At 58.1% G+C, this 57,671-nt stretch carries 39 protein-coding genes and 10 pseudogenes (2 of these 49 cut by a window edge); 37 read left to right on the top strand and 12 right to left on the bottom strand.

Features of this window, described 5'->3' with window-relative positions:
- On the bottom strand, positions 1–1,364 hold the 5' portion of the coding sequence (locus LMTR21_RS25125; RefSeq protein WP_065754930.1) for an MATE family efflux transporter. The gene continues 58 nt to the left of window position 1, outside the view; the window shows 1,364 of its 1,422 coding nt (coding positions 1–1,364); the start codon lies at positions 1,362–1,364; its stop codon lies beyond the left edge, outside the window.
- Positions 1,357–7,824: a non-ribosomal peptide synthetase gene (locus LMTR21_RS25120; RefSeq protein ID WP_065754929.1), complete on the bottom strand. Its 6,468-nt coding sequence runs from the start codon at positions 7,822–7,824 to the stop codon at positions 1,357–1,359. Before LMTR21_RS25120 ends, LMTR21_RS25125 begins: the two co-directional genes overlap by 8 nt.
- A 1,860-nt stretch (positions 7,825–9,684) precedes the next feature.
- Between LMTR21_RS25120 and LMTR21_RS25110 the strand changes: the two are divergent.
- Together LMTR21_RS25110 and speD are read left to right on the top strand one after the other, a co-directional pair.
- Positions 9,685–10,244, top strand: a pseudogene (locus LMTR21_RS25110) (transposase); the annotation flags it as partial.
- Between the two features lie 36 nt (positions 10,245–10,280).
- Positions 10,281–10,685, top strand: coding sequence for an adenosylmethionine decarboxylase (speD, locus tag LMTR21_RS25105; protein WP_347339128.1), 405 nt, complete (start codon positions 10,281–10,283; stop codon positions 10,683–10,685).
- A gap of 1,048 nt (positions 10,686–11,733) precedes the next feature.
- Here speD and LMTR21_RS25095 read toward each other — a convergent pair.
- A complete protein-coding gene (locus tag LMTR21_RS25095) occupies positions 11,734–11,928 on the bottom strand; it encodes a hypothetical protein (RefSeq protein ID WP_141688483.1) in 195 nt (64 codons plus the stop codon).
- 360 nt (positions 11,929–12,288) lie between these two features.
- Here LMTR21_RS25095 and LMTR21_RS25090 point away from each other — a divergent pair, with 360 nt between their 5' ends.
- From LMTR21_RS25090 to tnpC (LMTR21_RS25060), 6 genes are all read left to right on the top strand, one after another.
- Complete coding sequence (locus LMTR21_RS25090) at positions 12,289–12,558, top strand: hypothetical protein (RefSeq protein ID WP_141688479.1); 270 nt, start codon at positions 12,289–12,291, stop codon at positions 12,556–12,558.
- Entirely contained in the window at positions 12,555–12,863 is a 309-nt protein-coding gene (locus LMTR21_RS25085; RefSeq protein WP_065754926.1) for a beta-ketoacyl synthase N-terminal-like domain-containing protein, read from the top strand. Before LMTR21_RS25090 ends, LMTR21_RS25085 begins: the two co-directional genes overlap by 4 nt.
- Positions 12,864–13,110: 247 nt before the next feature.
- Positions 13,111–14,433, top strand: coding sequence for a C4-dicarboxylate transporter DctA (dctA, locus tag LMTR21_RS25080; RefSeq protein WP_065754925.1), 1,323 nt, complete (start codon positions 13,111–13,113; stop codon positions 14,431–14,433).
- A gap of 1,586 nt (positions 14,434–16,019) precedes the next feature.
- Positions 16,020–16,421 carry an IS66-like element accessory protein TnpA gene (gene tnpA / locus LMTR21_RS41920; RefSeq protein ID WP_148635932.1) on the top strand — a complete coding sequence of 134 codons (402 nt, stop codon included), beginning with the start codon at positions 16,020–16,022 and terminating at the stop codon, positions 16,419–16,421.
- 23 nt (positions 16,422–16,444) lie between these two features.
- On the top strand, positions 16,445–16,765 hold the full coding sequence (gene tnpB, locus LMTR21_RS25065; RefSeq protein WP_430642467.1) for an IS66 family insertion sequence element accessory protein TnpB: 321 nt from the start codon (positions 16,445–16,447) through the stop codon (positions 16,763–16,765).
- A gap of 47 nt (positions 16,766–16,812) precedes the next feature.
- A protein-coding gene (gene tnpC, locus LMTR21_RS25060) for an IS66 family transposase (protein WP_148635933.1) occupies positions 16,813–18,475 on the top strand; the annotation gives its coding sequence in 2 pieces (ribosomal slippage) (positions 16,813–17,966 and positions 17,965–18,475; 1,665 coding nt in all).
- A 480-nt stretch (positions 18,476–18,955) separates the two neighbouring features.
- On the opposite strand, the gene LMTR21_RS25055 is transcribed toward tnpC (LMTR21_RS25060), so the two are convergent.
- The gene (locus LMTR21_RS25055; protein WP_141688666.1) at positions 18,956–19,252 is read right to left on the bottom strand and encodes a hypothetical protein; all 297 of its coding nucleotides are present in this window, start codon (positions 19,250–19,252) and stop codon (positions 18,956–18,958) included.
- Between the two features lie 1,630 nt (positions 19,253–20,882).
- Here LMTR21_RS25055 and LMTR21_RS25050 point away from each other — a divergent pair.
- The 12 genes and pseudogenes from LMTR21_RS25050 (at position 20,883) to LMTR21_RS24995 (ending at position 33,268) form a co-directional block, all read left to right on the top strand.
- Positions 20,883–22,070 carry a TlpA disulfide reductase family protein gene (locus LMTR21_RS25050; protein ID WP_065756722.1) on the top strand — a complete coding sequence of 396 codons (1,188 nt, stop codon included), beginning with the start codon at positions 20,883–20,885 and terminating at the stop codon, positions 22,068–22,070.
- Between the two features lie 255 nt (positions 22,071–22,325).
- Positions 22,326–22,480, top strand: a pseudogene (locus LMTR21_RS41060) (transposase domain-containing protein); the annotation flags it as partial.
- Positions 22,481–22,663: 183 nt separating this feature from the next.
- Positions 22,664–24,511 (top strand): ABC transporter ATP-binding protein, encoded by a 1,848-nt coding sequence (locus tag LMTR21_RS25040; protein ID WP_430642470.1) that lies wholly within the window; start codon positions 22,664–22,666, stop codon positions 24,509–24,511.
- A 697-nt stretch (positions 24,512–25,208) separates the two neighbouring features.
- Entirely contained in the window at positions 25,209–25,400 is a 192-nt protein-coding gene (locus tag LMTR21_RS25035; RefSeq protein WP_141688665.1) for a hypothetical protein, read from the top strand.
- 997 nt (positions 25,401–26,397) lie between these two features.
- Positions 26,398–26,802 carry an IS66-like element accessory protein TnpA gene (gene tnpA / locus LMTR21_RS25025; RefSeq protein ID WP_065756718.1) on the top strand — a complete coding sequence of 135 codons (405 nt, stop codon included), beginning with the start codon at positions 26,398–26,400 and terminating at the stop codon, positions 26,800–26,802.
- Complete coding sequence (gene tnpB / locus LMTR21_RS25020) at positions 26,799–27,146, top strand: IS66 family insertion sequence element accessory protein TnpB (protein ID WP_065756717.1); 348 nt, start codon at positions 26,799–26,801, stop codon at positions 27,144–27,146. Before tnpA (LMTR21_RS25025) ends, tnpB (LMTR21_RS25020) begins: the two co-directional genes overlap by 4 nt.
- 45 nt (positions 27,147–27,191) lie before the next feature.
- A pseudogene (gene tnpC, locus LMTR21_RS25015) lies at positions 27,192–28,767 on the top strand (IS66 family transposase).
- A gap of 125 nt (positions 28,768–28,892) precedes the next feature.
- Positions 28,893–29,747, top strand: coding sequence for a condensation domain-containing protein (locus tag LMTR21_RS25010; protein ID WP_065756716.1), 855 nt, complete (start codon positions 28,893–28,895; stop codon positions 29,745–29,747).
- 59 nt (positions 29,748–29,806) lie between these two features.
- Complete coding sequence (locus LMTR21_RS40260; RefSeq protein ID WP_187399185.1) at positions 29,807–29,986, top strand: AMP-binding protein; 180 nt, start codon at positions 29,807–29,809, stop codon at positions 29,984–29,986.
- On the top strand, positions 29,928–30,257 hold the full coding sequence (locus tag LMTR21_RS25005; RefSeq protein WP_141688664.1) for a hypothetical protein: 330 nt from the start codon (positions 29,928–29,930) through the stop codon (positions 30,255–30,257). The genes LMTR21_RS40260 and LMTR21_RS25005 overlap by 59 nt, the downstream gene beginning before the upstream one ends.
- 110 nt (positions 30,258–30,367) lie before the next feature.
- Positions 30,368–31,468, top strand: coding sequence for an ABC transporter ATP-binding protein (locus LMTR21_RS25000; RefSeq protein WP_065756715.1), 1,101 nt, complete (start codon positions 30,368–30,370; stop codon positions 31,466–31,468).
- Positions 31,469–31,489: 21 nt separating this feature from the next.
- On the top strand, positions 31,490–33,268 hold the full coding sequence (locus tag LMTR21_RS24995; RefSeq protein ID WP_065756714.1) for an ABC transporter permease subunit: 1,779 nt from the start codon (positions 31,490–31,492) through the stop codon (positions 33,266–33,268).
- Between the two features lie 437 nt (positions 33,269–33,705).
- Here the strand turns inward: LMTR21_RS24995 and LMTR21_RS24990 are convergent, their stop codons facing one another.
- Entirely contained in the window at positions 33,706–34,980 is a 1,275-nt protein-coding gene (locus LMTR21_RS24990) for an IS256 family transposase (RefSeq protein ID WP_065750578.1), read from the bottom strand.
- A 121-nt stretch (positions 34,981–35,101) separates the two neighbouring features.
- Between LMTR21_RS24990 and LMTR21_RS41915 the strand changes: the two are divergent.
- A pseudogene (locus LMTR21_RS41915) lies at positions 35,102–35,191 on the top strand (hypothetical protein); the annotation flags it as partial.
- A 36-nt stretch (positions 35,192–35,227) separates the two neighbouring features.
- Here the strand turns inward: LMTR21_RS41915 and LMTR21_RS41910 are convergent.
- Positions 35,228–35,587, bottom strand: a pseudogene (locus tag LMTR21_RS41910) (hypothetical protein); the annotation flags it as partial.
- A gap of 1,054 nt (positions 35,588–36,641) precedes the next feature.
- Positions 36,642–36,822 (bottom strand): annotated as a pseudogene (locus tag LMTR21_RS24975) (IS3 family transposase); the annotation flags it as partial.
- 59 nt (positions 36,823–36,881) lie between these two features.
- Between LMTR21_RS24975 and LMTR21_RS24970 the strand changes: the two are divergent.
- A pseudogene (locus LMTR21_RS24970) lies at positions 36,882–37,777 on the top strand (IS3 family transposase); the annotation flags it as partial.
- 470 nt (positions 37,778–38,247) lie between these two features.
- Here LMTR21_RS24970 and LMTR21_RS41055 read toward each other — a convergent pair.
- The gene (locus LMTR21_RS41055; protein ID WP_246174182.1) at positions 38,248–38,346 is read right to left on the bottom strand and encodes a transposase; all 99 of its coding nucleotides are present in this window, start codon (positions 38,344–38,346) and stop codon (positions 38,248–38,250) included.
- Between LMTR21_RS41055 and LMTR21_RS41050 the strand changes: the two genes are divergently transcribed.
- From LMTR21_RS41050 to LMTR21_RS24940, 6 genes and pseudogenes are all read left to right on the top strand, one after another.
- On the top strand, positions 38,345–38,662 hold the full coding sequence (locus LMTR21_RS41050; protein ID WP_246174172.1) for a hypothetical protein: 318 nt from the start codon (positions 38,345–38,347) through the stop codon (positions 38,660–38,662). The two genes, LMTR21_RS41055 and LMTR21_RS41050, sit on opposite strands and share 2 nt — an antisense overlap.
- Positions 38,622–38,938, top strand: a pseudogene (locus LMTR21_RS24960) (integrase core domain-containing protein); the annotation flags it as partial. The gene LMTR21_RS41050 and the pseudogene LMTR21_RS24960, both read left to right, overlap by 41 nt.
- 483 nt (positions 38,939–39,421) lie before the next feature.
- Positions 39,422–39,679, top strand: coding sequence for a hypothetical protein (locus LMTR21_RS40255; protein ID WP_065754853.1), 258 nt, complete (start codon positions 39,422–39,424; stop codon positions 39,677–39,679).
- Between the two features lie 995 nt (positions 39,680–40,674).
- Positions 40,675–41,973: pseudogene (ectB, locus tag LMTR21_RS24950) on the top strand (diaminobutyrate--2-oxoglutarate transaminase).
- Positions 41,974–42,472: 499 nt separating this feature from the next.
- A complete protein-coding gene (locus tag LMTR21_RS24945; protein ID WP_141688467.1) occupies positions 42,473–43,087 on the top strand; it encodes a hypothetical protein in 615 nt (204 codons plus the stop codon).
- Positions 43,088–43,229: 142 nt separating this feature from the next.
- Complete coding sequence (locus LMTR21_RS24940) at positions 43,230–44,564, top strand: IS5 family transposase (RefSeq protein WP_065754854.1); 1,335 nt, start codon at positions 43,230–43,232, stop codon at positions 44,562–44,564.
- A gap of 217 nt (positions 44,565–44,781) precedes the next feature.
- Here LMTR21_RS24940 and LMTR21_RS24935 read toward each other — a convergent pair whose 3' ends face one another.
- Both LMTR21_RS24935 and LMTR21_RS41635 read right to left on the bottom strand, forming a co-directional pair.
- Positions 44,782–45,036, bottom strand: a complete 255-nt coding sequence (locus LMTR21_RS24935; RefSeq protein WP_141688468.1) for a hypothetical protein — start codon at positions 45,034–45,036, stop codon at positions 44,782–44,784.
- A 182-nt stretch (positions 45,037–45,218) separates the two neighbouring features.
- Positions 45,219–45,590: a hypothetical protein gene (locus LMTR21_RS41635; RefSeq protein ID WP_347339127.1), complete on the bottom strand. Its 372-nt coding sequence runs from the start codon at positions 45,588–45,590 to the stop codon at positions 45,219–45,221.
- Positions 45,591–46,179: 589 nt separating this feature from the next.
- Here LMTR21_RS41635 and LMTR21_RS40250 point away from each other — a divergent pair.
- From LMTR21_RS40250 to LMTR21_RS24905, 6 genes and pseudogenes are all read left to right on the top strand, one after another.
- Entirely contained in the window at positions 46,180–46,347 is a 168-nt protein-coding gene (locus LMTR21_RS40250; protein ID WP_187399184.1) for a hypothetical protein, read from the top strand.
- 482 nt (positions 46,348–46,829) lie between these two features.
- Positions 46,830–48,073 (top strand): annotated as a pseudogene (locus tag LMTR21_RS24925) (IS256 family transposase).
- 767 nt (positions 48,074–48,840) lie between these two features.
- Entirely contained in the window at positions 48,841–49,587 is a 747-nt protein-coding gene (locus tag LMTR21_RS24920; protein WP_084030819.1) for an FAD-binding protein, read from the top strand.
- Between the two features lie 216 nt (positions 49,588–49,803).
- Positions 49,804–49,926 (top strand): hypothetical protein, encoded by a 123-nt coding sequence (locus tag LMTR21_RS41630; RefSeq protein ID WP_347339126.1) that lies wholly within the window; start codon positions 49,804–49,806, stop codon positions 49,924–49,926.
- Between the two features lie 235 nt (positions 49,927–50,161).
- Positions 50,162–50,884 carry a helix-turn-helix transcriptional regulator gene (locus LMTR21_RS24910; protein ID WP_065754878.1) on the top strand — a complete coding sequence of 241 codons (723 nt, stop codon included), beginning with the start codon at positions 50,162–50,164 and terminating at the stop codon, positions 50,882–50,884.
- 387 nt (positions 50,885–51,271) lie between these two features.
- On the top strand, positions 51,272–52,351 hold the full coding sequence (locus LMTR21_RS24905; protein WP_187399413.1) for a cytochrome-c peroxidase: 1,080 nt from the start codon (positions 51,272–51,274) through the stop codon (positions 52,349–52,351).
- Positions 52,352–52,665: 314 nt separating this feature from the next.
- On the opposite strand, the gene LMTR21_RS24900 is transcribed toward LMTR21_RS24905, so the two are convergent.
- Together LMTR21_RS24900 and LMTR21_RS24895 are read right to left on the bottom strand one after the other, a co-directional pair.
- Positions 52,666–53,019: a hypothetical protein gene (locus LMTR21_RS24900; protein ID WP_141688470.1), complete on the bottom strand. Its 354-nt coding sequence runs from the start codon at positions 53,017–53,019 to the stop codon at positions 52,666–52,668.
- A gap of 148 nt (positions 53,020–53,167) precedes the next feature.
- Complete coding sequence (locus LMTR21_RS24895; protein WP_065754858.1) at positions 53,168–53,857, bottom strand: outer membrane protein; 690 nt, start codon at positions 53,855–53,857, stop codon at positions 53,168–53,170.
- Between the two features lie 1,510 nt (positions 53,858–55,367).
- On the opposite strand from LMTR21_RS24895, the gene LMTR21_RS40245 reads away from it, so the two are divergent.
- The 3 genes from LMTR21_RS40245 to LMTR21_RS24880 form a co-directional block, all read left to right on the top strand.
- Positions 55,368–55,508 (top strand): hypothetical protein, encoded by a 141-nt coding sequence (locus LMTR21_RS40245; protein ID WP_187399182.1) that lies wholly within the window; start codon positions 55,368–55,370, stop codon positions 55,506–55,508.
- A gap of 398 nt (positions 55,509–55,906) precedes the next feature.
- A complete protein-coding gene (locus LMTR21_RS24885; RefSeq protein ID WP_065754860.1) occupies positions 55,907–57,532 on the top strand; it encodes a S8 family peptidase in 1,626 nt (541 codons plus the stop codon).
- A 12-nt stretch (positions 57,533–57,544) separates the two neighbouring features.
- Positions 57,545–57,671, top strand: the start of a protein-coding gene (locus LMTR21_RS24880) for a trypsin-like serine peptidase (protein ID WP_065754861.1). 1,058 nt of this gene lie beyond the right edge of the window; only the first 127 of its 1,185 coding nucleotides appear in the window; it begins with the start codon at positions 57,545–57,547; its stop codon lies off the right edge, out of view.

The raw sequence follows: 57,671 nt of genomic DNA, 5'->3' as shown, positions 1-57,671 counted from the left end.
TGGTGGACGATGACGAACAGCGCGATCATTCCGGCGCCCAGTTCAGTGATTGCCTGACTGGCCAACAGTCCGTTGAAGCCCCATATGGCCGGGAATAACAGTACGGCCGGGATGAAGAGAATGCCGTGCCTTGCCAAGGACACAAGCGCACTGAGGCGTGCTCTCCCGAACGACTGAAGCATTGTCGTCACGAAACTATGAATACCGAAAAGTCCAAAGAAGAGATGGAAGACGATGCAGGCCGAGACGGCAATTTCGGTGACCTTTTCGCTATCGCTGAACAGGCTGACCAAGGGCCGGGCAAGACTCACAACGGCCGCAGAATACGCAACGGAAAGAGCCACAGTCATGGAGAGTATGAACCTCGCAGCCTTCAGTACACGAGCAAAGTCGCGCGCGCCCCAACCGAAACCCAGGACAGCTTGAGACCCTATACAGAAGCCGGTGATAGGCAGTGCGCCGATCGTCAAGATTCGCACAGCTATTCCCAACGCCGCGATGGAATCGTCGCCGAATGGCGCAGCAGCCCCGTACAAAAGCATAACAGCAATAGCAGATAGAACACTGGTCATGGTCGCCGGCGCCCCTATTAAAGCCAGCTGTCTGATGCGATCTGCTCGCAACGAGATGTGAGATATCCTAATGAGGACTACTCCGCGAAGCTTCATAAAATACGCTATATATAGGCTAATACCAGCGATCTGAGATACCAGCGTTGCGAGGGCTGCGCCTCGCACACCGAGGTCCAGTAAGAATATAAAGACAGGATCAAGCGCAGCATTGAGTATGAAGGCGGTAATCATCGTCCACATGCTGAATCGTGTATTGCCTTCGGCTCTGACGATGAAGCCGTTCACGATGTTTAGAAGCATCAGGGTGTACCCGAACAAAAGCGTCGCCGCGTAGTCGAGCGCAGCGGGCATGATGGTTGGAGTGGCCCCGAGCGTCACGAAGATCCCTCGCAGATTTAGAAGTAGAGCGACGGTAGAGAAGAGGCCAATCGGCACGGCTAGCGCGAGTGCGGTACTTGCGCCTCGACTCGCCTCCAGGTACTCACCGGCGCCAAGATGACGAGATATGAAGGACGCTGCTCCGACACCAATCCCCTGTCCGACTGCCACGAGCAGGACCACGATGGGCAAGGTCATGCTGACAGCTGCGATCGCCTGCGCGCCAAGTGCGCCAACAAAGATTGCGTTGACGACCTCCTGTAAGGCGTTGATCGATAAGCCAACAACAGACGGAATGGCGAGCCGCAGGATAAGGCTCACGAGATTGGAGTCCGAGAGATCGATGTGCTGCCTTTTATTTGGCAAGATATCGCTATCGCTCTCCACGGCGAATTCCGCATCCGGCTCATTCATGGATAATAGTGTGCCGAGCTCTTCCGAATTCGCTGATCGTCTGCAACAGCTCCTGTTGCAACACCGTACAAAGATTGCGGGTCACCTCATAACGGACCTCGGCTGGATTATACCTCGTTTCGATCTGGAGATGCCCGGCTTGATATCCGACATCGAACCAGAAAAGGTGAATCGCGGCCGCTTCATCCATGTCGTTGCCGATCCAGATTGGAGAAGGTTCGTTGGCTAAGAGACGGCGTGGAAAATGGCGCTGCAAACCCGCTCGATAATTCAATCCAATTCTGGGTAGGGGCAGGCGATCGATCCGGCTCCGCACGGCTGGATCTCGGTTTAGGAACTTCATGGCCCGAAAGCCTATTCCCCTGCGCGGCAGAACATTACGCTGTCGGTATATTGAACGAGCACGATCGAGACGGGGCTCCCTTCCGGTGAGACTCAAGGGAAGCGGAACGAGCTCGCTGATAAAGCCGATGATCTGAGATGGATCGAAATCGTTAAAAAGCGGACCTCGGGTTGAGATAAGGCTATCAATCCAGAGCGAATAGTTCCCGAAAACGCGTCCAAAGGCGCCAGATATGGCAGCAAGAAACACATCAACGTCCTGACAATCCGCCGATCCGGCTGTGATGTTGAGGAGATCAGATGTCGCTTTTTTATCAATCTCAAAATGGTACTTTGCCTGATCTTCCCAAAGGGATCGGAACTTGGCGTCCTCGATGCGACCTTCAAGGCGTGCAGAGTGAAGCTCTCTCGCGGTCAGATTCGAAAAGCTCGCGCCGCCCGAGGAAGTGTCGCTGACGTGAAAAATGAACTGATGGTAGTCAATCCTCTCCCAGAATTTGAGTTCGGCTGGCGCTTCGCTGGCTGCGTAGCGTTCAAGGCGCTTCAACCATGGAGAGAGCATTTGTATGTTCTCAGGACCACTCACGGTGTGACCTGAGGCAAGGGCGTTGTACGCCGCATCCAACGCTTCCAGAAACAGTCGATAGCCTATCCCGTCCGCTACAAAATGATGCATCAGGACCAGCAGATAGTAATCGCCGCTTTCCGATGTGCGGAACACCGTGACGTTAACAAGAGGCGTATGGCCGTCAAACCGAAACATATGTTGACGTCTTGCTGAGACGCTCTCGATTGCCTTACGCTGCTGTAGGCCGGCCATTCCGACAAGATCGATCTCCTCCACGAGGCGTTCGGCCACGGAAGGTCCGATTGTCAGACGTAAACCATCGTCGGTTCGGGCAACACGGAGTCTGAGGCCTTCGTGCCTATCCATGACACAGGCAAGGGCTCGCTCCAGGATTCGGATATTCAGAATGCCGCTGGGCAAGAAGAACAGATCGCCGATGTTGAAATGCTCATCGAAGCCGACAAGACGGTTCCAAGATGCGATTGCCGGGATAACTGGCAATGAGGCATCCGCGGAAGGGAAGGTATGGAGTGTAACCGCCGCTCCGTCTGCCGCCAATTCCCTGATGGTCGGTGTTCGATAGATTTGGTCGACACTAAGATTCAGTCCGGCTTTGCGCGCCAGCGTGACGCAGCGCACGCTTAGAAGAGAGTCTCCGCCGATATCAAAGAAGCTCTGATCGATTCCGACCCACTTGGCGCGTAATAGATCTTGCCAGATTCCAGCAAGAATGCGCTCCTTCCTCGTGCGTGGCTCAGCAGATGGAACAGGCCCGACCTCGCGGTAAGGAAATGACGACAGGCGAGCACGATCTATCTTTCCGCTCGCCGTAAGGGGGATAGTATCAACCAAACGGAAGGCGGCGGGAATCATGTAGGACGGCAGTATATGGCGCAGGTGAGTGACAATATCTCCAGAGCTTAGACCATCGCGAGCCGGAACCAAGGTAGCAGCCAAGCGACGATGGTCATCCGCGCCTTCTGCGACGACCGCCGCTTTTGCGATTGCCGGATGAGACTCAAGGGCCGTTTCGATCTCCTCCAGCTCGATGCGAAAGCCCCGTACTTTGACCTGGTTGTCCGATCGGCCGTAAATCTCGAGAAGGCCGCTGGTTGAGATGCGTGCGATATCGCCACTACGATAAAGAACGCTGTATTGGCCGTCATCATGCGGATTCGGCACGAAACAGCGGTTGGTCCGATCTTGATCCCGCCAGTACCCAGCGCTCACGCAGCGTCCCGCGATGCAGAGTTCACCGGTGGCACCGACAGGGACTCTCTTCAACTGTGCATCGAGCACGTAGAGTTTGACGTTGTCGATTGGGCGCCCAATGGGGACGAGCGGCGAGCCGTCGTAGGCATGCGATGTTTCATAGACCGCTGCATTGGATGCGCATTCCGTAGCACCATAGAAGTTCCACAACGGCACGTCCGGGAAATACGCACGCCAGCGAACCGGGAGCGAGGGAGGCATCGGTTCGGCGCTGCTTGTGACCAACCGCAAGGCGGTCGGTCGCGCGTGCCGTTCTTGGGAAGCAATGAGGCCGGATAGGAGTGGCGGCGAGGCAAATAAGTGTGTCACGCGACGTCTCGCCAACGTGCACAACAACAAATCTGGGTCCAGCAACTGCTCTTGGGTCAAGATCAGCGCGGGCACACCTCTCAGAAGCCCCCCAAAGTACTCCCATGCCGACGCAACAAGTGATGCGGACTTCTGGACAACCATCACGTCGGTACGGTCGAAGGGAAAGCGTCGCCACATCCAGTTCAGTCGGTTGAGAATTGCCGATTCCGGTATAAGAACCCCCTTCGCCTTCCCGGTTGAGGACGATGTGTATATAAGGCTCGCAATTCCCCGGTCTGATGATTTGTCGCTGCACTTAAGATCGTGCGCGGGCGCGCCGCACCCTTCAAGGGTCAATAGACAAATCGACGGCACGTCAAAACCAAGATCCGAGGTATTTGCGTGAACCAAAAGCTTTGCCTGACTATCTCGCAAGATATGTTCGATCCGATCACGCGGATAATCCGGCGATATAGCGACAACAATGGATTGTAAGGCTCGTGCCGCAAGAATAACAGCGGCCACGTCAGGCGACCGGTCGACCAGCATGGCGACAATATCGCCAGCCCCCACGTCAGAAGCACGCAGTACTGACCTGATAGCTGTTACGCGCTCACGCAGCTGGTCGAATGTGATCTCACCGAAATCACCAAAATATGCCACCTGGCTGGGATTTGAGACGCTGATTTGCTCAAACGCTTCGATAAGCGGACATTCAGTCTCATATGGCTGCGCCGAGCTATTCAGCGAATCGAGCATGGTGACGTCTGACGCGCTGAGGCAGTTCAGATCTTTAATGGGCGCAAGCGGCTTCTCAACGCAGGCTGCAATTAGACAGCGCAGATTGTCGGCGATGCGGATAATCAGATCGCTGGAAAATATGTCCTCCGCATACGCGAGCTGGAGGGCAATTTCATCGCCCTGATCTTGTGCATACAAGGTCAGATCGAACTTAACATAGCCGGTCTCATATTCGCGGAATGTGAGATCCAACTCATGTTGGCCAAGTGGCTCCGGGGCCTCGGAGTACATGTTGAACATGACCTGGAAGATCGGTGATTGTCCCGCTTCGCGATATAGCCGGGTATCCCTTACCATCCAGCCGAACGGATAGGCCGAATTCGCGATGGCATCGCTGACCAGGCCCTGGATGCGCAAAGCATGAACCGCAAAGGACTCGCCGACATTGATCGCGGTGCGGATTGGCAGCATATTCAGGAAAAAGCCAACAATTTCGGCGCTGCCAGGTTGATCCCGTACGACGTGCGGTATGCCAACGATAATATCGTCCTGACCGCTATACGCCCGCAGCAGCAGCTTGAAGCAGGCGAGGAGCGTTGTCGACGTGGTGCACCTATTTCGGCGCGCAAACTCGCGTACTTGATTGGAGAGCTGGCTGCCAAGCAGAACCGCATGCGAAGCGCCGCGGTAAGAATTTGTCTGCGGCCGCGCTAGTCCCGTTCCAAGCGAAAGCACCGGCGGATCATTGCCAATCTGACGACGCCAATAGCTACGTTGGTTGACCAGCGCCTCTGCAGTAACGTGTCGTGTTTCCCAGACCGCGTAGGTCGAGAGTGAGGTGCGGTTTTCCGGCAAAAAAGCCTCGGCATCTACGTACCTTTGGCGAAGGTCCCTGAGTAGAACAGAGATCGACCAGGCATCGATGACAATTTCATGAGCGGTGATCAGTATGAGATGGTTGTCAGGGCCAATACGGATCATGCGCGCGCGAAACAAATGGCCTTGGCTTAGGTCAAAGCTGCCGTTCAGCTCTGTTCGCCGTAACTCTGCAATCAGCTCCTCAGCTTCCTGCGCCGTGAGATGAGATGCATCAGCCAATTCAAGACTTGCGTCTTGCGGAGCATCAAAAAGCTGAACCGGACCGTCCTCGTCGATAAAGCGTGCCGAAAGTGCCTGATGGGAATGAACGACATCAGTCCAGGCACGATTGAACGCCGCCAAATCGATCATGCCCCTTACCCGCAGGCCGCCTTGAATGATGTAGTTCCTGGCAGACGGATCGAGTTGCGAGAGAAACCATAGGTGCTCCTGAACTCGCGTCAGAGGCGATCGCGTAAGCTTTCCGTGCGTCGGGGCTGCGAACGGTTTGGAGTTGGCTCGGGCCGAGATCGAAGCCGCAAGAGACCGGATCGTTCCATTCAGGACCAGCCTGAAATCCGCTCTCACTCCGAGCTTGGTCTGCAACTGGCCCAATATGAGCATTGCCCGCAGGGAGTCTCCGCCGAGACTCATGAACTGGTCATTCACGCCAATGTTATCAATACGCAGAACGCCGCACCAAATTTGACGCAGCTGGGCTTCGAGCTCTGTTTTCGGCTCCTCGAATGGCGTCGCCAATAGAGGGCGAATACTGTTCGGGTCCGGCAATGCTCCAAAATCGACCTTTCCGTTTCTGGTCAGTGGAATACTGGCGAGGTGGATGATCCTTTCTGGGAGCATGTAGGTGGGAAGCGCTTCGGCAAGAAAGTTCTGAAGCTCGCCTTCCGTTGCTTCAGCCGGAGCTGACACATACGCGATGAGTCGTCTTGATCCAGTTTCCCCCTCGGCCCTGGTTATATCTCTCGCCATAAGCTTTACGCCTGCGCAGACGGACGCAACCGCGACAGCGCCACGTACCAAATGATGAGCGGCGAGGCGGGCCTCGATTTCTCCCAGCTCAATTCTGTGCCCGCGGATTTTGACCTGACGGTCGCGTCGACCAAGACATTCCAAAAGACCATCGGAACGAACAAGCCCGAGATCACCTGTCCTGTATAGGCGCTGGAACAACGAGTTGTTTGAGAACGGGTTTGGCCCAAAGGCATCCTTGGTGCGAACATCATCATTGACGTAACCAGCGGCCACACCAACGCCGCTAACACAGATTTCGCCGACCTCTCCCGTGTTGCACAGCCTCGGTCCGTCGGCGACATAAACCATAAGGTTAGAAATCTGTTTGCCGATCGGCACATAGGAGTCAGCCAGTGCAGGCGCTGCGGAAACCAGATGATGCGTAACGCCATCCGCGCACTCGGTCGGCCCGTAGTGGTTGAGAATGGGGACCCGGGGATATAAGGCCAGCCACGCACGCGCCAGTCCGGGTGTTAGATGTTCTCCGACCGTTGAAATAATCCGCAAACTGTCCAGAGCTCGCTCAGCCGCCGCAAGCGACTGCAGATATTCAACAAATATTGCAAGCATCGACGGAACGAATTGAACAACGGTCACGCCGTATCCCTGAATTGCTTTGAGAAGGGATACTGGCGATTTCAGTGTCGCATCATCAATGATCGCGATCGAGGCTCCGACGCAAAGCCCTGCCAGAAGCTGCCACAGCGAGATGTCAAAGCAGTGCGATGCCGTCTGCGCGATGCAATCCGTCCGAGTGAGGGTTAGGGCATCAATCTTTGCCACCAAATGATTGTTTAGGGCTGCGCGTTCGATCATTGCGCCCTTAGGCTGGCCCGTCGAACCCGACGTAAACAGGATGTAGGCGAGACCATCCTCGCACGATGGTGGCCCAACAGGCGAAGTCTGGCCCTCGCGCAGCGCCGCCTCTATCGCTATGAATTGCGTCGTGCCTTTGCTGCTCGCCTGCAATTTGCTGAGCGAATCCAGCTGATCTGGGCCCATAATCAGCGCGCAGCGACTCTGCTCGATCATGAATGATGTTCGCGAAGCCGGTAACGATGGATCGAGCGGCAGGTACGTTGATCCAGCTTTCAATATTGCGACTACCGCCGTCGCCCAGTCGAGGTCCCGCTCACCCCAATAGCCAACGACTAAGCCGTGAGCGCCCCGCTCTCGTAACGTCTTTGCGAGGGCATCCGATCTTAGTCGCAGCGCTTTGTAGGTAAGTTTGTCTGCGCCGTACCTCAGCGCAACCCTTTCCGGATCCGATCTAGCGAGGCGATCGATTGCGGTGATCGCGTCGATCGGTTGCAGTTCCACAAGCTGATTTCTGCTTGATCGATTTTCCGTAGGCATACGCGTCCCGCCATTCGTCGCCTTCAGCGACCCTTAAATCAGAACACCAATCGAGCGTGTGTAATGCGTAGCCACCCTGGTTCTGCCAGTCATAGTGTGCCGGTTTGCCTGCTTCTTAGCTTCGCGTCCTTCGTTCACACTTTTCCTCTATGATCGGGCAGGGGAACACGGCTGGACGCTAGGGTCTCAAGTTGGCGTTGGCATCTACCAGATCTTGTAGTGGACACGAGATAGTCTGCATGGCACCCTCAACCAAGCGCGCACAGAGACGCGTACAGAGACGCGTTCCGGCTTGTGAATTCTTTCATTTGTAGGCGCCTGCACAATCATTTGGTGCGCTCCTCATGAAAGCGGGGACTTGGCGCTCGCCGGGCTACAGGTCGCCCGCGGTGACCAAGCGGTAACATCGATTGTGCAAGAGCCAACACAGGGACGTGTTACCGTTTTCCACGAGGCCGGCGTTGTTCGCATAGACGCAAGGGCAGTCGTTGCGCGCTCAAGCGTTTTGGCGCTCTTGGCCATAATCAGATAGCTATGGGCGGCGTGCCGAGGCGCGGGCGTGCAGAACCATCACCGCCAGGTCCTTGGTCTGTTGATGTTCGCAGTCGTTCACCTTGGCGCAAACGAAACGCGCTCAGAAAGGTTTGCTGTGAACGGCAGGCGACGTCCAGTCCACCAGAAAGGGTGTACCGATACGGCTTTGCGAACCGGAATTGTATTGCGGATGGCGCCTTCGCTTAGTCTCCACGAGACGCATGCTCGGCAACTCGTTTTCCTAGCGCAGAAGCAGAATAGTGTTGCGGCAAAGCCACTCACCAGTACGGCGAAGCCGGAGCCGGACTGTTATTATCACGCGGGTATTCGTGGTAAGCTGGAAGACGCGGATGATGAGCCTTTCCTGCGCGTGGCGTTGCGTGATTGATCGCTCGTGATGAGTCTTCCCAACCAGCCGAACTTCGATAAGGCGCGGCCTAGCCGGTGCGCTCCCTGTGCGGGTAGACGGGTCCCGCGTCCAGGCCGGCTCCGCTTGTCGGTGATATCCATCGGCTTTCACGGTTTCGCGTGAGCTTCGATAGGTTAGATCGAAAGCCTGTCCAGGCGAACAAGAATGTCCTTCTACTCCTGCGGCGAGAAGGGCGGTTTCCTGCTGCGCAGCATAGTGTCGGATGCTACAGCGCGATTGTCAGCTTCAAGACCATTGTCCATAACCTGACGCATGGACCCGGTACGAAGTAACTGGAGGCCCCTCAATTTCCAAGCGGCACGGTGCTTGCTTCAGTCGCGGTGCCATCACCGATGCCAGCTTGAAGGCGCTCGGTTGTGGATCGGGAAAGCGCCGCGGAGTGTTTGATGCGATCTGGAGTTCGTTTTTGGGGAGCGACAACGATTGCGCTGATCGCAAGCGGTGCAGCCAATTCGGCGCACCTTGAGCCAGCAGTACAACTGCCACCGGCCCTGTGGAGCTGGTCCGGAGGATATATCGGCGGGCACGTCGACTTTGGTAACGGCCAAAAATTCTTCAGTAATCCCTACGGTCCGTCAGTCTATGGCGGCTTCCTCGATGCTCCTGAGTTCCTAGAAGGCGGCCAGATCGGCTGCAACTGGCAGAAGAATAGCTGGGTATTTGGCGTCAAACCCGATCCCAGCGGTGCTGTCTCCAACAGCACAAATACCTGCCTCGCGATCTCCGGCATTGTGCGGAGCGCAAACTGCAAGGCAAGTCCAAACGTCTTGTCCCCGCGGCCGGTCGCCTCGGTTACGCTTTTGGCGCGCATGGCCACACGCTGGCCTACCTCAAGCGAGGCGTGGCTTGGCAAAACAATCAAGGCGACGTCATCAATAACAACGAGTGTGGCCAATGTCGGCGACGGCGCGCTCGACTTCCACAAGGCGCTCGACGAGGTCTTTCCCGGCACACGCCACCAGCGATGCTGGATGCACAAGACTGTGAACGTCCTGGACAAGGTCCACTCTCTGCGCAGGCCACTATGAAGAAGGATTTGCGCGAGGTCTGTTGGGCGCGAACCGAGCGTCCGCCGAAGCGGCGATCGACGTCTTCCCCGAGAAGTATTGGGCCAAGTACGGCCGGGCGATCGAATGCCTGGTCAAGGATCGCGACGCACTACTGGCCTTCTACGATTTTCTTGCCGAACATTGGGATCACTTGCGCTCCACCACCAATCTCATCGAGAGCTTGTTCGCCACGGGGCGATACAGGACGGTGCGGACGAAGGGCTCCTTGTCGCTAACCACCGCCAGGCCGATGGTGTTCAAGCTGGTGATCGCCGCATCAAGGACTTGGCGGCGGCTCAACGGCATAAATCAGTCGCCGAAGGTCGTCGCAGTTGTCAGATTCAGCGACGGCATTTGAGGGCATCCAAGCGCCGGCAAACCAAGCGCCTGATCACCTCGTCACCTAAATCCCGAATAGCTCAGCTTACTGGGCCGATAATTCAATGGAGTTCTTAATGACTAATGATAACGAGAAGGAAACCCCACCGGCTGTGTCCACCGGTGCGACGCATATGCTCATCGAGCTATGGGGAGCGAAGAACCTCGACGATGCGGCCATTGCAGAAGACGCAATCCGAAAAGCCACCCGTGCCGCGAGAGCGACATTACTCCACCTTCACGTTCACAAGTTTTGTCCGGGTCATGGCGTCTCCGCAATCGCCTTGTTGGCTGAATCGCACATTACCTTACATACTTGGCCTGAGAGGTCCTACGCGGCCGCTGATGTCTTCGCATGTGGCAACAGCGACCCTGCGAGCGCCGTGCCGGTTCTAGTTGAGGCGTTTCAGCCCGAACAGTCTGACGTTCGCAGCTTCCGGAGAGGTGTGTCAATCAAGCCGACGCGTTGAAGCAGATGGTCGATCTTCTTGGAATAGCCGGCCTTGTTTCCGACCGCCCGGGTGAGGGTATCGAACTCACTGCCGCAATCGAAAAACATCTTGGGCTAACATCTCGTATCACAGCTTAACCGCGAGGCTCCGAGCACTCATCGCTATGAGACTCCGCTTTCGTTCTAGCTAATGGGTCCGCATCCGACGGGTCGACAGCGCGGAGTAGAAGATCACGATCCAGGTCAACAATTATCGAAACACGTTCATCAGCCACGACAAAATTCGACGATCATTCGCCATGGATCGATCGGATTTCTGATCCAAAGCTCATCAGTCGCTTCTCAAACCCTTTGACCGATTTGATCCAGCCGCTCTTCACGCGGCCGAATTGATCAAGCACGATCCGGGCTGAACATGCTTCGATCGAATTTCTCTGCAATGAGTGTGTGTCTGAATCAGATATTGTCTGACGCATAGAAGTAGCTCAACAAGGTCTTTCTTCAACAAACGGGGCGAAACCAGAAAATGCTCCTATTCAACGTGCTTCCTCAGTCAGTTGAGCGAGTATCGCATCATTGCGAGAAATGCGCATCGACCTCGGAATAATCGAGATTGAGCCGGGTATCCGCCAGTCCTTCTCACGAACCAGCTATCGTAAGTGATGGTCGTGCCAAGCGCCCGCACCTGGTGACTTTCATCCGAATGCCGGCGCACCCTGTACTGAACGTCAAAACTGCACCTGGTGGCTGTTGCTCACGGGCTTCGGCAGAAGCATCCGTTTGTTAGCCGTGCGTGTTAGCAGAATCCGCACCGCGGTGGCCTTTTCCTTTACGTCCGCATCGATTCGGGTCTGGACGAGAGCTTCGAAGCCATAGCGAACTCCTCTATGCGCGGCTACGTAATGCATTTTTAATGACGTGCGCCAGAGACGTCATAGCCTCGTGAGCGGGGTGAGCACGGCGGCCAAACCCGCGCCTTTCGGCGAAGCCGATGCCGCGGGCCCCCGGTCCGGGCTGCGGCGTGACCAGATGGACTGGAGGCCTTCCCTGTCCTCCTTGCACCTCGATCAGGGTTGCGTAGATCGAAGCCGGGAGCTCGGATCGTCAGCTTGACGGAGAGATAGGCACGCTCCGTGTCCTTGGCGGTCTTCTGCCAAGGGCGCGCCTAGCTCGACACTAGGCCCGAAGATGCGGAAGTGCGACCCTTCAGAGGGGGGCTCGACGCGGACCAGTTTGGCCGGCGTTGAGAGCGAGGTGCGAATCGAGCCGGAAAAGTCGTTGCCGTTCGCGGTGAAGGTGCCGACGGTCGCCTTTGTCGTGTCCTTTTTTCAGTTTTCAAGGCTGCGCCCATCGCGGCCTCGATGGCTGGAGACAAACCGGGGGGCGACCCGCATCCCGAAAGGGGCCGGGACTCAGTAGAGGACGGCCAGGGTGCGACTTTCTTGTTTTGCGCGAGGAGTTCATACGCAGCGTGGATGCCTACCATCCAAAAAATCAATTTTACCAATGTTGCGGAATGTTGCATTGGCAGCAGCACCTGACGCGCTCTGATCACGTGACTTCTTTTGTCGCGCGACGCGGCTCGGCTGAGGAACGGCGTCGCGTTGGCGTCGAGGCGCCTGATGGAAGCAACAGAATGGCAGATCACACTCGCGAAGGAAATCATCGCCAAAACCAAGGAATACGCAGCGGGCGGCGGCGAGATAACGCTCGCCGCGGAACTTACCTTGTGTGGCCTCATTCGCAGAGTTGACGAACCTCATCTACGACCTGAAGCAGTCCAGCTGCATGCAGATCGAGACGAACACGGACGATGCCTGGTCGAAATCTCAACCATATCGGCGCCACGGTTCAAGCTGTCCACGGCCTGCTCGCTAAGAAGGCCTGAATGAACAGGCGCGTCGTCATTACCGGAATGCGCGGGCTGTGCGGCCTAGGCACCTGCGCCGCCGCCAGCTGGAAAGAGATGCGCGAAAGCCGCTCCGCCATCGGCCAGATTGTCAATTCCGAGCTTTACGAGCTGAAGGTCAGGATCGCCGCCGACTTCAAAGCGCGATCGGAGCAGGACATCGACCGCAAGCAGCTCGTCGATCTCGACGCCACGTCCAATGTGCTGCGCCAGCGCAAGCTGCGCCTGGCGCTGAACAACGCCTCTGCCTTCGACGGCACGAACGGTTCTGGCATTCGGCCAAGCTAGTCAGGAGAGTTTCGGTTCACCGTCTAGCGGGTCGAACGGCCGCAGGGCTTCGCGCTTGGTGCGCGTCTTGCTTAACGAGAGAAAACACACGTAACAGCCAGCCTGCCTTTGGAATCACGCTGCAGGCTGTCGGGTTTCCGACATCGCCGTCTTCAATAGGACACGGCTGGCATGGAAGGCTCGTCTGATGCCGTCGCCTCTCAACGCGCGAGGGCTCGGTGTTCGAGTTCGTATGGGAAGGAGCGTCATGACCACCATCGCAACTGCGGCGCCCGCGCGGGTGTCGCGAACTTGGTACAAAATCCTCTACGTTCAGGTGCTGATCGCGATTCTGATTGGCGTCCTCGTCGGTTGGCTGTGGCCGTCGCTCGCCACCAACGACTGGGTCAAGGCGCTCGGTGACGGCTTCATTAAGCTAATAAAGATGGTGATCGCGCCGATCATCTTCTGCACCGTAGTCTCGGGCATCGCGCACATCCAGGATGCGAAAAAGGTTGGCCGGGTCGGCCTCAAGGCGCTGGTCTATTTCGAGATCGTCTCCACCTTTGCCTTGGTGCTCGGCCTAGTGATGGGCAATCTTTTTCAGATCGGCCACGGCCTTGCGGCCAAGCCCGATGCCGCAGCCGTCGCCAACTACGTGAAGCAGGCGGAAGCCTCGAAAAGCGTCGATTTCATTCTCAATATCATTCCCGAAACCGTGGTCGGCGCGCTCGCGCGCGGCGACATCCTGCAGGTGCTCTTGTTTGCGATCCTGTTCGGCTTCTCGCTGATGGCGCTGGGTGAGCGCGGTGCAAAGTTGCGTGGCATGATCGACGACGCGGCGCACGCGGTGTTCGGCGTCATCGCCATTATCATGAAGGCAGCGCCGATCGGCGCATTCGGCGCCATGGCATTCACGATCGGTAAGTTCGGACCAGCGGCGCTCGGCAATCTGATCGGTCTCGTCGCGCTGTTCTATGCTACGGCCGCGCTGTTCGTGGTGGTCGTGCTCGGCCTGATCGCGCGCTTCGTTGGCTTTCCGATCTTCAAGTTTATCGCCTATATCAAGGATGAGCTCTTGCTCGTGCTCGGCACCTCGTCCTCGGAAAGTGCGCTGCCGCAGTTGATGACAAAGCTCGAGCGGCTGGGCTGCTCCAAGCCCGTGGTCGGTCTCGTGGTACCTACCGGCTACTCCTTCAACCTCGACGGCACCAACATCTACATGACCTTGGCAACGCTGTTTATCGCTCAGGCGCTCGGGGTGAATCTCAGCTTCGGCCAGCAACTGACCATTCTCGTCGTGGCGATGCTGACCTCGAAAGGCGCAAGTGGTATCACCGGGGCCGGCTTCATCACGCTCGCGGCGACGCTTTCAGTGGTTAATCCGGTGCTGGTGCCGGGTATGGCAATCGTGTTCTCGATCGACAAATTTATGAGCGAGGTACGCGCCCTTACTAATATCATCGGCAACGGTATTGCCGCGGTGTTCGTGGCCTGGTGGGAAGGCGAACTCGACCAAGCCACGCTGCATGCGCGGCTTAACCAGAAAATCGATCCTACCGACGGCGAGACCTCGAGCACGACGGGGTAGGCGGCCCATTTCTATCCGTCATTCCAGGACAAGTCGAACTCGGGTGTAACCGGATTCGCGGGTCTTAATGGTGCAAGTCGGCGGCAGCCGATTTCGACTGCGCACCCGGAAATCTCCCGCCGTCTCTGGATTGCCGGTTCGCTCGCTTCATGAGCGCCCCGGAATAACGTCTAAAAGGTTGTCCGTGAGACGAGGGGAAGAAACCGCCGGCTTGCCGGGCGGCTTCTCATCAGGTGCCGAGTATGAACGACTGCCTGCAAGTGGAAGTCCTCTACCCAACCGCATGAGGGTGAAGTGTTAGCGAAGTGCAACGACGCCCCGCGAAGGGGGGCTGAAGAAGCCGTGGAGCAAAGGCGCGGACGGACTAATCTAAAGCGTGATGAGGTTAGCTCAAATCGATCCGGACCTCGCCAGACGGCGAGCTCATCGGGGTGTACTTCAGCTCGCGCCGGTCCATTTCCGAACGAAGCAATTCAGCATAGGTGCGCAGATTGTTACCAACAAAGCGGCAACGTCCGGCGTTCGTGCGACCGGCCAACACTTGCCGCCGCACACTTTCCCAAAGAGACGGTGGCTCTCATCTTTCGAGCTTGAAAAGTTCATCAGGACGCCCCAATTCTTGCGCGCAGATGCTGCAGGCTTAAGGGCCGGAGCGTTCGTTTCGGACATTCCCACGCAGAAACCTGGACCGCTGTACATTAACCACACGCGTTTTTCGGTCACCCGCGCTACGCCTATCATGTCGGTTTCGAACAGAACAGCTGGGTCTTGCAACGTCTATCTTTGGTCGTTCCACATGTTGCCAGCTAGCCGTGTGGCTTAGACTCATCAGTTGGCTGCGATCCCACTTCGTGCTCAGGAATTAATTTGACGTGTAAGCGGTCGCGCAGTTCAAAGGAAGTGAGCGATGGAGATGGCGTATGTATTCGGCTCTTGTCGGGATTCTTGTTCTTTTGAGTATCGGCATACTATTGGCCCACGCGATGGATGCTTTTCGCTCGCGTTCGTGACAGCAATTCCCGATGCGGACTATCCTCTGATGGAAGCAATGGTGCGCGTGCCTCAGTTCTGACGACAGATCGCGCCCGGTGAAGCGATCGAGCCCTTAGAGCGCCGTCATGCGTGCAGAGGCCTCGTAAGCCTAACGATGTCAGCGGCGTCGCCCTTGGCCGCTCCGGAGAGCCGGCGGCGACTTCGGCGATCCAAGGGGGGTCCGGAATTTCGGCGAACTGACCAAGGATGGGATCGTATCCTTCTCGCAAGCGCGCGCGAGGCTCAGATCAGACCCGATCAGGAAGTCGCCGATATAGGTGCCGTCTAGCTTCTAGTTGAACCGTTTCAGCCAATCCTTTCAAGGTCGACTAAGCACCTCTTAGATTGTCATTCGCTTAGGCTGAGAACCTTCTCGTCTCATCCTGCCGCGCTTGAAATGCGGCTCGACTGGTCCTGCACTCACCGCGCCCATGTGCCTGCGGACCTCGTGAGATCGCTCAACCTCCGTACGCATCCGACGGGGGCCGTCTTGCGTGACGGGTGGCAATTCGCGAAGCGTGTGGCCTTAAGTCTAGCTTTAAGGTCATCAGGCGATGCGGGTCGAGGTTTTGGGTGGGCTGGAGCGGCGGCGGCGCTGGTCGCAGGACGACAAGGCACGGATTGTCGAGGAGACATTGGCGCCGGGCGCGAAGGTGACTGAGGTTGCGCGTCGCAACGGAGTAGCGGCCAGCTTGGTGTTTACCTGGCGTCGACAAGCACGGACATCGGAACAAGTTGTACCATCTTTTACGCCGGTGCAGATCGCTGCCGTAGCGGCATCGGCTGAGGAAACTCCGAGGCTTTTGCCTACGGTTGATGGCCGAGTTCGCTCCGTGGCAGCCGCGCGTACTGGATTGATAGAGATCGATCTCGGCAACCGACGGTGCATCCGGGTGGATGCGCACGTCGATTCGGAGGCGTTGGCGCGGGTCCTCGATGTGCTTGGACGCCGATGATTGCGATACCGGGGAATGTGCGAGTGTGGCTCGCGACAGGCTACACGGATATGCGCAGAGGCTTTCCGTCGCTGGCACTCCAAGTGCAGGAGGTGCTGCACAAAGACCCGCTCAGCGGTCATCTGTTCGTCTTCCGCGGTCGCCGCAGCGATCTTGTGAAGGCGATCTGGCACGATGGCCAGGGAGCCTGCTTGTTCACAAAAAGACTCGAGAGAGGAAAGTTCATCTGGCCATCGGTTGCCGGAGAATCGGTAACGATCTCGCCGGCGCAGTTGAGCTATCTGCTGTCCGGGATCGATTGGCGTAACCCTCAAGAAACCCATCGGCCGACGCGGGTCGGATAGCCGCTTTTACGGTTTGAATCTGCTGCTTGATCTGATTCAATGGCTTCATGATATCGAAGCCGGACGATCTTCCATCGGACCTCGTCAGTGCCCTGGCGGCGCTGCAGGCCGAGCGTGAGGCACGGCTGCGAGCTGAGGCGGTGGCTGCCAACTGGCAGGCGCAAGCCGCGAATGCGCAGGCGCAACTGTCGGATACCGAGGCGCTGATCGCGCATCTCGAGCTGCGGATCGAGAAGCTGAAACGCGAACTGTACGGGCAACGCTCCGAACGCACGGCACGGCTGCTCGAGCAGCTGGAGCTGGAGCTGGAAGAGCTCGTCACCACGGCGAGCGAGGATGAGCTTGCCGCGCAGGCCGCCGCGGCGAAGACGCAGAACGTCCGCCCCTTCATGCGCAAGCGGCCGGTGCGCAAGCCATGGCCGGATGACATCGAACGCGAGCGCGTCGTCATTGAAGCTCCAACGACCTGTGCCTGCTGCGGTGGATCGCGGCTGGCGAAGATCGGTGAGGATGTGACCGGGACGCTGGAGGAGATCCCGCGGCGCTTCAAGCTGATCGAGACGGTACGGGAGAAATTTACCTGCCGCGATTGCGAGAAGATCAGCCAGCCGCCGGCGCCGTTTCATGCCACGCCGCGTGGCTTCATCGGCCCACAATTGCTGGCGACGATGCTGTTCGACAAGTTCGGCATGCATATCCCGCTCAACCGCCAGAGTGCGCGCTTCAAGGCCGAAGGGATCGACCTGCCGTTGTCGACGCTGGCCGATCAGGTCGGCCACGGGACCTTCGCCGTCATGCCGCTCTTCCACTTGATCGAACGCCATGTGCTCGCGGCCGAGCGCCTGCATGGCGATGACACCACCATCCGTATCCTGGCGAAGGGCAAGTGCACGACCGGGCGGATCTGGACTTATGTGCGGGATGACCGGCCCTTCGCCGGGCCTGCGCCGCCGGCGGCGGTCTATTACGCCTCGAGCGACCGACGAGGCGAGCACCCCCAGAAGCATCTGGCCGCCTTCACGGGTATCCTGCAGTGCGACTGTTACAGCGGCTTCGAGCCGCTGTTCGACCCGCAGCGGAAAGTGCTGCCGATGACGCCGGCGTTTTGCTTTGCCCATGCGCGGCGGGGCTTCTTCGAGCTGGCTGACATCGAGAAAAATGCTCGGGAAGGTAAGAAGGGCAAGCCGGTCTCTCCGATCGCTGGAGGCGGTCAAGCGCCTCGATGCGTTGTTCGAGATCGAGCGCGCCATCAACGGCCGTGGCGCCGACGAGCGGCGCGCCGTGCGCCAGGAAAACAGCAAGCCGCTTCTCGATGACATGCGCGCCTGGTTGCTGCGTGAGCGCGAAACCCTCTCGCGCTCCTCCGATGTCCTGAAGCCGATCAACTACATGCTCAGGCGCTGGGACGACTTCGCCAGCTTCCTCGACGATGGCAGGATCTGCTTGACCAACAATTGTGCTGAGCGCGCATTGAGAGGCATCGCATTGGGAAGGCGCAACTGGACCTTCGCCGGCAGCCAGCGTGGCGCCAACCGTGCCGCCATCATGCTGACGATGATCACGACCTGTCGCCTCAACGACGTCGATCCCAAGGCTTGGCTCGCCGACGTCCTCGCCCGTATCGCCGATCTTCCCGCTTCGCGTCTGCACGAACTGCTGCCCTGGGAATGGAAACTCCTGCGCCAAGCCGCCGGTCAGCAGGCCGCCTGACCTTCACGCAACGCCATCATAGAGCCCGCCGCGCCCGCGCGCATGCGTCAATCAGGCGGTCTTCGTCGTATGCGTACCAACCTCCAGGATAAAGTTAGTTTTCGAGCGGCATCATTTCGGAAAAGAACGCTCTTGACGCTGCCTGCTCGGAGCCGGAAGCCCCTCGAACTTGAGCTCCACGAGTGGGACCAGGCCTTCGCTTCCGTCCGTCCAACACCTTCCGATGCTCTTGATCAGTGATCTGAACATCCTGAACTCGTCTCGACCGAAATGCCCATCGAGGCTATCTTCGCGCCGCTCTCTGACCTAGCCTTGATTGCCTGGTCGACAAGACCCATCGTTCTTCCATGCCTGCGAATGGACACCGTGCAGCGAACCCGCTGGTTGATGCGCTGGCAGATCTCAAAGATACCAGGCAGGCGCACATCACGGTGTAGTGGAATGGCGGTTCTCTCGGCGGCGCAGCCTTCGCGAGAGGCTCTATCCCAGGCCGGACATACTAATCACAATGCCGACGACTGCGTTGACCGCAAAAGACTGTTTGGTGATTGAGAAGATATCGACAAAAATGTGAGCGTTCATCACGGCTGCAATAGCAAATACCGATATTCGTGCGGGGCGCGGCTCAGATGCGATGATAAAGCCGAATAGATGAGATGCCGCATAAATCTGCGGTGCAGCGGGGTGCGAACTGAGGCGCTGGCTTGCGCGGTTCGCGAGATCGGGTGCTACTTGATGTATTCCGAATATTCGAAATGATCGATCAGAAACATGCATGTGAACACGACCATCCGGCCGACGAATGAGACTGTCGCAGCCTTCACCCCGCCATAACGTCCTCGGCTCGCTGCGGTGCCGCTACCATATTACCGGCAAGGGGCTCGCCGCGCATAAGTACTTCGTTCAATGCGCTTTGGCACTTCAGGAGCCTTTGAAGCGCTTGCGCGTCATGACGCTGTGGTTCATTGCAAACCGAGCCATCTACGGCAAGCGCTTCAGTGCATGTCTGCCGGCCCCTCCCGATTGCCTTCGATACGAGTAGGAAGCTTACGAAACCAACAAGAGATAGAATTGTGACGAAGAAAGCGATGCCCGCGCCCGATGCGTAGAGAAAACTGAGGATCCTTGAAAATCGAACTCCGGACGACTCCTGGATAATGGGGTGGGTTGGGGTCATGATCGACTCCGCTAAGCCAACACTGCCCCATGCAGAGGGCTAGAAATCAAACTCACGGCTCACCTGAAGAGGCACTTGGTTCGGTAACACGATAATAGATTGCTTTTGAGGACAGAATCGTCCGGAATCTGCTCAACAAGGCCTCTCGATCCTGGTAGCTGAACAGTAGTCGAACGGTCGCGCTACGCTCATGAGATCGTTCCTGTGAACGGGCTATCCAGCGCTTCGACCGAATTGCGCAACAAGACGAAATCAAGGCGCTCTACCTGGGCGCTCGCCGCGAAGTGGCGTCAGCGAGAAGCCGCTGACGCATGCCGTTGCCCTTGATTGACAGAGCAGAAACTGGCCTGGCTACGGACAATCTAAAGCGCAGGACCAACCAAGACGTTTGCTCTCGAATTATAGGTGGAGCAATCAACATGTTCTCGGCGATCTGCACTATGAACCCGAGGATCGGCGTATGGTGATCCGCGGGGCTTGAGTTAGGACGAGAGTGTTCATCGGGCCAGCGGGATGGGGCCAGCCGGCCCTCCTGGTCAGAAACTTGTGAGATGAACGCGTTCATAAGCCTTAGCTCGCATCGAGGCGAGCGGCGAGACATGTTTTGATACGCAGGCAACGATTTTAAAACGGAGTAAGGGGGCACCCCCGCACACGCAACTAAACAGCAAAACTAATCGGAGTACTGGTTTGTGGTGCAGGAACCGCTTGGCGCGATCGCGAGCACTGGCATAAGGCGCACCGATGCGCAGCACCGCTGCAGCGCCCCGCGAAGATTCCCTCGTCATAGACACGAACACGCGTCGCCGGTCCGCGGCTTTGGCTGTTTTGACCCCAATCTACATCGTCGCTCGCCTCTAATCCTGTGTAGCAGGGAGAGGGATGAGCAAGTTGCCGTTCGGCGGCTCACAACATCAGACCAACTTTTCTGGCCGCGCCAACGCGCAATTCCTGTCCAAGATCTGACAGCAGCACAACGCCCGTCAGGTTCAGAACATCGGTCGGCTTGGGCGCCGTGTAGCTTTTTCAAAGCGTAGTCAGACGCTTAATGCGCGCTGACAAAGATGGCACGGCAGTTGCTGTTGAGACCAGCAACACTGAGTCAGGGCTGAGTGCATCCAGAGCGCAAGACGAGCGATGCTCCTTCCCTTGAACCCGTGTGCCCCGTTCTGAGAGAGATAAGCTGGCGCAAAAAGTCGCGCAACGTTTGGCAAAGTCATGGAGAATAACATGGTGCTGCGCATGGAGTCCCCAGCTCCTCCGATCAAGGTGGAGAACTGGCTGCGTGGTCAGCCCCTCACGACCTTTCAACCGGGAAAAGTGTACATCGTCGAATTTTGGGCAACTTGGTGCGCACCCTGTGTGGCGGCGCTGCCCCATCTGGTGCAGTTGCAAGAGAAATACAAAGACAGCGGAGTTGAGGTCCTCGGAGTCGCAGCTTATGAACGCGCTCGAACGGCGGACGAGGCCCGAAGCAAGTTGGACGCATGGTTGACCGAAAAGTTTCCGAATCTTAACTACCGGATCGGATTCGACTACACAGGCAATATGAACAAGCTTTGGATGGATCCCAGCCTTTCTGTCGGGATTCCCACCTCCTTCGTCGTCGACAGTGACGGCCACATCGCCTTTATCGGTTTTCCAACGCAACTCCATGACGTTCTGCCAAAAATTCTTAACGGCGGCTGGCGCACCAGCGATGAAGCTAGAGCCGCCGATACAGAGCGGATCGCCGAAGGCGAACGCACAATGCACGAAATGACGCGCAAGCGAGCGTTGACTGAGCCGATCTTCGCCAAACTTACGCCGGCGATGAAGGCGGAGGATTGGGCGAAGGCGCTTTCGGCGGTTGAAGAGGCCGTCGCTGTGATGCCGGACGACGTCAACTTCCGCGTGGTCCATGCGGATCTGTTGCTTCACAAAATGCGCGACTTGCAGACTGGCTTGCCAGTCATGCGCCAATTGGTTCGCGATGCGATCGATAAAAAATCCGAGCTGTGGATGGCCGGGGCGATGCGCCAACTCTTCGATCCGGCGAATGACAACTCTCACTTCCCGCCTGCCGAGCGCTTTGCCATGGGCAAGGAGTTGTCCGAACACATCCTGGCACTGAATCCTCCGCAACGCGGCGACGGCTCCAAGTTCCTGTCCTATGGGGCGGTCGCTCAGTATTATTATGAGAGCGGCAACAAGGATCACGCGATCGAGTTGGTCGACGTGGCGCTGAAGTCGTTGGACGGTCCTAAGCCTATCCCCGACAAACTGAAACAGCAGGTTGTGTCGCTGTTGGTCCAAGCGCTTGCCAACTACAAGGGCAAGAAGGCTTGCTACGGGGCTCTTTGTGCAACTCCGCAAGACGGGCTTCCGAAAGAATCAAAGCGCAGGCGCCGGAAGAGAAAATATGAAAAAGGATCGTAGGCGGAATTGCTCATTGGCCAATTCGTCCATTTCTCCGGCGGGCCAGTGGCAACTAGAAACCATCGAGCACAGCGCTGGATCGTTTGCGGCAGGTCGGAGGTTCAAATTGGGGTGACCTCGGGCCGGATCGAGGCGGACGTGATCTTCCAGGTGAAGCCGCGCCGCGATCCATGACGCAAACACTCTGACGGTCTTAACGGTCTACACGAAAAATGCTGAACGAATCTTCGTTATCAAAATGCACCGCTTACGCACAGCCAGGGTGGCGGCCGAACCTAGGCGGCCATCGCCGCTTCTGCAGACGGCCGACAATGAATGACGTCGATCCGCATGCATGGCTCACACAAACTCTCGAACAGATCGCGCAGGGCTGGCCGATGTCTCAGATCGATGCTCTCATGCTGTGGAACCCTCAAAGCTTGAACCGCTTCAGCTACCCTCGCGAAAAGGGGGGCGAAATGGGCAGAAGATTTCGATCGGAGTCCACAGATTCAGGGCATCATTGGGTCGCCTCGAACGGCAGCGCCAACTAGGGCAAATCGAGTCTGGATCGAAAGAGTCTTACGCCGTGTGTGGCAGAAACCGCTGGCGCCATGATGGTTCAAGGTGACAAACCACCCACCGCAATCGGCGTGGTGATCCCGTTCGTGTTCCGTCACTGGCTGAGGCAGCCCGTCCGGGTCGCGATCGTCCTCCTCGGCTTCTTAGGCGCGACGGTGGCCGACCTGTTCATGCCGGTCTATTCCGGCCACTTGGTCGACGCGCTGACATCAGGTCCGTCGGACCGGGCAGCACGGCAGGCGGCGTTCGTCGCCTTCGGCGGCATCCTCGCGCTCGGCCTGCTTTCGATCATATTCCGGTTTACAGGCTTGCAGGCGATCGTGCCGTTCACGCTGAAGACGATGTCGGATGTGGCGCGCGAGGCCTTCATGCGGGTGCAGCGGTTCTCGACTGACTGGCACGCCAACTCTTTCGCCGGCTCCACCGGACGCAAGATCACGCGCGGCATATGGGCCCTCGACCTGCTCAACAACACGATCCTGATGGCGTTGTTGCCGTCCCTGGCCGTGCTCGTGGGCTCGATGATCCTGCTCGGTCTGCGTTGGCCGATCCTCGGCGGGGTGATCGGCCTCGGCGCGGTGATCTTCGTCGCGATGACAATGGCATTCACGATCGGCTATATCGCGTCGGCGGCGCGCGTCTCCAACACCTGGGACAGCAAGCTCGGCGGCACGTTGGCAGACTCGCTCACCTGCAACGCTGTGGTGAAATCCTTCGCGGCGGAGGAGCGCGAGGATGCTCGGCTTGACCGTGTCGTCAGCCGCTGGCGGAAGCGGCTACTGCGCAGCTGGCTGCGTTACAGCGCCACCAGCACAGTGCAGCTTGTGATGCTGCTGTGCTTCCGCGCTTCCGTGATCGGCGGCGCCATCCTGCTCTGGATAGCGGGACGCGCCTCGACGGGCGACGTCACTTACGTGCTGACGAGCTACTACGTCATCCACGCCTATTTGCGCGAAGTCGGCTTGCACATCAATAATCTGCAGCGTTCGGTGAACGACATGGAGGATCTTGTTACCATCCATAGCGAGCCGATCGGCATTGTTGATGCGCCCGATGCCAAGCCGATAGACATTCAGGGCGGAAGGATCACGTTCGAAGATGTGACTTTCCTTTATGTCGGGCATCACGCGCCGCTCTACGACGGATTGTCGATTGACGTCCGCGCCGGCGAGCGGGTCGGTCTGGTCGGCCGTTCCGGCTCCGGCAAGACCACGTTCGTCAAGCTGGTGCAGCGGCTCTACGACGTCTCTGGCGGCCGTATCCTGATCGACGGCCAGGATATCGCGAAAGCAACGCAGCAATCGTTGCGCAGCCAAATTGCGATTGTGCAGCAGGAGCCAATCTTGTTTCACCGCTCCCTGGCAGAGAACATCGCCTATGGGCGGCCCGGCGCCAGCATGGCGGCAATCGAGCAAGCGGCACGGCTCGCGAATGCGTATGACTTCATCCTGCACCTGCCGAAGGGCTACGGCACGCTGGTGGGCGAGCGCGGCGTAAAGCTGTCGGGCGGCGAGCGGCAGCGTGTCGCGCTGGCGCGCGCGTTCCTGGCGGATGCACCGGTCTTGATCCTGGACGAGGCGACTTCGAGCCTCGATTCGGAATCGGAGGCGCTGATCCAAGAGGCGATGGAGCGGCTGATGAAGGGACGCACCTCGATCATGATCGCACACCGGCTGTCAACGGTGCGCAGCCTCGATCGCATCCTGGTGTTCGACCGCGGCGAGATCGTCGAGCAGGGCACCCACGCCGCGCTGATCGCGCGGCCGGGCGGCGTCTATCGCGGGCTGTTCGACCAGCAGGCCATCGAATTCGGTCAGATCTCGACGGCAGGCCAGACTAAAGGATGGCTGGCCGCATCCACGCAGCCTAGCGTTATTTAGCTTGGCTGCAGCTGATTGGCATCGCGCCGGTCAGCCCCCCGGCATCTCATCAGTATTCACACGAAGGTGTAGAATTGTTTTGAGGGAGAGCGTCTCTAAAGCTGGAATAGGGCGAATGAACGACAGAGGGCCCTTTTGCTGGGGAGTGTTATGACCAAAGCGAATAGAAGCTATTCGTTCGTCCTCGAGCGCGATGTGAATGTCAGGGCGATAGTATCGGCAGTGTTGACCAAACCTGCTCTTGAGTGTTGTGCGACTGCTTCAGGGAGCGAATTGCTTAAGATCGCCTGGCGAGTTTGAAATGCTCCGATTGAATAAGGGCTTTGAGCGGCGGATCTGGTATTCAGGCGCTGATTACAGAAACGTTTCAAGACAAGATTGTTGTCAAGTTAAAGCCAGGGGACCTCGTTATGCTTTGGGCGTCATCCTTAAGCAGACGTGCAAGTTCGCCTCAAGAGCTCTCCTTCGTCATTTGAGCGCTGTATTGTCGTGTTAAGCCATGTCCAGTTGAGGACGTTATGTTCGCAACTCGACACTAACGCTTAAGTATTCTCCGTCTCGGAGCTAAGCGTATGGATTTGTTCCTTTTCAAGCAGGGCCTGCTCAAGGGTTTGGGTGGCACGCTGATTGCGGTGAGACGGGAAGGATCTGTTGCGATCATGGGCGGTCCCCGCAGTCTGCCCGCCTAGGGATACAAATGAAGCTTGCTCGACTGATCCAAATCCACGCGATGGAGGCTGCGCTGCTGAGTGCGACTTCATCAACTGAAGCTTTGCCGTTTCCATCACGGGTGCCGCTGTTGTTGATTGCGCTGGATACCTCGCAAGGCGGGCCGGCGTTGATTAGCATTCAGTCCGGTTACTCCCGAGCGAATGCAAAACCGGTGTGACCGGATTAAATCGCGATGTGGTGCGGGCATATTGCGAGAGCTCCCAACCTACAGCATGGAGTAGCTGAACATGTAACCTTGGTTTGCTTCGGTGCTCGCAGACGCTTGCAAACCGAACGATTGGGATACGCAAGTACCTGCAGCCGCATCAATTCGCTCCAGCATCTTTGTTGGTAGTGGTACGCTAGCTATCAGATGTGCTCAGCTAGTAAGTAAGATGGGTCATGTCTCTGCGCGGCGCTGTGTGCCGACGCCATATTCGGGGACTGGGCTTCTCGCGCTAATATCTTGTGTGTAGAGACTGTTGAAGAGCTCTCCGCGTTGATGAATGCTGACCCCGTAGAGTGGATATTTTCCGTAGGAAGTCCATTCACATTGCCACCGGATGTGTTTACCCGCGTCAGTCGAGGCGCTTTCATTTACCAAGACGGTGCGTTGCCACGGCATGCGGGAGATCATTCGATGCCTTTGGGCGACCGGCCCAAGAGACCGACTATGCCATCGCGTGGCACCGTATAGATGATGGTGTTAATAGGGGTGAGTTGGTGGTGAGCGCCAAGTTTCCATTGCGCCAACCGATACGGCGTTGGCGCTGAACCTCAAATGCCATGAAGCCGCTGTCGAAGGTTTCCGCGAGCTTGTAGCTGGCTTAACGAACGGAGAACTCCATGCTGGTCTGCAAGGGCTAGTGGACGGAAGTGTCTTTCCGAGGCGTCGACGCCCAAATGCTGCGGGCTGTCTACGATGGAGTCGATCCGCGCAAGATCTCTCAACGATCACACGCGCCTTGGAGTGTCTGCCCAAGGCGAGATGATGTTGTCGCAGTCAGACGCTTGGACGTGGCGGCTACACGCTGCGGCCTTCCGGCAGGGTCCTGGTTGACATCCGCCGCAGCAACTGGCGTGTGGCGACAAGGACAGTATCCCTCCGCCAAGGGCCGCCTTGTTTGACGAACGCGATCGCTGCAGGTCCTAGGGGTAATCCTAGGAGAAGCGCTATGACGATTTCGCGGGCGGAGGTGATCACATCGGTCGAGCGGCGGCGCCGGTGGTCGCAGGATGAGAAAGAGCGGCTTGTTGCAGCATCGCTCGAGCCCGGCGCCAGTGTTTCCGAGGTGGCTCGCATGGCCGGGCTTCATGTGAGCCAGCTGTTCAGGTGGCGCAAGGAGCTTTGCAAACACGCTGAAGCGAGTATAGCGCCGTTCGTGCCGGTCGAGATTGGGTCGTCTGTGCCGCCGGGGGAGGTGGCCGCCGAAGCGCCATTGACGACGACGGCGGCGCGTCGACGGAAGAGCCAGGGCATCATCGAGATTGATCTTGGTAGCGGGCACCGGATCCGGGTCGATGGCGACGTTGATGGAGACGCACTGCGTCGCGTTCTCGATGCTTTGGTACGCCGATGATCCCGGTTCCGACGGGCGCGCGAGTGTGGCTCGCGACAGGCTACACGGATATGCGCCGAGGCTTTCCGTCGTTGGCACTCCAGGTGCAGGAGGTGCTGCGCAAGGACCCGCTCAGCGGTCATCTGTTCGTCTTCCGCGGTCGCCGAAGCGATCTTGTGAAGGTAATCTGGCACGATGGCCAGGGAGCATGCCTGTTCATTAAGAGACTCGAGAGAGGAAGGTTCGTCTGGCCATCGGTTGCGGGCGAAGCTGTGACGATCTCGCCGGCTCAGATGAGCTACCTGTTGTCCGGAATCGATTGGCGCAACCCGCAAGAAACCCAGCGTCCGACGCGGGTCGGATAGCCGTTTTTGGTTTGAATCTGCTGCTTGATCTGATTCAATGGCTTCATGATAGCGAAGCCGGACGATCTTCCATCGGACCTTGTCAGTGCCCTGGCAGCGCTGCAAGCCGAGCGTGAGGCCCGGCTGCGAGCCGAGGCGATGGCTGCCAGCGCGCAGGCGGAGCTGTCGGATAACGCGGCGCTGATCGCGCATCTCGAGTTGCGGATCGAGAAACTCAAGCGCGAACTGTACGGGCAGCGCTCCGAGCGCACGGCGCGGCTGATCGAACAATTGGAATTGGAGCTCGAAGAACTCGCCACCACGGCGAGCGAGGATGAGCTTGCCGCGCGGGCCGCCGCGGCGAAAACCCAGAGCGTGCGCGCCTTCACGCGCAAGCGGCCGGTACGCAAGCCCTGGCCGGACGACATCGAACGCGAGCGCGTCGTTATCGAGGCCCCGAAGAGCTGTGCCTGCTGCGGCGGATCGCGTCTAGCGAAGCTGGGCGAGGATGTGACCGAGACGCTGGAGGAGATCCCGCGCCGGTTCAAGCTGATCGAGACGGTGCGGGAAAAGTTCACCTGCCGCGATTGCGAGAAGATCAGCCAGCCGCCGGCACCGTTCCATGCCACGCCGCGCGGCTTCATCGGTCCGCAATTGCTGGCGACGATCCTGTTCGACAAGTTCGGCATGCATATCCCGCTCAATCGCCAGAGCGCGCGCTTCAAGTGCGAGAGGATCGACCTGCCGTTGTCGACGCTCGCTGACCAGGTCGGCCACGGAACCTTCGCCGTCATGCCGCTGTTCCAGCTGATAGAGCGTCATGTACTCGCAGCCGAGCGCCTTCATGGCGACGACACCACCATCCGCATCTTGGCGAAGGGCAAGTGCACGACCGGCCGGATCTGGACCTATGTGCGGGATGACCGGCCCTACGGTGGGCCGGCGCCGCCGGCTGGGGTCTATTACGCCTCGAGCGATCGACGGGGCGAGCATCCCCAGAAGCATCTGGTCGCCTTCGCCGGCATTTTGCTTCGCCCATGCGCGGCGGGGCTTCTTCGAGCTGGCCGATATCAAGAAAACCGCTCGGGACGGACAGAAAGGCAAACCGGTCTCCCCGATCGCGCTGGAGGCGGTCAGGCGTCTTGACGCCCTGTTCGAGATCGAGCGCGCTATCAACGGCCGCAGCGCCGACGAGCGGCGTATTGTGCGCCAGGAAAGAAGCAAGCCGCTGCTCGACGACATGCACGACTGGCTACTCCGCGAGCGAGAAACCCTCTCGCGCTCCTCCGAGGTCCTGAAGCCCATGAATTACATGCTCAGGCGCTGGGCCGACTTTGCCCGCTTCCTCGACGATGGCAGGATCTGCCTCAGCAACAACGCCGCCGAAAGAGCGTTGCGCGGCATCGCCCTGGGAAGGCGCAACTGGACCTTCGCCGGGAGCATGCGCGGCGCCGACCGCGCCGCCATCATGCTGACGATGATCACGACCTGTCGCCTGAATGACGTCGATCCCAAGGCCTGGCTCGCCGACGTCCTGGCCCGTATCGCCGATCTTCCTGCTTCGCGTCTGCACGAACTGCTCCCTTGGGAATGGAAGCTTCTGCGCCAAGCCGGCAATCCCGACGATCAGCAAGCCGCCTGACCATCACCCATCATACAGTTCGCCACGCCTGCACGTATGTGTCGATCAGGCGGCCTTCGTCGTATGGATACCAAGGACAGAGGATGTTGATGTTTGGTTTGCCAGCTCAGACGGTCTGACTCTGGATGCACGGACGCTTCGCGAGGCAGTCCGGTCTGAATGTAGGCGATCGCCTCCCGATTTTGAGCGATGAGGAGGCGCGGAGCATAACTGTTGCCCATGGAATATTGGCGCCTCGGGAGAAGTTTTGGCGGCAGCGGCTTGAGCAGCTTAAGACATTGCAGCTTCCGTTTCTGTCGTCTTCGGAAACTGTGGCTTCGCCCAGATTGCAGTCGAGTTCCTGGCTCACTCCAAGTGCTTTGGCCGAGTTGTCGCCATTTGATCGTACTAAGTACTTGTTGAGTGCTTGGCTGATCTATCTCGCCCGCATCACGGGAGAATCCGAGCTTCAATTGGGGTGGACTCCCGCAACGAATGGTTCGCGAGCCGGGGTGAAGGCGGTGGAGGTGCTTGTTACCCCTGTCGTGCCGATGCAAATGACCATCGATCTCGGTTGTAATTTTGCAGGAGTACGCAGGGCGGTCGCGGCCGAATGCGCGGATCTGAAGGAGTACGATACTTTTCCGCGGGATCTTATCGCGCGCGCTCCAACCTTGCGGGTCAAGGAAGCGCTACAATCGCGCCGACCCTGGCCGATTGGCGTGACGGTGACAGCAAATTGCTGTTCTGCCGCTGGTAGTCTAGCTTCGAGTCCGAGTTCTGAGACTGCCCTATCCGGTGATTTGCTGACGTTTGAGGTTTGCGCTCTCGATGGGACCTCTCGGATGCACTTTGATGCCAGTCGCTTTGCGCGCGAGCAGATCGACCGGATGACGCAGCATTTGCAAAACTTGTTGTGTGCTGTAATAGCCGATGCGCAGCAGCCGGCCGCACGGTTTGAGCTGCTGTCCTCCGAGGCGCATACCTCTTGGAGGAGCTGAACCGGACGGCGGCACCCTATCCGTAGGAGCGGTGCATCCATGAGCTGTTTGAGGCGCAGGTGCGGCAAGCGCCGGATGCGGTGGCGGTGGTTCATGCGGACGAACGCTTAAGCTATGACGAGCTCAATGCACGGGCGAACCGCTTGGCGCATCATCTGATCGCGCTTGGTGTGAGGCCGGGTGTACCCATCCGGTGTGGGCCGCGGACGGAGGGATTACTGGGTCATTCCAAAGGGTAGTCCGAATGCGCAAAACGCTCAAAAGTTCATCGCGTCGACCGCCCGTGCCGACCGTCAGGCCGCGTTTGCCAAATTGTTTGCTCAATCTCCAAGCAATCGCAACGCCTACAGGGGCATTCCTGAAGATATTGGTCGCAAACTTGCGACCAATCCTGATTATGCTGCTGGCAGCTACCCAACTAACGTGAAGTGGTACACAGAGATCGGATCTGATGGTTTATCGAACCTCGATCAATTAAAACAGCGCTGGAAAAAGTGGATCGTTCTCTAAAGAGACCTGCGCTTCGTGCAAGGTCCTCAGCTAAGTGGGGCGCGCTGATTTCAATAGTCGGCGCGCACCATTATTGGTATGCGCGCGCATCCGTCTTTGGAGTAACTCTGATGAACTTGCATCTTGGAAACGTCACCCAATTTTCCTCCGAGGAGACGGCATTGAATGAAAATCCCGTAGCTGCGCAGATTGAGTTTCGTCATGTCACAAAGATGTACGCGCGAATTACTGCAGTTAAAGACGTGTCGCTCACAGTTGGACAAGGCGAGTTTGTAACCATACTAGGTCCTAGCGGTTCGGGTAAGACTACGGCTCTAATGCTGCTCGCAGGGTTCGTGGCGCCAAGCAACGGAGATATCCTGATTTCGGGGAGGTCGGTGGCCGCAGTGCCATCTTACCGGCGCGACCAAGGTATCGTCTTCCAGAACTATGCACTGTTTCCGCATCTGACAGTGCGCCGTAACCTTGAATTCCCGCTCGAAATGCGCGGCATGAAAGCCCCCGACCGGGTAAAGCGGGTGGACCGGATGCTCGAACGCGTGCGTCTCGCCGAGTTTGGCGATCGCATGCCGTCGCAATTGAGCGGCGGGCAGCAGCAGCGCGTGGCGCTCGCCCGCGCACTGATCGCCGATCCACCAATTCTACTGCTCGATGAGCCGCTTGGCGCACTCGACCGTAATCTTCGCGAGCAGATGCAGGGCGAGATTAAGAGCCTGCACAGGGAATTCGGCAAGACCACCATTTGCGTCACGCACGATCAAGAGGAGGCGCTCACCCTTTCGGATCGCATCGTCGTCATGCGCGCTGGACAGATTGAGCAGACTGACACCCCCGAAGCCTTATACGACCGCCCTGCGACGCGCTTCGTAGCGACCTTTCTCGGCGAGGCTAACATCCTCGAAATCCGCGATTTCAAGATCGAAGCGGACGCTGCGCAGCCTTCCGGCACGGTTGCTGTGGTCCGGCCGGAACGTGTCTGCATTGCCGCTCCCGGGGCACCGAAGCGTGCCGACGCGGACCTGCGCCAGTCCGTCACGGGCAAGGTGGACGACATGATCTATGCCGGGCCCTTGCGCAAATACCAAGTGCGGGTCGGTAGCAGCATGGTGATCGTGCGCGAGCATGTCGCTTCCGGGCAGCAGACATTCGAACCGGGCGAGGAAGTATGCCTGGGTTGGCTGCGGTCCGATGTCCGCTTCGTCAAGTGTTGAGAAGCGACGAGGGAAGGCGCAATGGAAGTGCTTCAGAAATTCGGACGAATGCCTGCCGGACTCACCATTCCCGCAATCGCAATCCTGCTCGTTGTGGTAGGAATACCGACCATTCAGCTCTTTCTGACCAGCCTCAATGCGCCGTCGTTTTCCCTAGTTAACTATCAGGCGTTTTTTGAGCAACGGGCCGATGTCGTTATTCTTTTCCGAACCGTCACGATGAGCGTCGTGGTCACGGCCATCTGCGTTATCATCGGCTACCCAACCGCCTATCTGATCGTGGCCGCCCCAAAGCGTTTGCGCAGCACGCTCGTGGTATTGGTGCTCATTCCTTGGTTGACCAGCGGTTTGGTACGCACCTATGCATGGACCGTGATCCTCGGTGATCATGGACTCATCAACAATCTGCTTATCTACATTGGAGTGATTTCCAGTCCACTGACGCTCGTCTACAACCGCCTAGGCGTCTATATCGGCATGGTGCATATCATGCTGCCGATGATGATCCTGCCGCTGCTCAGCGCAATGCAGGGCATCGACAAGTCATTAATGGCGGCAGCCCGCAGCATGGGCGCGCGGCCTTTCACCGCCTTCTGGCGCGTGTTCTTCCCGCTCAGCCTGCCTGGCCTGCGAAGCGGCGCTTTGCTGGTCTTTGTAGGGTGCCTCGGCTTCTATATCACGCCACAGGCCCTCGGCGGCTTGAGCGATGCTATGCTTTCGGGCTTTATCGCCGACCAATTCCAAAGTACCTTTGACTTGGCGCCCATCGCCACCTCTGCCTATATCCTATTGGCCATTGCCATGGTCGTGCTCTCCGTATTCGGATTTAACCTGTCCGATGTGCAAGGCCGTCACGCACAGATATCGCATAGGGCTCGTTTGAGCCAGTCTCCCACACTTGGCCAAGGGTCCCGCTATATCAACGACATCGTCACTCATTATCGCGCTAAGCGCTGGGCGACCCATCTCTATCAAGTCGCTCATAGCGGTACTTGGTCGAAGTTCGTTGGTATCGTCTTTATGTTATCCGTGTTGGTATATTTGCTATGCCCGGGCTTGATTGTCATCATTATGTCGTTCAGCGGTGCCGCGTTTCTAGAATTCCCGCCCTCGAGCCTTTCACTACGATGGTACCAGTCGTTTCTTGGTGACCCATCATGGACCGGTGCTCTTTGGACCAGCGTCCAGCTTGGCATTGCGGCTACTATTGTATCTACCATAGTTGGTACGCTGGCAGCATACGGACTTAGCCGCACATCTTCGAGGCTACGCAGCTTTCTGATCATGGTGATCCTGACGCCCATTACCATTCCTGTTATCGTCGTCGGAGTTGCGGCCTATCTCGGTTTGGTCAACCTCGGGCTGCTCGGCTCCAAGACTGGCATTGTCTTGGCGCACAGCATCGGAGCCATCGCCTCTGTTGTTGTCATCGTTTCGGCCACTTTAGCTAACTTCGACCGAACATTGGAGCAGGCAGCTCAAAGCATGCGGGCTGGACCACTGAGAACATTTACGAGAGTGACGCTTCCGTTGACCCGACCAGGTATCATCGCCGGAGCTGTGTTCGCCTTCATGCACTCTTTCGATGAGGTCGTCGTAACTTCGCTGGTCAGTGGGTTTGCGGTCACTACTCTCCCGTTGAAGCTGCTGGAGAATATCAAGCAGCAGATCGACCCAACGATCGCTGCAGTGGGGTCATTGCTGACGCTCATGCCCTTGCTTTGGCTTGTTGCTCTTTATTTCGTCTGGCGACGATCGAGGCTAAATGCTTCCCATATGCTGGCGGAACCGGCGACTTGACGACGAACGCAATCCAACGCGTCCAAGTCCCGACTTATCCAAGCAGATACAACCTCTCACTTAAATTCGAAGGAAATGATGCAATGGCAATGCCACAAGGGCCACAGGCTTTCCCGCGGGATGAATATTTCTCTCCGCGGTTAAATTGGAAATGAAGCGGCGAGACTGACGTGTTGATGGTGACTAGTCCGTCCAACATCACGTATCTTACCGGCTACACATGTTCCTCAGGGCTTAGTTGTCTCGCTGAAGGAGGACAAGCCCACGTTCCTGACGCGTCGCATGGATGCCCCTGCTGCACTCCATCACATGTTCATGGATACTGGTCGAGTAATTGGGTATTCGGAAAATTTGGTAGGCCATCCTGAGATGGACAGTTTTGGGAGATGTCCCGATCGCTGTTGAACTACGTCGGACCGGCGTTGGCGGAATGAATGTTACGCGGCTCTCGTGACGTGGGCAACGGGCTTGATCGTCATGCGATCGTGGTGAGCTTGAAGGGCCGCACGCAGAACCGACAATTGCTTATGCGCCTTCAATCGTCGGAAGCCCTTGTTGGCCTCGATCATGCCGGCCGCGACCCATCGCAAGGCCATGCCGGCATCCCGCCAGCGTTTGACGTTGCGCGTGACGCGGCGAATGGTACCCATCATGTTCTCGGCGATGTTGGTACAGGCGAGCGATCGACGCAGCTCCTTCGGCAGCTTCAACCGGACGACAGTCAGGATTTCGTCGAGGCCTTCGAGAATGCTGGCCGCTACGCCGGGCCATTGCTGGTCGAGTCGACGCGCGAGATTGCGGATCAATTTTTCAGCCTTGTCGGCATCATCGAGCTCCCAGGCCTGGCGCAGCACCCGACGGGTGGCCGCATGATGCTCTTTCGGCAGGCGTTCCGTGATGTTGCGCGCCTTGTGGATCTGACAGCGCTGGATCGCGGCGGCCGAACCGAAGGTGCGGCGGATCGCCTTCGACAACGCTTTCGCGCCGTCGACGATGAACAGTCTTGGCACCGTCGGGGCGAGCCCGCGGGAGACCAGGTTGTCCAGCAGGGCTTGAACCGTTGCGGCGTTCTCGGTTGCCCCTTCCACCAGCGCCAGCGGATGCTTGTTGCCTTCACCGTCGACCCCGATCGCGGCGACCAGCACGAGATCGTCGCCGAGATGCAGCCCGTCGATTTGAACCACCAGAAGGTCGAGCGCGGACAGATCGGCAGCCATGAAGTCGGCCAGCCGCGCCGCCGACAGCGCCACAAACCTCCGCGAGGCCGCCGACTTCGAAACCCCCGATCCGGGCGGTGCCGGCACATCACCCTCGGGCAGCCGGACAGCGCGGCCGAACCGGCGCGTCGATACATTGATCAGCATCAGGTTCATCGCCCAGCGACCAAGCCAGTCCTCCTCCGCCGCCGTTTCCCAGCTCGGGATCGTGACCTCGCGGCCGTCCAGGCCCCGGACCCGCGGGCGCTCGACCTCGATCTTGCCGCCGTGGAAGCCGATCCGTCCCCGCGTTCGGCCCCAACGGTGCGCCCGCCGCGCCGCGTCGCGACCGTGGCGCGGCCCGCAGGCCGCCGTGACATCCGCCTCCATCATCGTGCCGAGCGCCTCGATCCCTGCCGCAAGGCAGAACCGATCGAAGCTCGCCCGCACTTCTGCAAACGCTTCGTCCACAGCCCCGGTCGCCGGCGAACCAGCCGGTGTGATATCTCTCGTCATGGCGTTGCTCTCCTTTGTGGAATCAGCACCCCGAGCCTACCGGCTCAAGGGGGGCAACGCCGACCTCTTCAGAAATTCAACAGAACCCCGGGACATCCCCCAGTTTTGACGTCATCATTGACTGCTTACACGAGCACAACGTTGCCCGCAGCGGTTAGGGCTTGAGGCGAAGTCGCTTGCGGCACAAACGGTTGAGAAGATTAAGAGCAAAATGTCGGAAGCGAAGGTGGTCGATTTTAGCAATGCCGTGACTTGGATCCGGTTGGTCAAGTCTGATCTCGAAATTTCGGTTATGAAGGAGGCTGCCGCAATCACCGACGCAGGGATGTTGCGGGCAAAAGAGATCATCCGTCCGGGCGTCAGAGAATCTGATGTCGCAGCTGAGTTCATTGCGACCTTGGTGATCCTTCAGAAATCGGCGGCGCCACTTGCCAACTGTGTTCATGGCTGCCGAGTTCGGCAGCCACGGACTTGCTTGGCAAGCCATCCGCACCGCAGGATCGCGCGGCACTGATCAGATAGCGACCGGGCAACACGATGACCACGAACTTGCCTCACTCAGCACCAACGGCGCGATGCGCCGGCCTCTCACACCCGCATTCGTCACGAGCGCTCTCCTCTATCGAGAGATTCGAGCTATCATGTAATTGACGAACTTGCGTTCCGGATGACTAGCGCACCTCTTCACGATACGATGTTCCCACCAAAGTAGGTAGTCTCTCAAGACAAGTTGATGATGTAACACAATCTGCTATCGCGATCCAATGGGTGATGTGGCTCGTCGTCATAGGAGAAAGGGTGCAGCAATGAAATTAGCGAATCCGTTATGAGTTTCACGCTTCCTCCAAAGTGTATGACCACGCCGCCATTCGGAAAGACTTCAACCTTTCGATAGGATTCGATTTTCTTGAGTACGTCTCGATCACGGGGAGCATTCCGACCAAAGGGCGGACCTATCCAATTTTTGGGCCCGATCGCTCGCCCATTAAATCAGGCGAGGGATATTGGTTCGTAGGCGTTGACAAGAACAACGAGGTCGTCGTTGCCGGGGCTGCTCGACTGTATGACCTATCGAACAGCAATCTTGCGGAACATGTTGAAAGCCTGTGGTTCTTCTACGCTGAGCCGAGAAAACATGCACATCCTGATGATTGTTGTATTTGCACAGCGCCAAATGCGCGGCAGATCACTGGAAAAGGGGCCTACCACGGGGACCTTTCGGTGCGCAGAGAGATCATGACAGGAATAACGCGCGGTGCGTCTCTTGCGACGTGGGGCTCCTGATTTTATGTGTTCTCTTGCCGGGCAGTGATCCGTCGAGAAGCGTGTCTACGATGTATCGCGCTGTGAACCAGGTGGTTCGATATTAAGAATGGTAGCCGAGGATATTGTGGATGCCGATTGGCCTTTTTGGACAACCGGTGAGGACTTGATGAGGTTAGTCAATGCTCAGGCGGAAGCGCCGTGACATTATCTTCGCGAATGTCGCTGGCGGGACGACCCGCTGGCTGACGACGTTTGGAGCTTCATGAGCAGCTGATAATTTGGCTCACGCGCGCAAGCTGCCTGATAGTGTCGATCCCACCGTGCAGTGATTTACCGGACGCTCGAGTAGTTTTCCGAGGTCGTCCACATAGACGAAGCTCAAAACTTTAGTGTCCGGCAACGCGCCGTCCTGACATCGAGGTCTCCGGAATGACACCTAAGCATTCCTGGTAACGTCGTCGACGATATTGAGGTAGCGTCCACAGAAGTGCCGGCGTTGGCGAACTGGTCATGGACGAAGTCCAGCCACCAGCGAGCGTTGGGCTTGTGCTCGACCAGGATCGGAGCCCTATGACCTTGTCCCATGGGGTTAATCTAGTTTGAAGTTCGTTCTGGCCCACAACAAGGACCAGAGCATGAAGCGCAGCCGTTTTTCGGAAGAGCAGATCATCGGGATTTTGAAGGAGCATGAGGCCGGGGTTTCGGTTGCTGATCTGTGCCGCAAGCATGGCGTCAGCGACGCCAGCATCTACAAATGGAAGGCCAAGTTCGGTGGGAGGCCAAGCGGCTGAAGACGCTGGAGGACGAGAACACACGGCTGAAGCGGCTCTTGGCCGACGCCATGCTGGACAATGCTGCCTTGAAGGACCTCGCGGGAAAGAAATGGTGACGCCCGCGGCCAAGCGGAAAGCTGTCGCCCATCTCCAAGGCGCCTTCGGGATGAGCGGACGGCGGGCGTGTAAAACCATCGGCTGCTGCCGCATGACCATGAGATACCAAACCACCCGGGCCGACGAAGCCGGCCTTCGCCAGCGCATGCGGGCAATCGCCCAGGAACGTCGTCGTTTCGGCTATCGACGCCTGCACGTGCTGCTCAAGCGGGAGGGCTATCTGGTCAACCACAAGAAGCTCTTCCGTCTGTACAGGGAAGAGAGGCTCGCGGTGCGCCGCCGTGGCGGCCGCAAGCGGGCGATCGGGGGCGTCGATGACGGTGCCGATGGCGCCGAAAGACCGCTGGTCGCTCGACTTTGTGTCGGATAAGCCGACCTGCGGCCGCCGCTTCCGTATCCTCATCGTCGTCGATGATTGCGCTCGCGAGTGCCTGGCGCTGGCGGCCGATACCTCGCTCTCCGGCACCCGCGTGGCGCCGGACCGGCTGGTGATCGAGCGCGGCAAGCCCAAGACGGTGGTCAGCGACAACCGCAGCGAACTGACCAGCAACGCCATCCTGACCTGGACCGATCAGAGCCGCGTCGCATGGCACTACATCGCGCCAGGCAAGCCCATGCAGAATGCCTTCATCGAGAGCTTCATGTGTAGACGGCCCCGCGGATGCAAGGGATTTCAGCAGCACTTTGGATACCGGTCGGGTGCGTTCATGTATACGGCCCGTTAGTGCGAGCGATACCATGGTCGCTGGCCCTGATAGAGATTGCGGACGAGGCCTCATCAACGGGGCGCGCTTGTTCCGCTTAAAGCTCTTCGGGCTTGCTCGATCCCAGCTCCGCCGGATTCCATCATGCTGTCATTTGCCCTCATACTATAAGGTGGTAAGGATGCGCGGCAGCTCAGGCCGCGAGCTTAGGCCGATAGAATTCCCCGGTCGTCATCATCGCCCAGACGATCCGAGCTAACTTGTTGGCAACGGCGATCGCGACGACCATGGGCCGACGTCGCTCAAGTAGGGCTAGATCCAGCCGTCTCCGACCCGTGAGTGCCTTCAGATATCGAACGACGTTCCGTGCTCCGATGACAAGCAAGTGCCTGAGACAGGAAATCGCGCTATTTCGTTATGCGGCCGAGCCGATCCTTCCCGCCAGTTGAATTCTGCTTAGGTGTCAGGCCAAGCCAGGCCGCGAACTCTCGCCCGGAGCGAAACATGCTCGCGTCCGGCACGGTCGCAGCGAGAGCCGTGGCCAGTTATGGGACCAACGCCGGAAATGGAGGACAACAACTTCGCCATCGGATTTACTCTCTGGATGAGAGCCAGCTCACGCTCGATAGCCTCGACCTGCTGGTCCAATTCCTTCAACTGGTTCACAAGAACAGCCAGCGCCAGACGGGAATTGGCTGGCGCGCCAGCGCCTCGTTATCCAACAAGTTCACAAGACCATCCACCCGTTGCCGGCCTTGCCCGACGATGTTTCCGAACTCAGCAAAGCGAGCTCGAATGGCACAAGCCGTCATGGTTCGCTGACGGACCAGCACGCCTCTTGCGCTATGAAGCATTGAACGAGACGCTGTTTACCTCCAGGTCCAGGCCCGCGTCGCGCTCGGATGCTGGTGCGCCGATTACAACGATGCACGCCCACACTCGCGGCTCGGACGGAAGACGCCCTCCGAGTTCGCCTGCAGCTGCCATCCGCGCCGGGATCTGGCGCAGCGCTATGCCGAGGGCTCCGCGCCAGCTCCCGTCGCTACCACTGCGCAACCGGGCAACTCCAATAGCCGGAGCGAACTCAAGGTTGGATAAAACTCCAAGGTCGTGCGGCTTCCACAATCGCCCGGTATCACAATGGATTCAGGCACTTTGACGGCTGGGATGGAAGTAGATCCGGCCAACCTGGTCCGCTATCGGGCGAAATGCTTCAGCAGTGCCATCAATGATCTGCGAACGACGTAGCGACCTCTGTGACCAAGCGATCAAATCCTGCGCGAAGCCTCCGATAACTCCGGCCTAGGCAGCCTTGCTGCTATCCCGAGCCTCTCGCGACGCTGGAGTATAGCCAAGCTCATGTCCGTCCGCTTTGCTGGTGGGCGATGCAGAAAACAGGTGAGCAGCTCAGGCCTTCCTTTGGAACCATGGATAGGTGCCGCGCTGCGGTTAGCGTCGCCGAAATCCGGGAGTCGCACTCAGCGAATCTTTGGATACGTCATTGTCAAGCCAACACCGCGGTTTCCGCGACAGGTTATACCCGCTCAGGCCATGGATGCTATTGTGAGCCGGCACAGGTCCGTGATCGTCGCAGGCGGGAAGCGCCGCTATGCGACGGATCGCCGGAGCGACCATCGGAAAAGCTGCGCACTCAAACAGGATGGCCGCAATCCCCGGATTGATAGCGCGCAGGCGCATGACGCAAGCGACGAGATCTGTCTCGATCGCAGCGAGGTCGATCATCGGCGCCGGACGCAACGCGTCGTGCCAGAACTTGCCGCCTTCCATGCCGCCTATTTTGATCCTCGCCCGCTCGGCTGGATGGTCAACCCCGAGTAGATCTTCACCATAATGGATCGAGTCGTAGGTTAGGACGGCGATCTTCGCATTCTGGGGCAGTTGGCGGAGCAACGTTGGTAGAAAGGAGCAGGCTCGACATTACTACTGGAACGTTTACAGACGCGGCCACCGCCTGCCGATGCCGGATAGAGAAGCCGCAGGTTGAGCTGATCGCGACGGCTCCTCGTTCGACCAGTGGCCTGGCGGCAGCTATGTAAGCCGGCTCAAGGGTTGGATCGCCACGGACGACGTTCTCTACCCAAGCTCCGGGGACCGTTTCCGAGATGACCGGGAAGTTGAAGGCGGCCGAATTCAGCATCGGGCCGAGGCGGGGCGTTGGCGGCTGGTCGCCGGGCGGGAGCCCGCGTTCGAGGTTGAGCACCGAGAGATCGTTGGATATTCGGAATCATTGACGCGACCTAGCGAGTTATTTCAAATTCCCTAGTGTCGGTTCTGTTTGCGGTCGAGCTTTTTCATCCGATGAGAAACGCCAAGGCTCCCATTCGATTAGATCCTTTCGATCGAGCCAGTGTTTTCATTGAGTTCGCCCACCATTTAGCCGTTAACTAGAACAAGGACCTATAGATGATCTGGGCTTTGGCTTCGTTCCACATAGCTGCATCGAACCGGGGCGCTTGCGGCGGAGGCGATCGAAGCTGATAAAGGCCGCAAAGTTCCCCAATTGCCGCTCTGATCGCCCGTGCTTCTGAACTGGCTCACTCGTCACGATAGGAAGCACCCAAGCCGCCAACCGTCCTCCAAGGCAAGCAGTTTTCAGGCATCGATGATGCGTGCCTATAAGATGAAGTTTCTACGGCCTCGGAATCGCAGGGAATACTACCGATCTTAGTAGGTTTGCCGGTGCTCGTTTCTCAGCTAACTGAGCGGAGCCGGGAAACCGCATCAGGCAAGAGAAGGTTCGAGCCGCACGTTATAGACTCGCGATCCTGAAACTGGCGTGGTTGTTCTTTGAACCAGCGTCCGAGGAGACGGCCATGGATAAAGTAATCAGCCAGTCGCGCAAGATGGAACGTTTCGAGACCCTCGAGTCCAACGTCCGCTCGTACTCACGTTCGTTTCCCGCCATTTTCAGCCGTGCGCGCGGCTCCATCATGCTAACTGAAGATGGCCGAAAGGTCATTGACTTCTTCTCTGGTGCTGGAGCGTTGAACTATGGTCATAACAACCATGCGATTAGGGAGGTTATCGCTGAGTATCTAGCATCGGATGCTGTAGTCCATGGTCTTGATATGGCGACACCTGCAAAGCTTGAATTTATGGATACTTTCAGGTCTGCCATACTTCGGGAGCGGGGTCTGGAATATCGCTTCCAATTCACTGGGCCAACAGGCGCTAATGCCATCGAGGCAGCTTTAAAGCTCGCACGCAAAGTTACTGGGCGTCAAAACATTATTTCATTCACGCACGGCTATCATGGCATGAGCTTAGGAGCGATCGCCGCGAGCGGTAATCGGTTTTATCGCGCAGCCAGTGGCGTTTCTTTATGTGGCGCAACCTTCATGCCTTTTGATGGTTATTTTGGCCCGGCTGTCGATACTGCCAACTACCTGTGAAAGGTATTGACGGACGAGAGTAGTGGCTTTGATCATCCAGCGGCCATTCTCGTGGAAACCGTGCAAGGTGAAGGCGGCATAAATGTAGCTGGTGAGCAATGGTTGAGGTCTGTTCAGGCTATTGCAAAAGAAGTTGGCGCCGTCTTCATAGTCGATGATATCCAGATGGGATGCGGTCGGACGGGTGACTTCTTTAGCTTTGAGTCCGCGGATTTGTCGCCAGACATTGTCGCGATGTCAAAATCGCTAAGTGGGTACGGTCTTCCACTTTCAATGTTGCTGATCAAAGAGGAGTTCGACGCCTGGCGACCAGGGGAACACACTGGCACGTTTCGAGGGAATAATCTCGCACTTGTGTCAGCAACCGCCGCTATAAATACGTATTGGCGCTGCCCAACGTTCTCGCAGCAGGTTCAGCGCATGGGGGAAGCTATGCGACGGCGACTCCAGGTCATTGCATCAAAGCATGGAAACAATTTTGTTGTTCGAGGCCGTGGCATGGCTATAGGGTTTGACTGTCAAATAGCTGAGATTGCCGCGACGGCGACGCGCAAGGCCTTCGAAAAGGGGGTGATTATCGAACGATGCGGGCCCGTTGATCAGGTCGTAAAGTTTTTGCCTGCACTCACGATCGACCACGAGACAATGGATGAAGGCCTTGAGCTGTTCGAGGAAGCTTTGGCCGAAACACTGCAAGAGGTGAGAACACCGGCGAACTGAGGTCGGTCTCACCCACAAGATTGTTGCCGATACATGAGCCGGCCGACGAAATTCACTTCGTTAGCATGCGGCAATGCATGCCGCTCACCAGTAGCCCCTGTGCCGCTACTGTCTATTCGGACTGTGCTACTTTCCAGCCGTGACGATTTAGGACGTCTCTGCCGCTTCTTCGCTATACGTTAGGACGACCAGCAACGGGTGTGCCCGCCAGTATTCTACCCGGTGAAATTCGCCTCGACGGCGGCGTGCTACTAACGACCCATGCTGGGCTTGAACAGCGTCGGTGCGACCGTTGTTATCTGACGCAGAGGACCTCTCCAGCTTAGGCCCACTTCGCTAGACATGTGGGATCAAGTAGAGGCGTTTGCTTATGGGAGAGGCTCGTGACGAACAAGATTGTTCCCGCCAAACTAGGTAGTCTCTCGAGATTGGTTGATGATGTATCACTATCTACTATTGCCCGTGACGCGGATCGTCGCGATAAGAGAAGGGTGCTGCAATGAAACGCGTGGTTAATCCTTTACAAGTCTCACGCTTCCTTCAAGTGTATGACCAGGCCGCCACTCGGAAAGGCGTCAAGCTTTCGATAGGATTCGATTTTCATGAGTACGTCTCCATCACGGGGAGCATTCCGACCAAAGGGCGGACCTATCCAATTTTTCGGCCTGATCGCTCGCCCATTGAATCAGGTGAAGGATATTGGCTCGTAGGCGTTGACAAGAATGACGAGGTCGTGCTCGTGGAGGCTGCTCGACTGTATGATCTCTCGAACAGCAATCTTGCGGAACATCTTGAAACCCTGAGATTCTTCTACGCTGAGCCGAGCAAACATGCACATCCTGATGATCGTTGTATTTGCAGGGCGCCAAATGCGCGACAGATCACTGGAAAAGTGGTCTACCACGGGGACATTTGGGTGCGCACAGACTTTAGGGGACAGGGTATGCCAAAGATCATGACGGGAATAATGCGCGGTGTGTCTCTTGCCATGTGGGCTCCTGACTTTACGTGTGGTCTTGCCGGGCGGTGGTCCGTCGAGAAGCGTGTCTACGATGTGTCGCGCTGTGAACCAGGTGGTTCGATAGTCGTCCGTGAAGAATGCGGAACGGCCTGAGCAATAAGCAGAATCGGTCTTGATATAGTATTGGATTTTGCAGGAAAGCGGTGTGTTGGACCCCGCTTTCCTGCGTTTTGGGATTTTGCTTTTGAGCGATTCATGATTCCCTGACCGCGGGTCATCGGCATTGGGGAAGGCGATGAGCAAACCGCGGGATGATCGCCAGAAAGACCTGCTGCTTCCGGCCCTCGATCAAATCATCGACATGGGTCACCCGCTGGTGCGGTTGGCGGCGCTGATCGACTGGAACATCCTGGATGACCGCTTTAGTTCGGTGTGCCAAGCGGGGTCGGGGCAGCCTGGCCTGCCGACACGGCTTGTCGCCGGCCTGTTCATTTTGAAGCACATGCACAACCTGTCAGATGAGGTGCTGTGCGCTCGCTGGATCGAGAACCCCTATTACCAATACTTCTGCGGCGAATTGAGCTTCTGCCACCGTCTGCCGTTCGATCGATCGTCGATGACACGCTGGCGCCAGCGGCTCGGCGAGGAACAGCTCGTCGCGCTGATCCAGGAAAGTCTGTCGGTGGCGCACAAGACTGGCGCGATCGGCCCCAAGGACCTGGAGCGGGTGGTCGTTGATACCACAGTGCAGCCCAAGGCAGTTGCGCATCCGACCGACGCGCGGCTGATGCATCGGGCCATCATCAAGCTCGTCGGGCTCGCCAAGCGCAATCGTGTGCCGCTGCGCCAGAGCTATCTGCGCCTGGCCAAGCGCGCCGCCATCATGGTCGGCCGCTATACCCACGCCCACCAGTTCAAACGCGCCCGGCGCCAGCTCAAGTTCCTGCGGACACGGCTTGGCCGGATCATCCGCGACATCCGCCGCAAGATTGATGGCGATGCGGTGCTGGAAGCTCGCTTCGGCCCGCTGCTCGGTTTAGCGCAGCAGGTGCGCAGCCAGGATCAGCATCAGCGCGGTCCGAAGGTCTATGCGTTACATGCCCCCGAGGTCGAGTGCATCGGCAAGGGTAAAGCCCGCGCGCCTTACGAGTTCGGCTGCAAGGTCAGTATCGCCACCCCCGTGACGTCTCCGAAGGGCGGACAGTTCGTGCTCCATGCCAAGGCACTGCATGGCAATCCCTTCGACGGGCACACGCTCGGCCCGATGATCACCGACATGGAGAAGCTCACCGGCGTGGAGGCTCGCCGCATCCACGTCGACAAAGGGTATCGCGGCCACAACCACCCGCATCGGTTCAGGGTCTGGATCTCGGGTCAGGTCCGCCGCGTCACCGCTTCCATCCGCCGCGAGATGAAGCGTCGCACGGCTGTCGAGCCCGTCATCGGCCACGTCAAGGCCGAGCACCGCATGGACCGCAACTATCTCAAGGGGCGCCTCGGCGACCGCATCAACGCTGTCCTCGCCGCCGCCGGCTACAACTTCGGCCTGCTCCTGCGATGGCTGGCAGAGTTCTTGCGCGTCATTATCCGCGGGTTCCTCGATACCCTCCCGGCCGAAAATATCGCTTGAGCCGGGCGCCCCGCTGGTTCTTCACGGACGACTCGATACTGCGGCTGGTAGCCGAAGGTATTGAGGACGATGATTGGCTTTCCTGGACAACTGGGGAGGAGTTGATCAGATTAGTCGATGCTCAGACAGAAGCGCAGTGACACTGCCTTCGATTCTCGCTGGCAGATGACCTGGTGGCTGACGATGTTTGGCACTTCATGAACACTGATATTTCGGCTCACGCCCGCGAGCTGCCTACGATATCCACTTCCTTCTGCAGCGAAGGGGAGCGACCTTCTTCATAGCCCATCAGCTCCTTGAGTGGTATGATAACTTCGCCGATATCCAGACAGAGGATGTGGCGTGATGGCTTGGGCACAAAAAGCCGCGTGCTCGACGCTGCAGAACGTACGACCTCTCGATCTGCGAGAATATCGGTCCGCCAGTTCGAAACAGAATCAGCGAAGATAATCAAAGAGTATTCGCCGGGCACGCGCCTCGACCTGCGCAGTGCCTGTGATGTCTGCACAGAAGAATCAGGTCCTGGCGATCGATCAGTATGGGGTCTCGTTAGGCAAGCTCGCGAATCGGACGCGAGAGAGGCGCGAGTATGATTGTTATTGATATGCTCGTGGGTTTTAATAGCGCACATTAAGTGGCGGCTGGGCGATTTCGTCAAACAGAGGGATGCGTAGGTTCGGGTAGGGGGAAACAATGGGCGTCATTGGCCGCAACAGTTTCTGTGTGATAGACTATGCAGCTGGAGCTGGTGATGGACTCGGCAGGCGGCCATGTGTCGGAATCGCATTCAAAAACCTGCGGTGAGGAGGCGGAGATATCGAGCTCTATTTCGTGCGATGCCTCGATGATCATTTCGGGATGGTGGCCATTCTCGAACAGCGCGTATTTGAGCGCTTCAGTGCGGTTTACAAACAGGCCACCAAAAATCCCGTTCTGTTCGCGGGCAACCCATTTGCCTTGACGATTCTTGCCAATTAGAACCGTCGACACTACCGGGCTGCATAAAGGAGGGTAGGCGCGCTTCACGTTTGGCGTCCTTGCTTGAGTCTCAATGTTGATGGACCATCTATACGAGCCGTCGCACGTCTCAATGGTGAAATATACCGCAAGAAGGAAGGAGAAGCCCCTACCATTTTCCGCAGGGAGGAGCGAGATTGGGCTCCTATAGATCTTTGCTCCAAGACTCATGGAACGAATGATCAGGCGTCCGGCCGGGTAGCGCGCACATGTTGCGTGTCTTGCGCATTCATTCAGGTGAGGCCGCCGAGTAAGCACTGGTTCGCAGAGTTGAGCAGTGTGCTGGTGGGCTGTTTCGATAAAGCTCTGCGGGGGCACACATATAGAGAGCCAATCTGTTTGGGGCAGCCGGCCGTTCGATGCGCGCACGCCTATCTTCACACGGGATAAGTGTTCAGTAGTAGGTGCGCGGGGGAGGGCTGGTGAGCGTTTCACGCCTAACAGGGCGTGAGCTGCATCATCCTAGGGCACCAAGCGGAGACAGTCGATCACCTGTCTCAATTGTTGACGCGCTTCCAGCAAGCGACAGGTCAGACGCGGCCGGAGAATTTCGTCGATGCCGCCTAGAGGATGCCGCTCGCCAACAAGCGAGTTCATCTTGGAAGCAGCTGTCCTCCAGAGCGAACCGGGCATCGCCACGCTCACGGAGTGTGCGCGCCAAGGCGCGCGCATTGTTGAAATTGCCGAAGCGGCCATCGCCGTCAACGAGCACGGGGAGCTCGGTCGATTCTATGCGCGCGACCATATCGACAATTTGGCTCCATGACGCTTACTTGGCATTGCAGCAGCCGAAAGCCACGCCACCGATAGGCCTGACGCCACAGACCTTTGAACCGTGCGCGATTGGCGATCGCGCTAGAGAGCCCGTCATGAGCTTCCCTGAGGAAGGAGACTCGTAGTTGAAGCAGATCTCAATGCGCAGCAGTTCTGCAAGTGAGGAGTCAGCGCGTCGATCAGCGTTGGTGGAGAAAAAAGATCGTGATTGATCTTGCATGCTACTCCTTGCAGCGTTCGATCGCCACGTGTGCAGCGGAAGTTGGGGCTGAGTCCTTACAATCACAAGATCTTGAAGGGTAGTAGCGGACGATCTAAAGCGCACCCGTCCACGATCGGCAAACTCATCAGCTCAGACTGCTTGCCTGCTCGAGTCGAGTACCATCCGACATCGCCTGCTCCTAGCGATGCGAAGCTGCAGGCGAATGGGCTAAGGGTTTGGTACTCGTGAGTTTACCTTGGAGGGGGATTCACATCCGGACTGATTCGACGATCACTCCTGAACTGCTGGACCAGCTTCTGGCGAACACCGCAAGCCCGAGGACCTGATTGGCAAGAAGGGGTTATTCAAACAGCTTAAGAAAGCGTTGATCGAGCGAGCGCTTGGGGCCGAGCTGACCGAGCATCTGGGCTATGAGAAGGGTGATCCCGGCGGCCGGGGCACTGGCAACAACCGCATCGGGACGAGTTCGAAGACTATCCTGACCGAGGGGCGCGAGATCGAGATTGCCGTGCCGCGCGATCGAGCCGGCAGCTTCGAGCCGCATCTGATCGCCAAAGGCCAGACCCGGTTCGACGACTTCGAGGACAAAATCCTGAACCTGTACGACCGCGGCATGACGGTGCCTGAGATCCAGGGCCATTGGCCGAGCTGTACGGTGCCGACGTCTCACCCGACCTGATTAGCCGGTGACCGACGCCGTGCGCGAGGAAGTCCGGGAATGGGAGAGCCGGCCGCTCGACGCTGTGTACCCGATCGTGTTTTTTCGATGCGCTGCGGGTCGAAATCCGCGACGAGGGACTGGTCAAGAACAAAGCGATCTAGTCGCGCTGGCCTACAACAGCGACGGCCGAGAAGGACGTGCTCGGGCTCTGGATCGAGCAGACCGAAGGCGCCAAGTTCTGGCTGCGGGTCGTCAACGAGCTCGAGACGCGCGGCGTCATTACATCCTGATCACCATTGTCGACGAGCTGAAAGGGTTCCGGAAGCGATCAATTCAGTTTACCCGCAAAGGCTGGTGCAGACCTGCATCGTGCACCTGATCCGTAACAGCCTTGGCTTCGTCTCCTGATCGCAAGGCGATCCTGCCCTCGATCAAGGCGATCTACCGGGCAGAGACCGCCGAGGCGGCGGCGCTTCGCCTTGCCGAGTTCGAGGCCGAATGAGGCAAGCGCTATCCCGCGATCGGAGATCTGGCGCAATGCATGGGAGCACGTGGTGCCGTTCTTCGCCTTCGCACCAAGCATCCGCAAGATGATCTACAACATCAATGCAGTCGAGGCGCTGCACCGCATCCTGCGCAAGATCATCAAGACCCGCGGCAACTTCCCGACTGACGAGGCGTCACTCAAGCTCTTGTCTCTCGCCATCAAGAACGCCGGCATTCATTGGGCGGCCGGTCGAATGGACCCCCGCCATGGGGCGATTCGCCACCCACTTCGGTCCGCGGCTTCCAAGGAACCACCCGCTGATGAGCACATCGACCTCACGACGCTGATCGCTTGGTTCGCACCTTCGCCGTCGAGCCCCCGCGCCTGCTACGCGCCGCTGCGCGGCTTCCGGGCTTGACCGTTCGGTCCGGCCAAGAAAAGTGGTCGGCCATACCGTCGATGCCCACCAGTCAGTAACTTAAAAGCCAACTTCAACCTTCAGAGAAATCGCTTACGCAAAATTTCGGACATCCTCTGGTTGCGCGCCCCGCTCTCGCCGCAGATGAGGGAGAACATAGTGTTAGGCCGCGCGGTGCTTGATCTACATCAACTAATGTCGCGGCTGCTCCAAACGGCGATGTCGCATTCCGAGCATGTCGCAATTGCGCCGATCGTAAATGCCCCAATCGATCACCAATTATCTCAAGCATTTCTCTCCACGCCTGATTCTCGCGAGTGCGGCAACTGGCATAAGCCTTGCTGTTCCGATCCCAGGTTCTCGGAATTCTGGAGTACCGTTTGCACGGTATCGTCTGCGTCAAAGAGGCTTCCAACTTCGAGCAGAGTCGCGGGCGCCCCGTGGGCAGCAACTCCATTCGGCATCCGGAGGTCGACCTTATCAACTGTTCGCGCTGGGCCCAGTTCCGGAGGGACGACTGCGGCGGCGATATAGCCGTGCTCATCGGTGGCCGCCGACCCCTACCCAAGGCACTAACGTTCGGCGCCGACCACATCGTGCGATCATTGAGTGTGTATTCGCCACGACGGCACACTGCGAGCAGCTTTGCGCTGGTGATCGCAATCCGCGAGACTGAGAGGGAGTAGGGCCCGGTTGATGCTATCTTCACTAGCAAGCAAACGATCGGCGGCGACACCACAAAGGTCGAGCCCGGCATTGCCAATCGGCCCGCCCTGCTGCAGCCAGCTTCGGTCGCCGCGACGGGGGCCGCGGATCTCGGCGCATCCACCATCAAGGCGGAGCGGCAATCAATTCGTACCAGGCTACGAACCCACAAACGTCAATCTGGCGTATGCCGATGTCGTGCTCGCCGAGAGTTTTGGGCGACGATGGGCCGAAAAGTTTCAAATGATGCGCCAGCTCGTCTCTGTCCTCAGCGACGACTGTGACTGCACAGGTCCGCTGGCGCAGAAGGACTGGGCCACCTCCGCCCGGCGGATCGGTCACACTGGCAAGATCATCCGGCCAGAGCTCATTAACGCGGTCGGCATTTCCGGCCCGATCCTATATCGGCGCGGCGTCAAGGCCGCCGACCTAATCGTCACATTGAGCATCGAGAAGAACGCGCGGACTTTCGAATTCGCCCATATTGGCAGTGACACGAACCGGCTGCTCGCGCCGCCGATGATCGCTTTCGCGCGCGTCTGCGGCCGCATTTATACGCCCAGACCGCGACGACATCGTGGTCGACGGCGGGGTAGCCGGCAAGCCCCCGCGCTACCTATGGCCAAGTTCGACATCAAGGCGCTCCGGCCCAAGTGCGACGAATATTTGCCCGCGCCCAGTGCCGGTACAAGATTCAGAAAAGCGGCCATCTCTTCACGAAGGGGATCATGCATTTGAAGCTTTACGTTCTAGTCGTGAATATCAACTACGGAGGCTGAAAAATGAATGCCGAGCCCTCAATGTGCCTCGAAGAGAAGTTGTTCTACAACCGCAATCACATCGATTTCGCTCGTTCCCATATTGAGGTGCGCGCGCACAACGCGGTCCCCGCAGCTGCTTTCGCTTGTGAAAGCCGGCCCCGCTCGCTAGTTCGAGCCGAACGCCGAGTGCGATGTGGAGATCACCATCGACGGCCGCATCGAATACGATACTCATCACGTCGCTGGCGAGCCCTCTGGCGACATAAAGTGGAGCTACCAGTGCCATGGTTCGGGCGTGTTGTTCAATCTGAAGTGAGAGTGGCGCTGCACCTCCGCTGCTCAATTGGCGTACCGGTTCGGTTGACCTGTCCCTTCTGGGCGCCTGCTGCGAGAGGTCAACGAATTCGGGAATAGCACTTGCCGCAGCGCGCGAGTGTTCAGGCTGGATGAAGAGCCGAGCAAGGGCGTCGCGCAGCGAAATAAAGCTAGCCGCCTAAAACACTCAATTGAAAGCGCAAGGCGGCCTCTTGGCCGTCCTCGTGAGGCGCCACATGGACTTATTCAGCTTCATCGAATGCGCGAAGCAAACGCGCTCTATTAAAGCGCTGTTCGATCTTCTTGTGAGCTGTGCGAGCGAGGAGGGCTTCAGTGAAGTCGCTTACGGAGCGCTTACCTTTGCGGAGCCGCCTCGTCTACTGGGGTACCTACCGCCTACGGGGACCGTGAACTTCCCGTCAGACTGGTGCCGCCGTTATTTTGAACGCAATTACCGTGTCATCGACCCGGTGGTCAGGCGGACACCAACGCTTCCGGGGCCGTTTGTTTGGGACGAACTCGCCAAACTGGAACCCGGCGAGAGGCGCGTACTAGACGAGGCCAAAGAGGCAGGTCTGAAGCATGGCATGAGTGTGCCATTGTTTGGGGCATTGGGCCGAATATCGGTGGTATCTTTTGCATCCCCATTCGACGAGGCCGATCCTCAGTATCGTATGAGTCACCTCAAAACACTGGCCTGGCACTTTCATCTTGCGTTTGCGGAGATCGCGCCGCCCTCCGAAAGCGGCTATGGCGGGAAACTTACCCTGTCTGAGCGCGAAAAAGACTGCCTGCGCTGGGTGGCGGAGGGAAAATCGTCTTGGGAAATTGGGAAGATCCTGAAGGTCAGCGACAATACAGTCAATTTTCATGTTAAGAACGCGATGCGCAAGCTGGGTACGACGAATCGCACCCAGGCCATCGTAAAGGCGATTCGCCTCAATCTCATTGAATTCTAGGCGGCGCCAGCGCTCGGCAACTGGATGCTAACTGATCTGAGCGTGTGGCGCCCGCTCGCAGGTTTCTCGATGGCATGACGACCCAATCTCGTTGAGAGCAGCAGCGAGCTGGATGCCGCATCGGTATAATCACAAAGGCCTGCGCCGGTCGCTCACGAATGGACCGCCGCCAGTTCGTGGCTGTCGCATTTCTGGCACCGCACGGGCTTCTGTCAGGTTCAAGACACCTAACGTCATCCGCTGGTCGCAATTGCTTTGAAGGTTAAATCAGCAGCTTAGCTTTTGCCGAGCGCCACTGGCACGGCGGTTGCTAGTAGATACAGCCATCACTCGGGCAAGCGTGAGTGCGTGACATAAACAGGGACGATGCTGTCCTGTTTGGCGCCGATGAGAGGTATTGTGAAAAAGTTAGCGTGGGTGCTTCACCTTGTACGCAAGCTATCCGTTGCGGCCGTTGTAGTGTTGGCCTCGTCAGAGGCTAGGCCCGAAGATGATTGGATGAGAGCTGCTAGGCAGATTTTCAAACCGATCCCCTCGATTATGCCTGCTGTGAAGGACAATCCGGTCACCCACGACAAGGTCGAACTCGGCAAGATGCTGTTCTTCGATCCGCGGCTGTCAGCCAGCGGGATCATCAGCTGCAATAGCTGCCATAATCTTGGTACCGGCGGTGTCGATGCCGGTCCGACCTCGGTCGGGCACGGCTGGCAGCAGGGCCCACGTCGGGCACCCACTGTTTATAACGCGGTATTCAATCTGGCGCAGTTCTGGGATGGACGTGCCGCAGACCTCAAGGCGCAAGCTAAGGGGCCCGTGCAGGCGCGTGTGGAAATGAACGCGACCCCAGATCATGTGCTCGATACATTAAATTCGATGAGTGACTATGTGATCATGTTCAAGAAGGCGTTCCCGAACGAGGCGTCGCCGGTCACCTTTGACAACTTCGCGAAGGCGATCGAGGCATTTGAAGCGACTCTGATTACACCCGCTGCTCCATTCGATCAGTACCTTGAAGGCGATACGACTGCTCTCAATGATCAGCAGAAGGCAGGATTGAAGCTCTTCATTCAAACGGGGTGCTCCTCTTGTCACGACGGAATCAACGTCGGTGGACAGGGTTACTTCCCGTTCGGCGTGATCGAAAGGCCGGGCGCAACTCTGCTTCCGGCTTCCGACAAGGGCCGATACGCGGTCACCAAGGCGGCCAGTGACGAGTACGTTTTCCGCGCCGCGCCGTTGCGCAATGTCGCGTTGAGGGCCCCATACTTCCATTCAGGCCAGGTTTGGAGCCTCAAGCAAGCGGTTGGCGTGATGGGTGAAACCCAGCTTGGCATCGAGCTCAGCAATAAGGAAAAGAACGATATTGTTGCGTTTCTGAATTCGCTGACTGGTCAGCTGCCTAAGATTGAGTATCCGAAATTGCCCACGCGTACCGACGCGACGCCGCGGCCCTCTTTAGGCGGATAGCATGGTTCTTCCACCGTAGTGGGCATTGCGCGTTCTTTGAATGCAAAGGAACAAGGCGCAGGCATTCGGGTATCTGCAATGCAAAACGTCGAAAAGGCGGAGCAGGATGGGAGCGGGGACACGAAAGCAAGTGCCCTATCAGCTGCCGGATGAAAGCGCAGCTATGATAAGGCGTCTGCTAGCACCACGTCTAAAAGGCTATGAAGACTGGCGCATATAACAGGGCTGTTGATGTAGGCAAACACTGGCTCGGCGTGGGCCTGAATTATTAACAGACATAAAACGGGTTTCTCTCCTGCCGTGTCTCTGCGCGTTCAGCCTAAGGTCAAGAGGGATAACAATTGAACCCAGCGTTCTGCAGCAAACGGCGGCCGCAGAATACCCAGATGTCGAGCAAAAGGAGTAAATACCTTAGCAATCGGATTGTGTGAGCGGGTTTCCGGCGCTTCCGCGTGAGATGCGTACGCGGACAGTGCGTTGCGGACCGCAGAACGGAAGTTGGCCTCGGGGCGAATGTCCGCGGAAGCATGGGAGGCGCTCTTGAACCGGGCAGACTGTCCGGCCGTCTGCGTGCTCTCCCCTGACCATGCATCACCATTGTGCCGGGCCGTGTCAGGTTCGCGATCGCCATTTAGCCCTTCGAGTTTGGTGGTGATCACCTTGAGCATACTCAACCAAACGGTTTGCAGGCGGAACGTCCTTGCATATTCCCGGAAAATACAGAACGCGGTTAGGTGACCGTTCCGCGGCAGATGACTAGCTCGAAAAAAGCCCCGGCCCGAGGGCCGGGGCTTTCGATCCGCCGTTTGAAAGAGATCAGTATCGGAGAACCGGCGGGCTAAACTTGTAATTGACCCGCAGGGTCAGGAGATCGAAATCCTGGCGGATGCGATCGGTCGCGACCACACCAGCGGCCGTGGTGAAGTTCACGTTGGCGTCCGGCATGAAAAGGTGATCGTACTCGACGCCGACCGTCCAGTTCGGCGCAAAGCCGACTTCCACACCCGCGCCGACAGCTGCGCCCAAACGCGTATTATCGGTGCTCGCCAGCTGCGCGCCGGTCAGGGTTGAGGTGACCTGATAGGTGTTGCTCGTCACCGCAGCACCGCCCTTGGCGTAAAGCAGAACGTTGTTGGAGGTGTAGCCGACCAGGCCGGTGATCAGGCCGAATGCATCGGTCGCGCTGCGGTTGGTGTTGAGCGGGAAGGTGCTGCTGACATTGGAGCCGCTGAAATCAGCCCAGTTGCCCTGACCTTCAATACCAAACACCGCCTGGCCCATCTGCTGGCGATAGCCGATCTGGCCACCCACGGTGCCACCGGTTGCATCGCTGAGGCCCCAACCGCCGTTGATACCGATGTACAAACCGCTCCAGTCGTAGATCGCGGCCGCGACCTGCGGCGGTGGCGCCTTATAGACGGGCTGCGCAGCGAGATCCGCGCCGAATGCGGGTGCGACCGCGCCAAGCGCGAGGATGCTGCAAGTCACAAGCAACAAGTTCTTCATTTCCAGTTTCTTTCCTTTAGATGGCCCCCAGGCCGCGCGCGTCTTAGCAACGTCATCAGAGATTGCTGTAACGGCAGCGCAACACTCACTCGAAAGAAAGAGCTTGAAGCTCACGCTGCGTTAGGTTGTAGGCTTGGAAATCATGACCAAGTGAAAACGCAAAGCGTTGATCGCGTATCAGATATGGGAGACATGTTCGTCAATGCCAACATTGGACTTAAGGGTGTTCGAAATCGAAGCTCGCTGACAAAGGCGCGCGCGTGGAGCGAGAGTAGCGACGAACCTGTATCGGATCGTCTGGCCGAGTTGTTCTCACTCGGTCGCCAGAAGGGCGCATCCCCTCGGAGCCTCGCTTGATTCAAGCAGCAGAAGCAGCGCCGACCATCGAATTCATTCACGCACGCCTATGGGCCCGAAAAGCAGGTGTCACTCGCTGGTTTGATCAATCTTGCAGTCTCAAATGGTGTGATCGACGCCCGAACCGGGCACCAAGCGGACTTTGCGAAGGATGCGCGGAACCTCATTGATCCCGGTAGAGCACTGCGTTCGGGCGCAGCTACAGCATTAGCTGCACTGGCTGCGGTCTAGCGCCTAATTGAACAGTTGAAAAAGCTGGTACCTCCGTGCGCTGTTTGGTGCCGAGCGGCCAGCATTTTTTGAATGCCTCAAATTCGTCATCGGTCCATGACCGAATTTTTTTTTGATGTTCGGCCGCTTGGTACCCAATGACGGACCATGCTTCAGCCATCCGATGTTGATCGCGTGACGGATCAGGATCCCGAACCTTCTTCAGAGTATCGAGTGCCGTACCGGCGCGATCCGCGAGTGGCTGAAGAATGCCCCTTGATGATGCGCTCGCGCGAGAGCCCGGCGACTGTGCGATGACCGCGTTCAAATGCGGAGCGTCTCAAGGCGGCTAATGTAGCCCGTCTTGCTTGTATCACCGAGACCAACGTATTCGGCGCTCCTCATTTAGGACCCAATGAGCGCAGCGATGGTGCCTGGCGCGGCCGGCACAAACCGATCTCGAACTCGTGCGGACTGGTCTAGCAGTGCGCGGCTTGGCGGGCCGCCATAAATTCTTCGCTTCTCGGATCGTTCGGCAAGCGAACACGAGGTCCGTTGCCGCGATGAAACGATAGATACGTATGGCCCTTGACGTGATTGCGCTCAACGTGAGGCGGTAGCTTTCGGGGCATCGACATCATTCCACGTTTCGTCAACGCGGGTATCATTGCCACCTGAAGGCAATTGATCAATGGCGATGTCAAGCTGACGGACATCCCAAGCTCGCCGTCGCTCTCCGAGCAATTTTGGTCGAGGCATTTGGCCGTTCTTCACCATCTCGTCAAACGTGTAGGGCGCCACGCAGATGTAGGCGGCGGCAGCCTCGCGACTGAGTCGGGGGTAGGGGAGAGCGGGAGCGCTGCCTGCCTTGGCATCGCTGAACCCTGGGGCCAGGCGATATCGATTTTCCCGATCCGAGAATCTCGAACGGCATGAAACAGAGATGCTGATGCAAGCAAAAGGGCATGCGGTCCGTTCGGAAGCTTTTGAGTGCTATGGCGTACAAATTGATCCAGCCACTTCATCAATGAAGCTGCGCCAGCTTGATCATACCGGCATCCAGCGGCCGGTCTTCGGGCCATAGCCCGAAGCGTTGTTCGGTTCGGTGTCGATCGATTTGACAGGCGTGCCGGAGGGTTCTCAGGAACCCCATGAGCTCGACCGTGTGGGCGATTGAGCACATCCGGGAGCTCACCGAGCTCGATTTCTCAGCGTCTTTCGGTTTCGTTGGCTGCGCCTTCGCAACGTCATTTCTGGTCCGGACCCCGTAATCAGGCAAGCAGCGGCTCACGAAGGAACGGCGCAGTTTTATGTGCCATTCCCTTTGAAATTTGCTGGAAATCATCGCGATTGCCGTCGCCTCGTGCGTTTGGGAGCTGGAGCGCAACTTAGTTTCGTCTTGTCGGAGCATCTTGAAGTTGTGTGAGACTCGTGGAAATATATTGGGAGTGCCTGATCCAAATTATTTTTAGTGAGATTACCATGGCTGAAGTGGCGGTTGAGAATGCCGATTTAGCGGCGTTGTTGACGGCTTGGCGTCATGAGCAGGCCGGCCAGAACGGAGGCGGGCGCCCGGTTCGCTTCGTGATCGAGCTGCGTCAGCCGGTCAGCGACGAGGCGATCGTCCATTCCGTCCAACAAGCTCTGTCGATCCAGGTCAGCGTCTTTCCGTTGTTCCCGAATGCATCGGATTTGGAGCAGTTTCGGCGGCTTTCCGTTCCTCATGTCACGCGTCCAGACCGTGCCGACTTGTTTGAAGCGGCGACAAGCCTTCGTGATCTGCTTGGTGCGGAAACGGTCGAGCCCGATCTTGGGACCGACTACTTTGAGTGCGACTGTGAGTCTCCCGATCCGGGCGCGCCGGAAAGCGCTGATTGGACGTTTTGGTGCTGGGCCAATGCTGAGAAGGACAAGCCGGCCGACCGAAACTGGGCGATCGACAAGTCCTTGGTCAAGCAGGCTTGGGAGTTTGCGACTTCGGAAGGACGCCTTGCCAAGGGCAAGGATGTGCTGGTGTTTCAGCCCGACACCGGCGTAGCGCCACAGCACGCAGAACTGCCACCCAACCTTGACGCCGACCCTCGTTCTGCGAATTTCGTTGAGGTGGGCGAACGCCCGATCGATCCTCTGAGAACTGGTCTAAATCCGGGGCACGGCACCGGTACTGCGAGCGTCGTAGCAAGCCCTGAGCCGGGTGCAATGACCGGTTCGGCACCGCTTGCAACCCTCGTCCCGATCCGATGCATCGAAAGCGTCTCGGTGCTCGACCAGAGTCCTGTCGCACAGGCCGTCAATCACGCGGTTGAGAAAGGCGCCCATGTCATCACAATGAGCCTTGGCGGCATCCCGAGTCGCGCGCTCCACGCTGCCGTCCAAAAGGCTGTTCGTAACAACATCATCGTGCTCGCCGCGGCGGGCAATTGCGTGAGCGAGGTGGTCTGGCCTGCTCGCTACGCCGAGGTCATCGCGCTGGGCGGAATCAACGAAGCGTTCAAACCGTGGAGGGGATCGTGCTTCGGGCCAGCCGTGGCGTTCTCGGCGCCGGCCGAATTCGTCTTGCGGGCCGATGCCAAACATCCGAGCGGCGAGCTCGCCGCGAGCGGCGGGCAGGGCACCTCGTTTGCGACGGCGTTGACCGCCGGTATAGCGGCGCTGTGGCTCGCTTTTCACGGACGCGATGCTCTCATTGCGAAGCTGCCCGAAGGCCGTTCGCTTCAATGGCTGTTTCGCTCGCTGGTGGCCGCAACGGCTCAGGTGCCAGGCGATTTTGATCGCGAGAACTTTGGTGCCGGCATCATTGATGCGCTTGCCCTCTTGAAGGCGGATCCGGCCGTTGCGATTGCCTCCGGCGGAACGGAGGCCGCTGCGGGGCCTGGTTCTGATGAATTGAAGGATCTGCTCGTTCGGACGTTTGGTATCGGGGTGGAGGCCGTCGGTCCGGCAGTCGACGACCGTCAGCATGCCGCTGAGCTTGCCTGCGCCGCCTTCGATCGACTACGCGCGGCAAAGACCTTGCGGGCCCATGTCGAAAGCATGCCGCCACCGTTACTGTCGCCCGCGCTGCGTGCAAAGCTCGGAACTGGAATCGATATACTGCGCTTAAATTGAGGAGCCTGGCTGGTGCCCATCAATATCGACGAAGTCGTCGCAGGACGTCTGGAGCGCGTCGCCCCGCGGGCGTTCCGCATGTTCGGCGTCGCGGGAGAGCGCACGCTCGAATCGACCGGCGGTGGTGTGCAGCAGTCGA

This window comes from Bradyrhizobium paxllaeri, from assembly GCF_001693515.2.
Lineage (GTDB): Bacteria > Pseudomonadota > Alphaproteobacteria > Rhizobiales > Xanthobacteraceae > Bradyrhizobium > Bradyrhizobium paxllaeri.
The sequence above is the reverse complement of the archived record's forward strand: the minus strand, read 5'-3'. Positions and strand labels throughout refer to the sequence as shown.

Coding starts and splice junctions, on each gene's coding strand:
- LMTR21_RS25120 (WP_065754929.1), bottom strand. CDS start 7,824: ATGCCTACGGAAAATCGATCAAGCAGAAATCAGCTTGTGGAACTGCAA.
- speD (WP_347339128.1), top strand. CDS start 10,281: ATGGAGTTCTTAATGACTAATGATAACGAGAAGGAAACCCCACCGGCT.
- LMTR21_RS25090 (WP_141688479.1), top strand. CDS start 12,289: ATGGAAGCAACAGAATGGCAGATCACACTCGCGAAGGAAATCATCGCC.
- LMTR21_RS25085 (WP_065754926.1), top strand. CDS start 12,555: ATGAACAGGCGCGTCGTCATTACCGGAATGCGCGGGCTGTGCGGCCTA.
- dctA (WP_065754925.1), top strand. CDS start 13,111: ATGACCACCATCGCAACTGCGGCGCCCGCGCGGGTGTCGCGAACTTGG.
- tnpA (WP_148635932.1), top strand. CDS start 16,020: ATGCGGGTCGAGGTTTTGGGTGGGCTGGAGCGGCGGCGGCGCTGGTCG.
- LMTR21_RS25055 (WP_141688666.1), bottom strand. CDS start 19,252: ATGCATGTTTCTGATCGATCATTTCGAATATTCGGAATACATCAAGTA.
- LMTR21_RS25050 (WP_065756722.1), top strand. CDS start 20,883: ATGGTGCTGCGCATGGAGTCCCCAGCTCCTCCGATCAAGGTGGAGAAC.
- LMTR21_RS25040 (WP_430642470.1), top strand. CDS start 22,664: ATGATGGTTCAAGGTGACAAACCACCCACCGCAATCGGCGTGGTGATC.
- LMTR21_RS25035 (WP_141688665.1), top strand. CDS start 25,209: ATGAAGCTTGCTCGACTGATCCAAATCCACGCGATGGAGGCTGCGCTG.
- tnpA (WP_065756718.1), top strand. CDS start 26,398: ATGACGATTTCGCGGGCGGAGGTGATCACATCGGTCGAGCGGCGGCGC.
- tnpB (WP_065756717.1), top strand. CDS start 26,799: ATGATCCCGGTTCCGACGGGCGCGCGAGTGTGGCTCGCGACAGGCTAC.
- LMTR21_RS25010 (WP_065756716.1), top strand. CDS start 28,893: ATGCACGGACGCTTCGCGAGGCAGTCCGGTCTGAATGTAGGCGATCGC.
- LMTR21_RS25000 (WP_065756715.1), top strand. CDS start 30,368: ATGAACTTGCATCTTGGAAACGTCACCCAATTTTCCTCCGAGGAGACG.
- LMTR21_RS24995 (WP_065756714.1), top strand. CDS start 31,490: ATGGAAGTGCTTCAGAAATTCGGACGAATGCCTGCCGGACTCACCATT.
- LMTR21_RS24990 (WP_065750578.1), bottom strand. CDS start 34,980: ATGACGAGAGATATCACACCGGCTGGTTCGCCGGCGACCGGGGCTGTG.
- LMTR21_RS41050 (WP_246174172.1), top strand. CDS start 38,345: ATGCTCGCGTCCGGCACGGTCGCAGCGAGAGCCGTGGCCAGTTATGGG.
- LMTR21_RS41055 (WP_246174182.1), bottom strand. CDS start 38,346: ATGTTTCGCTCCGGGCGAGAGTTCGCGGCCTGGCTTGGCCTGACACCT.
- LMTR21_RS24945 (WP_141688467.1), top strand. CDS start 42,473: ATGAAACGCGTGGTTAATCCTTTACAAGTCTCACGCTTCCTTCAAGTG.
- LMTR21_RS24940 (WP_065754854.1), top strand. CDS start 43,230: ATGAGCAAACCGCGGGATGATCGCCAGAAAGACCTGCTGCTTCCGGCC.
- LMTR21_RS24920 (WP_084030819.1), top strand. CDS start 48,841: ATGCTATCTTCACTAGCAAGCAAACGATCGGCGGCGACACCACAAAGG.
- LMTR21_RS24910 (WP_065754878.1), top strand. CDS start 50,162: ATGGACTTATTCAGCTTCATCGAATGCGCGAAGCAAACGCGCTCTATT.
- LMTR21_RS24905 (WP_187399413.1), top strand. CDS start 51,272: ATGAGAGGTATTGTGAAAAAGTTAGCGTGGGTGCTTCACCTTGTACGC.
- LMTR21_RS24900 (WP_141688470.1), bottom strand. CDS start 53,019: ATGCTCAAGGTGATCACCACCAAACTCGAAGGGCTAAATGGCGATCGC.
- LMTR21_RS24895 (WP_065754858.1), bottom strand. CDS start 53,857: ATGAAGAACTTGTTGCTTGTGACTTGCAGCATCCTCGCGCTTGGCGCG.
- LMTR21_RS40245 (WP_187399182.1), top strand. CDS start 55,368: ATGCTGATGCAAGCAAAAGGGCATGCGGTCCGTTCGGAAGCTTTTGAG.
- LMTR21_RS24885 (WP_065754860.1), top strand. CDS start 55,907: ATGGCTGAAGTGGCGGTTGAGAATGCCGATTTAGCGGCGTTGTTGACG.